The 57,671-nt window shown below is 66.5% G+C and carries 37 protein-coding genes and 2 pseudogenes (2 of these 39 cut by a window edge); 22 read left to right on the top strand and 17 right to left on the bottom strand.

Going from position 1 to position 57,671, the window contains the following annotated elements; all coding sequences use genetic code 11:
• Window positions 1-762: the 3' portion of a cytochrome P450 gene (locus JOE46_RS14450; RefSeq protein ID WP_077042902.1), read on the top strand. 489 nt of this gene lie to the left of the window's left edge; 762 of the gene's 1,251 nt are visible here — the last part of the coding sequence; its start codon lies off the left edge, out of view; its stop codon occupies window positions 760-762.
• An 81-nt stretch (window positions 763-843) separates the two neighbouring features.
• On the opposite strand, the gene JOE46_RS14445 is transcribed toward JOE46_RS14450, so the two are convergent.
• The 6 genes from JOE46_RS14445 to JOE46_RS14420 form a co-directional block, all read right to left on the bottom strand.
• Entirely contained in the window at window positions 844-1,446 is a 603-nt protein-coding gene (locus JOE46_RS14445) for a GDSL-type esterase/lipase family protein (RefSeq protein WP_097211825.1), read from the bottom strand.
• A 105-nt stretch (window positions 1,447-1,551) separates the two neighbouring features.
• Entirely contained in the window at window positions 1,552-1,971 is a 420-nt protein-coding gene (locus JOE46_RS14440; RefSeq protein WP_209927651.1) for a nuclear transport factor 2 family protein, read from the bottom strand.
• Window positions 1,968-2,843 (bottom strand): TIGR03619 family F420-dependent LLM class oxidoreductase, encoded by an 876-nt coding sequence (locus tag JOE46_RS14435; protein WP_097211827.1) that lies wholly within the window; start codon window positions 2,841-2,843, stop codon window positions 1,968-1,970. Before JOE46_RS14435 ends, JOE46_RS14440 begins: the two co-directional genes overlap by 4 nt.
• A gap of 36 nt (window positions 2,844-2,879) precedes the next feature.
• Window positions 2,880-4,055: a thiolase domain-containing protein gene (locus JOE46_RS14430; protein WP_097211828.1), complete on the bottom strand. Its 1,176-nt coding sequence runs from the start codon at window positions 4,053-4,055 to the stop codon at window positions 2,880-2,882.
• A 2-nt stretch (window positions 4,056-4,057) separates the two neighbouring features.
• Window positions 4,058-5,122 carry a thiolase domain-containing protein gene (locus tag JOE46_RS14425; RefSeq protein ID WP_097211829.1) on the bottom strand — a complete coding sequence of 355 codons (1,065 nt, stop codon included), beginning with the start codon at window positions 5,120-5,122 and terminating at the stop codon, window positions 4,058-4,060.
• 13 nt (window positions 5,123-5,135) lie between these two features.
• Window positions 5,136-6,134, bottom strand: a complete 999-nt coding sequence (locus JOE46_RS14420; protein ID WP_097211986.1) for a Zn-ribbon domain-containing OB-fold protein — start codon at window positions 6,132-6,134, stop codon at window positions 5,136-5,138.
• A 79-nt stretch (window positions 6,135-6,213) separates the two neighbouring features.
• On the opposite strand from JOE46_RS14420, the gene JOE46_RS14415 reads away from it, so the two are divergent.
• A complete protein-coding gene (locus tag JOE46_RS14415; protein ID WP_097211830.1) occupies window positions 6,214-7,254 on the top strand; it encodes an LLM class F420-dependent oxidoreductase in 1,041 nt (346 codons plus the stop codon).
• Between the two features lie 76 nt (window positions 7,255-7,330).
• On the opposite strand, the gene JOE46_RS14410 is transcribed toward JOE46_RS14415, so the two are convergent.
• A complete protein-coding gene (locus JOE46_RS14410) occupies window positions 7,331-7,897 on the bottom strand; it encodes an NTP transferase domain-containing protein (protein ID WP_209927649.1) in 567 nt (188 codons plus the stop codon).
• Between the two features lie 22 nt (window positions 7,898-7,919).
• Window positions 7,920-8,744, bottom strand: a complete 825-nt coding sequence (locus JOE46_RS14405) for a crotonase/enoyl-CoA hydratase family protein (protein ID WP_097211832.1) — start codon at window positions 8,742-8,744, stop codon at window positions 7,920-7,922.
• Window positions 8,745-8,822: 78 nt separating this feature from the next.
• On the opposite strand from JOE46_RS14405, the gene JOE46_RS14400 reads away from it, so the two are divergent.
• Both JOE46_RS14400 and JOE46_RS14395 read left to right on the top strand, forming a co-directional pair.
• The gene (locus tag JOE46_RS14400; protein WP_097211987.1) at window positions 8,823-10,469 is read left to right on the top strand and encodes an acyl-CoA synthetase; all 1,647 of its coding nucleotides are present in this window, start codon (window positions 8,823-8,825) and stop codon (window positions 10,467-10,469) included.
• A complete protein-coding gene (locus JOE46_RS14395) occupies window positions 10,469-11,581 on the top strand; it encodes a nitronate monooxygenase family protein (RefSeq protein WP_209927646.1) in 1,113 nt (370 codons plus the stop codon). The genes JOE46_RS14400 and JOE46_RS14395 overlap by 1 nt, the downstream gene beginning before the upstream one ends.
• 111 nt (window positions 11,582-11,692) lie before the next feature.
• On the opposite strand, the gene JOE46_RS14390 is transcribed toward JOE46_RS14395, so the two are convergent.
• The 3 genes from JOE46_RS14390 to JOE46_RS14380 all read right to left on the bottom strand — a co-directional run bounded on the left by JOE46_RS14390 (window position 11,693) and on the right by JOE46_RS14380 (window position 15,694).
• Window positions 11,693-13,315, bottom strand: a complete 1,623-nt coding sequence (locus JOE46_RS14390; protein ID WP_209927644.1) for a long-chain-fatty-acid--CoA ligase — start codon at window positions 13,313-13,315, stop codon at window positions 11,693-11,695.
• A gap of 15 nt (window positions 13,316-13,330) precedes the next feature.
• A complete protein-coding gene (locus JOE46_RS14385) occupies window positions 13,331-14,449 on the bottom strand; it encodes an acyl-CoA dehydrogenase family protein (RefSeq protein ID WP_097211835.1) in 1,119 nt (372 codons plus the stop codon).
• A 69-nt stretch (window positions 14,450-14,518) separates the two neighbouring features.
• On the bottom strand, window positions 14,519-15,694 hold the full coding sequence (locus JOE46_RS14380) for an acyl-CoA dehydrogenase family protein (protein WP_077043915.1): 1,176 nt from the start codon (window positions 15,692-15,694) through the stop codon (window positions 14,519-14,521).
• Between the two features lie 226 nt (window positions 15,695-15,920).
• On the opposite strand from JOE46_RS14380, the gene JOE46_RS14375 reads away from it, so the two are divergent.
• From JOE46_RS14375 to JOE46_RS27110, 13 genes and pseudogenes are all read left to right on the top strand, one after another.
• Window positions 15,921-16,112 (top strand): ferredoxin, encoded by a 192-nt coding sequence (locus JOE46_RS14375; RefSeq protein WP_077042895.1) that lies wholly within the window; start codon window positions 15,921-15,923, stop codon window positions 16,110-16,112.
• Window positions 16,113-16,210: 98 nt separating this feature from the next.
• Complete coding sequence (locus JOE46_RS14370; protein WP_077042894.1) at window positions 16,211-17,125, top strand: 3-oxoacyl-ACP reductase; 915 nt, start codon at window positions 16,211-16,213, stop codon at window positions 17,123-17,125.
• A 563-nt stretch (window positions 17,126-17,688) separates the two neighbouring features.
• Window positions 17,689-18,453: an ABC transporter permease gene (locus JOE46_RS14365; RefSeq protein WP_097211836.1), complete on the top strand. Its 765-nt coding sequence runs from the start codon at window positions 17,689-17,691 to the stop codon at window positions 18,451-18,453.
• A 4-nt stretch (window positions 18,454-18,457) separates the two neighbouring features.
• On the top strand, window positions 18,458-19,309 hold the full coding sequence (locus JOE46_RS14360) for an ABC transporter permease (protein WP_097211837.1): 852 nt from the start codon (window positions 18,458-18,460) through the stop codon (window positions 19,307-19,309).
• A 5-nt stretch (window positions 19,310-19,314) separates the two neighbouring features.
• Window positions 19,315-20,499: an MCE family protein gene (locus JOE46_RS14355; RefSeq protein WP_097211838.1), complete on the top strand. Its 1,185-nt coding sequence runs from the start codon at window positions 19,315-19,317 to the stop codon at window positions 20,497-20,499.
• Window positions 20,499-21,524, top strand: a complete 1,026-nt coding sequence (locus JOE46_RS14350) for an MCE family protein (protein ID WP_097211839.1) — start codon at window positions 20,499-20,501, stop codon at window positions 21,522-21,524. The genes JOE46_RS14355 and JOE46_RS14350 overlap by 1 nt, the downstream gene beginning before the upstream one ends.
• Window positions 21,521-22,576: an MCE family protein gene (locus JOE46_RS14345; protein WP_097211840.1), complete on the top strand. Its 1,056-nt coding sequence runs from the start codon at window positions 21,521-21,523 to the stop codon at window positions 22,574-22,576. The genes JOE46_RS14350 and JOE46_RS14345 overlap by 4 nt, the downstream gene beginning before the upstream one ends.
• Window positions 22,577-22,584: 8 nt before the next feature.
• Window positions 22,585-23,868: an MCE family protein gene (locus JOE46_RS14340; protein WP_097211841.1), complete on the top strand. Its 1,284-nt coding sequence runs from the start codon at window positions 22,585-22,587 to the stop codon at window positions 23,866-23,868.
• Window positions 23,865-25,097: an MCE family protein gene (locus JOE46_RS14335; RefSeq protein ID WP_097211842.1), complete on the top strand. Its 1,233-nt coding sequence runs from the start codon at window positions 23,865-23,867 to the stop codon at window positions 25,095-25,097. The genes JOE46_RS14340 and JOE46_RS14335 overlap by 4 nt, the downstream gene beginning before the upstream one ends.
• On the top strand, window positions 25,094-26,506 hold the full coding sequence (locus JOE46_RS14330) for an MCE family protein (RefSeq protein WP_097211843.1): 1,413 nt from the start codon (window positions 25,094-25,096) through the stop codon (window positions 26,504-26,506). Before JOE46_RS14335 ends, JOE46_RS14330 begins: the two co-directional genes overlap by 4 nt.
• Entirely contained in the window at window positions 26,473-27,246 is a 774-nt protein-coding gene (locus JOE46_RS14325; RefSeq protein ID WP_179800549.1) for a hypothetical protein, read from the top strand. Before JOE46_RS14330 ends, JOE46_RS14325 begins: the two co-directional genes overlap by 34 nt.
• 128 nt (window positions 27,247-27,374) lie before the next feature.
• A complete protein-coding gene (locus tag JOE46_RS14320) occupies window positions 27,375-27,854 on the top strand; it encodes a h domain protein (protein ID WP_097211989.1) in 480 nt (159 codons plus the stop codon).
• Between the two features lie 134 nt (window positions 27,855-27,988).
• Window positions 27,989-28,298 (top strand): annotated as a pseudogene (locus tag JOE46_RS27110) (hypothetical protein); the annotation flags it as partial.
• Window positions 28,299-28,457: 159 nt separating this feature from the next.
• On the opposite strand, the gene JOE46_RS14315 reads toward JOE46_RS27110, so the two are convergent.
• On the bottom strand, window positions 28,458-29,450 hold the full coding sequence (locus tag JOE46_RS14315) for a methyltransferase domain-containing protein (protein WP_307861289.1): 993 nt from the start codon (window positions 29,448-29,450) through the stop codon (window positions 28,458-28,460).
• Between the two features lie 672 nt (window positions 29,451-30,122).
• Between JOE46_RS14315 and JOE46_RS14310 the strand changes: the two are divergent.
• Window positions 30,123-39,659 (top strand): annotated as a pseudogene (locus JOE46_RS14310) (type I polyketide synthase); the annotation flags it as partial.
• Between the two features lie 33 nt (window positions 39,660-39,692).
• A complete protein-coding gene (locus JOE46_RS14305; protein ID WP_307861288.1) occupies window positions 39,693-41,099 on the top strand; it encodes a cytochrome P450 in 1,407 nt (468 codons plus the stop codon).
• Window positions 41,100-41,198: 99 nt separating this feature from the next.
• Here the strand turns inward: JOE46_RS14305 and JOE46_RS14300 are convergent, their stop codons facing one another.
• On the bottom strand, window positions 41,199-42,761 hold the full coding sequence (locus JOE46_RS14300; RefSeq protein WP_245221048.1) for an NAD(P)/FAD-dependent oxidoreductase: 1,563 nt from the start codon (window positions 42,759-42,761) through the stop codon (window positions 41,199-41,201).
• Between the two features lie 10 nt (window positions 42,762-42,771).
• Entirely contained in the window at window positions 42,772-48,996 is a 6,225-nt protein-coding gene (locus JOE46_RS14295) for a type I polyketide synthase (protein WP_209927639.1), read from the bottom strand.
• A 713-nt stretch (window positions 48,997-49,709) separates the two neighbouring features.
• On the opposite strand from JOE46_RS14295, the gene JOE46_RS14290 reads away from it, so the two are divergent.
• Window positions 49,710-51,197, top strand: coding sequence for a thioesterase domain-containing protein (locus tag JOE46_RS14290; protein WP_209927637.1), 1,488 nt, complete (start codon window positions 49,710-49,712; stop codon window positions 51,195-51,197).
• A 132-nt stretch (window positions 51,198-51,329) separates the two neighbouring features.
• Here the strand turns inward: JOE46_RS14290 and JOE46_RS14285 are convergent, their stop codons facing one another.
• Complete coding sequence (locus JOE46_RS14285; protein ID WP_257017479.1) at window positions 51,330-52,787, bottom strand: trehalose-6-phosphate synthase; 1,458 nt, start codon at window positions 52,785-52,787, stop codon at window positions 51,330-51,332.
• 49 nt (window positions 52,788-52,836) lie between these two features.
• The gene (locus JOE46_RS14280) at window positions 52,837-53,010 is read right to left on the bottom strand and encodes a hypothetical protein (protein WP_169310548.1); all 174 of its coding nucleotides are present in this window, start codon (window positions 53,008-53,010) and stop codon (window positions 52,837-52,839) included.
• Window positions 53,011-53,166: 156 nt separating this feature from the next.
• On the opposite strand from JOE46_RS14280, the gene JOE46_RS14275 reads away from it, so the two are divergent.
• Together JOE46_RS14275 and JOE46_RS14270 are read left to right on the top strand one after the other, a co-directional pair.
• Window positions 53,167-54,972 (top strand): ABC transporter ATP-binding protein, encoded by a 1,806-nt coding sequence (locus JOE46_RS14275; protein WP_209927635.1) that lies wholly within the window; start codon window positions 53,167-53,169, stop codon window positions 54,970-54,972.
• On the top strand, window positions 54,969-56,726 hold the full coding sequence (locus JOE46_RS14270; protein ID WP_209927633.1) for an ABC transporter ATP-binding protein: 1,758 nt from the start codon (window positions 54,969-54,971) through the stop codon (window positions 56,724-56,726). The genes JOE46_RS14275 and JOE46_RS14270 overlap by 4 nt, the downstream gene beginning before the upstream one ends.
• 410 nt (window positions 56,727-57,136) lie before the next feature.
• Here JOE46_RS14270 and JOE46_RS14265 read toward each other — a convergent pair whose 3' ends face one another.
• Window positions 57,137-57,671: the 3' portion of a hypothetical protein gene (locus tag JOE46_RS14265; RefSeq protein ID WP_209927631.1), read on the bottom strand. 575 nt of this gene lie beyond the right edge of the window; 535 of the gene's 1,110 nt are visible here — the last part of the coding sequence; the start codon falls outside the window, past its right edge; the stop codon is at window positions 57,137-57,139.

Raw genomic sequence — 57,671 nt, 5'->3', positions numbered from 1 at the left:
CTCATCGGCGTGCCGCAGGAGGACCGCGGCAAGGTCTTCGAGTGGTCCAACCAGATGACCTCGTACGACGATCCCGAGTTCGCCGACATCGATCCGGCTGCCGCGTCGATGGAGATCCTCGGGTACGCGTACCAGCTCGCCGAGGCGCGCAAGGCGAACCCGGGCGACGACCTCGTCACCACGCTCATCGAGGCGGACGTCGACGGCGACGAGCTCAGCCCGGAGGAGTTCGGCTTCTTCGTGATCGTGCTCGCGGTGGCAGGCAACGAGACCACCCGCAACGCCACCACGCACGGCATGAAGGCCTTCATGGACAACCCCGAGCAGTGGGAGCTGTACAAGAAGGAGCGTCCGAAGACCACGGCCGACGAGATCATCCGCTGGGCCACCCCGGTCGCCGCCTTCCAGCGCACCGCCCTCGAGGACACCGAGATCGGCGGCGTGGCGATCAAGAAGGGCCAGCGCGTCGTGATGAACTACGTGTCGGCGAACTTCGACGAGGAGGTGTTCGAGAACCCGGAGAAGTTCGACATCCTCCGCGACCCGAACCCGCACCTGTCCTTCGGCGGAACCGGCGCCCACTACTGCCTCGGCGCCAACCTGGCCCGCATGGAGATCGACCTGATCTTCAACGCGATCGCCGACTTCCTCCCGGACATCACCGAGGTCGGCGCGACCCGCCGCCTGCGGTCCGGCTGGCTCAACGGCATCAAGGAGTACCAGGTCGACTACAAGACCGGCGGTTGCCCGGTCGCCCACTAGGGCAGTCGATCCACCAGCACCATCCGGCAGCGCCGGCGCGGTCACCCCGCGCCGGCGCTGCCGTTTTCGTTCCCGGTGACCTCAGCGGCGCAGCCATTCGTCCCAGGCGGGCGCCACCAGTTCGAACAGGGCCGTGTAGCCGTCGGAACGCGGGTGGGCGCCGTCGCCGTCGCGGACCTGCCTGCGCCAGACGTCGTGCTTCTCCAGCGCAGTGAAGACGTCGACGAACGTGCAGCACCGCGCATCACAGATGTCGCGAAAATTATTGTTGAGCAAGAGGATCCGATGGTTGTGCTCCTCGTCGTGCACGGGCGGCGGGCCGACGAAGAGGACAGGTGCGCCCGCGGCGGCGTCGAGGCAGTCGATCAGGTTCTCCCGAGAGGTCGCGGCCGGGACCCGAGGCCCGTCGTCCGTGGCGGTCGCGTCGTTGACCCCGAAGGAGAACACCAGCCGCAGCTCCGTGTCCGCGGGCCTGCGGCGCTCGATCTCGTCGCGCAGCCGCGCCCGGATGTCGGTGGAGGTGTTGCGTCGGATCCCGAGGTTGTATCCGGTGGCTGGTCGCCCCGCCTGTGCGCTGCGGGCCAGCAGCCGGCCGGTCCAGCCGAGCGCGGTCTCGTCGCCGACGCCCGCGACAAAGGAGTCGCCGATGAAACAGATCCGGAGATCCTCCGAGTGACTCTGCACTGAATGTCATCCTTCCGATCGCCTGCGGTCGGACCCACCCTGCCGTGAAACGCAAAGGACCGCACCTCGATTTACGAGGCGCGGTCCTTCCGGCGTTCGTGCGTACTACAGCTTGACGAGCGTCTTCATCGCCCGGTCGACCTCCCAGAAGGCCCGAATCGACTGCAGCTTGCCCTCGTCGTTCACCCGGTAGATGAACACTCCCTCGGCATCGATCTGGTTGCCCGCCACGACGGATCGGATGCTGCCGATGTAGACCATCTCGTCACCGCACTGCAGGGTGTCCCTGATGTCGAAGACGAGAGACTCGGTGTTCGCGATGGTCATGTCGTAGAAGCGGGCGATCGCCTCCCGGCCGTGGTGACCCTTGCCCTCGGGATCGAAACCCGAAGGACCGACCGGGTCCTCGACCCAACCGTCCTCCGCGAACAGCGCCAGCCACTCGTCTTTGCGCTTGCCGCTCGCGGCGGACTGGGACGCGCGCGACGCGATCCGGACGGGGTGCTCCGTTGCGGTCTCGGTCATGACGCTCCTCCCGCGATGTGGTCGGCCGCGAACTTGCGCAGCGAGTCCTGCTTGGCCTCGAGCGGGCCGTCGAACGGAATGCCGTCGAAGATCCACGGCACCACGATGGAATCGGTGATGCCTGCGCCCGCGAGTTCGGCGTAGCCGTCCTTGCCGAAGCGGTCGATGCACACGGCCTGCAGCTCGAAAGGCTCATCCGCGCGGCCGTATTCGGCCCGCAGATCATCGAGCTTGCGCTTGGTCTCGACCAGGTCCTTGAACTTCATCATCGCCGAGGTCCAGCCGTCGCCCACCCGGGCCGCCCGGCGCAGCGCCACGTCGGTGTGACCGCCGACGTAGAACGGCACCGGCTTGCTCGGCGCGGGGCTGATCTGCAGCCGATCGAAGTCGTAGAACTCCCCGTGGAACTCGACCATGCCGCCCGCGAGGGTCAGCTTGATGATCTCGATCATCTCGTCGACGCGGGCGCCGCGCTTCTTGAACGGCACGCCGCACCACTCGAACTCCTCAGGAGCCCAACCGATCCCGACGCCGAAACCGAAACGGTTCCCGGTTAGGTTCGCCACGGACCCGACCTGCCGCGCGAGCAGCAGCGGGTTCCGGGACCCCAGCTTGAGCACGTTCGTGTAGAAGCCGATGGTGGAGGTGGCCGCGCCGAGAGCCGCGGCCGCGATCAGTGGATCCACCCACGGCGTCTCGGCGTTCCACATCCGGGAGCCGTCGGGGGTGTATGGGTAGTCCGCCGCCGCCGTCTCCATGTAGAAGAGCGAGTCCGGCAGGGCGATATTGGCGAACCCGCATTCCTCGGCGGTCTGCGCGAGCGGGATGAGTTGGTCGAGCGGACTCATCGCGATGCCTACGGTGAACTTCATGCTGATCTCCTACTCGAGCTCGTCGGATTCGTCGGGCTACTCGGGCTTGTCAGCACCGACGACCCACATCGAGAAGTACTGTGAGCCGCCGCCGTAGGCGTGGCCGAAGGCCTTGCGGGCGTCCTGGATCTGGTGGTCACCGGCGCGGTTCATCACCTGCATCGCCGACTCAGCGAAGCGGATCATGCCGGAGGCGCCGATCGGGTTGGACGAGAGCACGCCGCCGGAGGCGTTGACCGGGAGGTTCCCGTCGCGGGCGGTCTCGCCCGCCTCGGTGAGCTTCCAGCCGGTGCCCTCCGCCGCGAACCCGAGGTTCTCCAGCCACATCGGCTCGAACCAGGAGAACGGGACGTAGATCTCGGCGGCGTCGATCTCCTTGAACGGATCGGTGATCCCCGCGTCCTTCCACAGCGCGGCCGCGGCGTCGCGTCCGGCCTGCGGGTTGACCTGGTCACGCCCGGAGAATGTGGTGGGCTCGGTGCGCATCGCGGTGGCGTGCACCCAGGCCACCTGGCGGCCCCGGGAGATCATCGACTTCGCCGAGTCCTCGTCGCCGATCACGATGGCGCACGCGCCGTCCGAGGACGGGCAGGTCTCGTCGAAACGGATGGGGTCCCACAGCATCTGCGACGCCTGCACCGACTCCAGTGTGATGTCGGGCTGCTTGAGGTGTGCGTACGGGTTGATGCTGCCGTTGAGCCGGTCCTTGACCGCGACCATCGCGCCGATGTGGCTGGGCGCGCCCGAACGGCGGATGTACGAACGCACGTGCGGGGCGAAGTAGCCGCCCGCGCCCGCGCCGACCGGCATCGTGAAGGGCACCGGGATCGACAGCGCCCACATGGCGTTCGACTCGGACTGCTTCTCCCAGGACACCGCCAGCACGCGCTTGTGCACGCCGGACTTGACCAGGGAGGCCGCCACGACACCGGTGGAACCGCCGACGGAGCCCGCGGTGTGCACGCGCAGCAGCGGCTTGCCGACGGCGCCGAGCGCGTTCGCCATCGCCAGCTCCGGCATCATCGAGCCCTCGAACATGTCGGGGGCCTTGCCGACGACGACCGCGTCGATGTCGTCCCAGCTGACCTCGGCGTCGGTCATGGCGCGGTCGATGGCCTCGCGGACCAGGCCGGACATCGTGACGTCGGTCCGCTTGGCGACGTAGTGGGTCTGGCCGGTGCCGAGGACCGCGGCCTTGTGCTTACCACCCATGATCAGTTACGTCCTTCCATGACCGCGACCAGGTTCTGCTGCAGCGCGGGACCGCTGGTGGCGTGTGCCAGGGTGCGGCCGGCCTCGCCGGTGTGGATCTTGCGGGCGGCGTGACCGATCCGCTCGAGGCCCGCCGAGAAGAGCGGGTTGCCCGAGAGCGGGCCGCCGGACGGGTTGACGGTGACGGACTCCGAGAGCCCGATCGCCTCGGCCAGGATGAGCTCCTGGTGGCTGAACGGTCCGTGCAGCTCGGCGACCTCGATGCCGCCGAGGTCGCCGCCGGTGGCGGCGCGGGCCGCGGCCGCGGTGGACGGGGAGGTGGTGAGGTCACGTCCGCCGAGGGCGGGGGAGTCGATGATGTGCTCGAAACCGGTGATCCAGGCTGGGTTTTCGCACATCTCGCGGGCACGATCGCCTCGGGCCAGCACGATCGCCGAGGCGCCGTCCGTGATCGGCGCGCAGTCGTGCGCGCGGAGCGGGTCGGCGATGAACGGCTGCGCGAGCAGCGATTCGATGTCGTAGTCGCCGGAGAGCTGGCTGAGCGGGTTGTCCTTGGCCGCCCTGCGGCTGCGCACCACGACCTCCGCCATCTGCTCGGGCGTCCACTTGCCCGCATCGAGGCCTGCGCGGGCCTGCAGTCCCGCGACCGAGACCGAGTCCGGCCACAGCGGGGCGACCAGGTACGGGTCGAGCTGCATGGCGAGGACCTGGCGAAGGTTGCCTGCGGAGGACTTGCCGAAGCCATAGACCAGGGCCGTGTCGACCTCGCCGGTCATGATCTTGATCCACGCCTCGTACAGGGCCCAGGCCGCGTCCATCTCGACGTGCGACTCGTTGATCGGCGGCACGGCGCCGATCGAGTCGACCGCGGAGATGAACGAGAAGGCGCGTCCGGCGAGGTAGTCGGACGAACCCGAGCACCAGAAACCGATGTCGGACTTGGTGATTCCGAGGGTGGAGTAGAGCTCTTGGAAGATGGGGACCAGCATCTCGACACCGTTGGTGGTGCCTGTGGTCTCTCGAAGATGGGGGGCCTGCGCGAAGCCGACCACTGCAATCTCTGTCACGGGGGTGGCCTCTCTACAGGTGCTGCTTGTAGGTGTCGTACTCGGCGTCGGGCTCGCCGGTAGGACGGAAATGGGAGATCGACTCGAGCGTGTAGCCGCGCTCCTCGCGTGGACGCCAGACGGCCTCGACGCGCAGGCCCATGCGCACATCCGCGGCATCGATGTCGAGGATCAGGTGCTGGATCGCGATGTCGGCGCCGTCGAGCAGGATGTACGCCGCGACGTACGGCGGCTTGATGCGCTGACCGAGGAACGGCACGTTGACGATGCAGAACGTGGTGACCGTGCCGCGGTCGGAGAGTACGACCTGTTCCTTGGTCGGGATGCCGTCGGTGGGGTTGGCGCCGCGCGGGGGCACGTAGACCTTGCCGTTGGCGTCGGTCCGCCCGCCGAGGATCTTGCCCTCGACCAGTCCGCGGAGGTAGTAGCTCTCCTCGGCGGAGGCGGTGTGGGTGTACATCATGTCGACCGGGGTGGTCATGATGGTGACCGGTTCGGCGTCGGAAGGTGCTGCGGCGGTGGCGCTTCCGTCGCCCTCGCCCGGCGCGAAGGAGGCGATGTCCTTGATGTGTCCGACGGTCTCGTCGGCCCAGCGGATGTGCACGCGCATGCCGGTGCTCATCTCGTCGGGAGAGGAGACGTCGACGGCGTGCAGGAGGGAGGTGTCGGCGCCGTCCAGCTTGATCAGCGCCCACGCGAACGGGCGGTCGAGGGGCTGGCCCTCGATGGGCTCGGCCATCCACGTCCACGACTGGACGGTGCCGACAGGCGACACCTCGACGAAGTCGGTGAGCGGCTCGGCGGTCACCGGGTCGTACTCGGCGGGGGGCACGTGCACCCGGCCGTCCGACCCGCGAACGCCGACGACGCGATGCGCACGCAGCCCGTTCACGAAGGCGCCGATGGTCGGTCCGACCGAGCGCGTGTAGTCGAACGCCATACGCAGCGGCGCGTTCAGCGGCCGCTCCTGGCCCGCCGAATCTGGCTCTAGTTCCAGTGAACTCTTCCTCATGGTCACAAAGTCGAGTAGAACAGGTTCTTATTCCACTAGCAATAGTGAGTTCTGATCACCACGGATATGGAGGCAGTCGATGAAGCTCGGGTTGCAACTTGGGTACTGGGGCGCGCAGCCCCCCGCCAACGCCCAGGAGTTGGTTACCGAGGCCGACACGGCGGGATTCGACGCGGTCTTCTCAGCCGAGTCCTGGGGCAACGACGCGTTCACCCCGCTGGCGTGGTGGGGCTCGAGCACGGAGCGGATCCGGCTCGGCACCTCGGTGGCGCAGCTGTCCGCCCGCACGCCGACCGGCGCCGCGATGCACGCGCTGACCCTCGACCACCTCTCCGGCGGCCGCGCGATCCTCGGCCTCGGCGTCTCCGGCCCGCAGGTCGTCGAGGGCTGGTACGGCCAGCCCTTCCCGAAGCCGCTCGCACGCACCCGGGAGTACGTCTCGATCGTGCGGCAGGTGCTCGCGCGGGAGGCGCCGGTGACCAACGACGGCCCGCACTACCCGATGCCGTTCAAGGGCGAGGGGGGCATGGGGCTCGGCAAGCCGCTCAAGCCGATCACCCACCCGCTGCGCGCTGACCTGCCGATCTGGCTCGGTGCGGAGGGTCCGAAGAACGTCGCGCTCACCGCCGAGATCGCCGACGGCTGGCTGGCGATCTACTACACCCCGCGCCTGGCACCGATGTACAACGAATGGCTCGACGAGGGCTTCGCGCGTCAGGGCGCCCGGCGCAGCCGCGAGGACTTCGAGATCGCGGCCACCTGCCAGGTCGTCATCACCGACGACCGCGCGGGGGAGATCGCGAAGCTCAAGCCGATCACCGCGCTGTACGTCGGCGGGATGGGTGCGGCCGAGGTGAACTTCCACGCGCAGGTCTACACCCGGATGGGCTACGGCGAGGAGGTCAAGGAGATCCAGAAGCTCTTCCTGTCGGGCCGCAAGGCGGAGGCGGCCGCGATCGTCCCCGACCAGATGGTCACCGACACGATGATCATCGGGAATGTCGACGAGGTGCGCACCCAGGTCAAGCAGTGGGAGGAAGCAGGCGTCACCATGCTGCTGGTGACCTGTCGGAGCGTCGAGCACATGCGCCAGCTCGCGGAGGCGGTCAACCCCGCCTGATGTGAGCGGAACACGTTCCAGAATCGGGCCCCGGATCGCCGAATCGGCAGTCCGGGGCCCGATCCGTCGGATGGGGTCAGCGGGTGTCTCGATCCGCCCCGGTCGCCAGGTCGTCGCAGTCGACTCGTCGCACGAGGCCTGCGTGCTCACGTAGGTACGGGAGGGCGCCCAGGTCGCCCGTAGCCGACCTCGACACCGCAGCCCAATGCACCCGGGCCATCACGACCGGGTGGCCGGGGTCGGCCCCGTAGAAGGCCCGGGCGAGCCCGCTCTCGGTGGCAGCCGCGGCGGCGATGACCCGGGCGACGGCATCGGCGCGCACGTCCGGCAGGTCGACCAGGTGAACGGCGGCGTAGTCGGCATCCGGATCGTCGGCGGCGGCCGCGAGGCCTGCCCGCAGCGAGGCGCCGACCCCCTCGCGCCAGCCGGCTGCGTAGACGGCCTCCGCGCCGTCCGGCACGGCCGTGTCCGCCGCGCCGAGCACCACGATGACCCGGGAGCAGCCCCCGTCCCGTAGCGCCGCGACCGCGGATCGCAGCCAGGCGCCCTGATTCGCCAGGACCTTCGGCATCCCGTACCGGCTGCCCTGGCCCGCGGCAAGCAAAACCCCGACGACTCGGTGCTGTGTCGTCGGGGTCTGCATGTCGTTGCCGGGGAGGTGGCCGCTACTTGCCCTGGAACTTCGGGGCGCGCTTCTCGGCGAACGAGCGCGGACCCTCCTTGGCGTCGTCGCTCCGGAACACCTCGGCGCCGATCTCGGCCTCGAGCTCGAAGGCGTCCTCCTCGTGCATGCCCTCGGTGACGCGGATGGTCTTGAGGATCGCCTGGACCGCGATCGGGCCGTTGGCCGCGATCGCGTCCGCGATCTCGAGCGCCTTGGTCAGCGCCTGTCCGTCCGGGACGACGTGGCCGATCAGGCCGAGTTCCTTGGCCTCGGGCGCCGGGACGTTGCGGCCGGTGAGCAGGATCTCGGCTGCGACGGTGTACGGGATCTGGCGGACGAGGCGGACCGCGGAGCCGCCGAGCGGGAACAGTCCCAGCCGGGCCTCGGAGACGCCGAACTTGGCGCTCTCGCCCGCGACCCGGATGTCGGTGCCCTGCAGGATCTCGGTGCCGCCTGCGATGGCGGCGCCCTCGACCGCGGCGATCAGCGGCTTGGTGAGCCGGCGGCCCTTGAGCAGCGCAGGCAGCTTGGTCAGGTCCATGCCGCCCTTGACGAACTTGTCGCCGGGGGCGTTCTTGTTCATGGCCTTGAGGTCCATGCCTGCGCAGAACGTGCCCCCGGCGCCGGTGAGGATCGCGACCCGGATGTCGGGATCGGCGTCGACCTGGTCCCAGGCCCGGGTCATGATCGCCATCATCTCGCCCGACAGGGCGTTACGGGCCTCGGGGCGGTTCATGGTCACGATGAGGACGTGACCGCGCTTCTCGACGAGGCAGTGAGCGGACTGTTCCGAAATGTCGGAAATCTCGGCTGTGGTGGAGGACACTCTCGGCTCCCGATATCGTGTGAGTTGAGTCTCACATTGGCTCTTGCCAGAAACGGTAACACGTTCTACTTTATGGGCGTGGCCCTAAATATCGCAGACTTCGTCGAGCACTCCATTGACCTGAATCCAGAGCGGGTGGCGCTGCTGGACAGCGACCGCGAGATCACCTATGCGCAGCTGGAGGAGCGGACCAACCGCCTCGCGCATTACCTGCAGGATCGCGGTGTCAAGCCGGGTGACAAGGTGGGCATCTACAGCCGCAACACGATCGAGGCCATCGAGGCCATGGTCGCGGTGTTCAAGGCCCGCGCGGTGATGGTCAACGTGAACTACCGCTACGTCGAGAACGAGTTGCAGTACATCTTCGAGAACTCGGACATGGCCGCGCTGATCGTCGAGCGCCGGTACGTGGACAAGGTGGCCAACGTGCTGCCGAACACCCCACTGGTCGAGTCCGTGATCGTCGTCGAAGACGGCACCGATCTCGACTACTCCTCGTTCGACGGCGTCGAGTACGAGCAGGCCCTGTCCCTCGGATCGCCCGACCGGGACTTCGGCGAGCGCAGCCCCGACGACATCTTCATGCTCTACACCGGCGGCACCACCGGCATGCCGAAGGGCGTCATGTGGCGGCACGAGGACTGGTGGCGGGTACTCGGCGGCGGCACCAACTTCATCACCGGCGAGCGCGTCGAGGACGAGTGGGAGATCGCGAAGGTCGGCGCCGCGAACCCCGCGATGGTGCGGTTCCCGATCCCCCCGATGATCCACGGCGGCTCGCAGTCCGCGGTCTTCCACAGCCTCTTCGGCGGCGGCACCCTCGTGATGCACCCCGAGTTCAACGGCCACGAGGTGTGGCAGGTCATCGACAAGCACAAGGTCAACCTCATCTTCATCACGGGCGACGCGATGGCGCGCCCCATGGTCGATGCCCTCATCGCCGGCAACCCGGAAACCGGTGAGCCGTACGACCTCTCGTCGCTGTACGTGATCGCGAGCAGCGCGGCGCTGTTCTCTCCGTCGCTCAAGGAGCAGTTCCTCGACCTGCTGCCCAACCGTCTGCTCACCGATTCGATCGGTTCGTCGGAGACCGGCTTCGGCGGGCTCGCGACCATCTCGAAGGGCTTCGAGCACACCGGCGGTCCGCGGGTGAAGATCGACGCCTCCACCGTGGTCATCGACGATGAAGGTAACCAGGTCGAGCCCGGTTCCGGTCAGGTCGGCCTGCTGGCCCGGCACGGTCACATCCCCCTCGGCTACTACAAGGACGAGGTCAAGACCGCGGCGACCTTCAAGACGTTCAACGGGGTTCGTTACTCGATCCCCGGCGACTACGCCACGGTCGAGGCGGACGGCACGGTCACGATGCTCGGCCGCGGATCGGTCTCCATCAACAGCGGCGGCGAGAAGATCTACCCGGAGGAGGTCGAGGGTGCCGTCAAGTCGCATCCCGACGTCTTCGACGTCCTGGTCGTCGGTGTCCCGGACGAGCGCTTCGGCCAGCGGGTCGCCGCCGTCGTCGCGCCCCGCGAAGGCACCCGCCCGAGCCTGGCCGACATCGTCGCCGCCTCCCGCAAGGAGATCGCCGGCTACAAGGTGCCCCGCAGCCTCTGGTTCGTCGACGCGATCAAGCGGTCGCCCGCCGGCAAGCCGGACTACCGCTGGGCCAAGGAGCAGACCGAGCAGCGCGAGGCCGACGACCACTACAGCAACGGAAACGCGTGATGCGTAACGCCCTCGCCGACAAGTTCGGCATCCAGTACCCGATCTTCGCGTTCACCCCGTCCGAGCACGTGGCGGCGGCGGTGTCGCGCGCAGGCGGACTCGGCGTGCTGGGCTGTGTGCGGTTCAACGACCCGGAGGAGCTCGAGGCCGTCCTCACCTGGATGGACGAGAACACCGACGGCAAGCCGTACGGCGTCGACATCGTCATGCCTGCCAAGATCCCGACCGAGGGCAAGGCCGTCGATCTGGACAAGCTGATCCCGGCCGAGCACCGCGCGTTCGTCAACCGCACGCTCGAGGAGCTCGGCGTGCCGCCGCTGTCCGACGATGTCGAGCGTGCGACGGGCACCCTTGGCTGGCTGCACTCGGTGGCCCGCGCGCAGGTCGACGTCGCGCTCCGGCACCGTCCCGCGCTGATCGCCAACGCGCTCGGGTCGCCGCCGAAGGACGTCATCGACGAGGCGCATGAGCACGGCGTGCCGGTCGCGGCGCTGGCGGGCGCGGTCGGTCACGCACTGAGCCACGTGGCCAACGGCGTCGACATCGTCATCGCCCAGGGCTACGAGGCGGGTGGCCACACCGGCGAGATCGCCTCGATGGTCCTGGTTCCCGAGATCGTCGACGCGGTGGGCGATTCCGCCACCGTGCTGGCCGCGGGCGGTATCGGCAGCGGTCGCCAGATCGCGGCGGCGATGAGCCTCGGCGCCTCCGGCGTGTGGATGGGTTCGTACTGGCTGACCGCCGCGGAGTACAAGCTGGGTAGTGCGGCAGACGGCACGTCCGCTACGCAGCGCGCGCTGCTCGCGGCGACCTCGAGCGACACGGTCCGCTCTCGGATCTACTCGGGCAAGCCGGCCCGCCTGCTCAAGACCAAGTGGACCGAGGCCTGGTCCAAGCCCGGCGCACCGGACGCGCTGCCGATGCCACTGCAGAACCTGCTGGTCGCCGAGGCGCACCAGCGGATCGTCGCCTCGGCGGACCCCGAGGTGGTCGCGATGCCTGCAGGCCAGATCGTCGGCCGGATGAACGAGATCCGGCCGGTCGCGGAGTCGATCGCCGAACTGGTCGCCGAGTTCGACACAACCGTCGCGCGACTGAGCAAGCTCACGTAGGTGCGACGCCCGCGGGCGTCGGACAGCTAGGCCACACACGAAGGCCGGGTACGAATTTCGTACCCGGCCTTCGCGTTTGTTTCGGGACCGCCACCCGACAGCGGGCTGTGTCTAGGTGTTCAGCTCGGCGTCGAGCTTCGCCCGCAGCTCCGGGGTCACGGGTTCGAAGTCGATACCACCGGGCGCGCGATACCAGACCGGGTCGGCGCAGTGCCAGCGCTCGGCACTGAGGGTGCGACCTAGGACCTTGTAGGTGGCCGTGCGGGGCAGGTCCGTGCAGACCCGGACGAAGCTCGGCACCTGCTTCGGTCCGAGATCCGACTGGGCGCCGAGGAAGCGGGAGAAGTCGGCGATGTCGAAGTCGCTCGTCGCCACCAGCGCGACGGCCACCCGGTCGCCGACCTCGGGGTCAGGAACCCCGTACGCGGCGACCTCGCCGACGTGGGGATGCCTGCCGAGGATCTGCTCGATGGGCGCGGTGCCGAGGTTCTCGCCGTCCACCCGCATCCAGCCGGAGCTGCGGCCTGCGAAGTACACGAAGCCCTCCGCGTCCCGGTAGCCCAGGTCGCCGCTCCAGTACTGGCCGTTCCGGACTCGCTCGGCCTCGGCCTCGGGATTCTTGTAGTACCCCGCGAAGCTCCCTGTGCCCGCGGTGTTCACCAGCTCGCCCGTCGCGACGTCCGCGTTGACGATCCGCCCGGCGGCGTCGAACTCCGCGGCGGGGCACGGGACCCCGGTGTCCGGGTCGAGCACCTCGATGCCCGCGGGGAGCAGGCCGAGGGCGCCGACAGGGGTGCCGGGGCTCCGCGGGATCAGGACGCCGCCTTCGGTGGAACCGAACCCGTCGACCACCCGGACATCGAACCGGCGCCCGAATTCGGCGATCGAGGACGGGGACCCCTCGTTGCCGTAGAGCACCTTCAGCGGGTTGTCGGCGTCGTCCGCCGCCTCGGGGGTGGCCAGCACGTAGGCGAGCGGCTTGCCGACGTAGTGCGCGTAGGTGGCGCCGAACCGCCGGACGTCCGGGATGAACTGGGACGCGGAGAACTTGCGGCGCAACGCGAGGTCGGCGCCGACGGCGACCGCGACCGCCCAACAGGCCATCACCGCGCCCGAGTGGAACATCGGCATCGAGATGTAGGCGGTGTCCGCGGCCGACAGCCCGAACCGTTCGGCGAGCATGATGCCGGGCCCGGCCACCATGCGGTGGGTCACCCGGACCGCCTTCGGATTCCCACTGGTGCCGGAGGTGAAGATCAGCATGAACAGGTCGTCGCCTGCGGGAGCGGGCGCGGGCGCGGCGCTGTCGGGGTGGGTGGCGAGCAGTTCCGGCCACTCGGGACCGTCGATGGTGAGGACGCGGACGCCCCCCAGATCGAGGCCGTCGAGCAGGGCGAGACGCTCGGTGTCGGTGACCACCACCTGGCAGTCGGCACGCGCGATGTCGCCCGCGAGCGCCTCGCCGCGCCGGGTGGTGTTCAGACCCACCACGACCGATCCGCCCAGCGCCGCGGCGCCGAGCAGGAGGGAGAACTCGGGAACGTTGTCCAGCAGCACCCCGACGTGTCGGGGTGCTGCCGGATCGAACAGGGCCGCCAGGCCCGCCGCCAGACCGGCGCTGAGTGCGACGTGTTCGGACCACGGAATTCTCTTGTCCTCGAACAGAATTCCGTGGTCGTCGTCGTCTCGAAGCCGGAGCAACAGATCGGTGACGGTGGGCGTCGCGGTCGTCATGTGTGCAGCCTAGATTCAGGCAGGCACGTCGGCGAGGATCTGTCCCAGCCTGCGCAACTGCTCGGTGGCCGAGCCCAGCGCGAACTCGTTGTGCTTGGCAGCCAGGAAGTACCGGTGCACCGGGTGGTCGCGGTCGAGGCCGACGCCGCCGTGGATGTGGATCACGGTGTGCGCGACGCGGTGGCCCGCATCGGCCGCCCAGAACTTCGCGGTTCGGACCTCTTCCTCGGCAGGCAGGTTCTCGCTGAGGCGCCAGGCGGCCTGCCACAGCGTGGACCGGACGCCCTTGACGTCGATGAAGGCGTCGGCGAGGCGCTGGGCCACGGCCTGGAAGCTGCCGATCGGGCGGTCGAACTGGACCCGCTCACGCGCGTACTCCGCGACCAGTTCCAGGGCCCGCTCCAGGGTGCCGAGCTGGGTCGCGCTCAGCGCGACCGCGGCGCGGGCCAGGATCCAGTCCACGATCTCGGATCCGTTCTCGGTGCTGCCGAGAACCCGGTCCGCTCCGAGCTTGGTGCCTGCCAGCTCGACGATCGACTCCGCGCTGAAGTCGGTGACGCGCTGGCGGTCGATGGTGACCCCGGCATCGGACGGCTGCACCAGGAACACCGCGACACCCTCGGGGGTGGTGGCGGGAACCAGGATCAGGTCCGCGAAAGCGGCCGCGGGCACGGTGATCTTGGTGCCGGTCAGCAGCCACTCGTCGCCGCTGCGGACCGCCGTGGTCACCGGCTTGGCCGGGTTGTCGTTGAGCTCCTCGGCGAGGGCGACGGTCAGGACGACCTCGCCCGCTCCGGCGCGCTGCGCCCACTGGCGCTTGGCGTCGTCACCGAACTCGGCGAGTGCCGACGCGGCGAGGACGATCGAGGACAGGTACGGCACTGCCGCGAGCGGCCGGCCCAGTTCGCGCAGCACGCTGCACTGTTCGAGGATGCCGAAGCCGCCGCCACCGACCGACTCGGGCAGCGCCGCCGCGAGCACGCCCGCATCGGCGAGGGCCTGCCAGAGCTTGTCGTCGAAGCGGTCCTCGGCGGCGTCCAGTTCGCGCAGGCGGTCGTTGGTGGTGAGCTTCTCGGCGATGCTCCGGGTGAGTTGTTCGAGGTCCTGCTGGGCCTCTGTGTGGCTGAAATCCATGATGTTCCTTTGACTCGCGCGGTCAGCGCAGGATGGGGGCCGGGGTCAGCGCCTGGTGGGCGGTGGTAGTCACCGCTTGGCGGGCGGCTGGCCCAGCGCCGTCATGGCGAGGATGTCGCGCTGCACCTCGTTGGTGCCGCCGCCGAAGGTCAGGATCAGGGCGGAACGGTGCCAACGCTCGAGGCGGCCGCGCACGGCGACGCCCTTCGAGTCCTGCCGCAGGTATGCCAGGGGGCCGAGGACCTCCATGAGCAGTCGGTACGCCTCGGTCGCGAACTCGGTGCCGAAGACCTTGCACGCCGACGCGTCGCCCTTGCTCGGGGCCTCCGCGGAGGACACCTCCCAGTTCAGCAGCTTGAGGTACTCGACCTTGGCGTGCACCCGGGCGAGGTTGATCTGCACCCACTCCTGGTCGATGACGCGACGGCCGTCGGCCAGCTTGGTGTTCTGCGCCCACTCGATGGTGTCGCGCAGCGCGCCCTGGATCTGCGCGGCGGAGACCAGCGCGACCCGTTCGTGGTTGAGCTGATTGGTCATCAGCCCCCAGCCACCGTTCTCCTCGCCGACCAGTGCGGACGACGGGACGCGCACGTCCTGGTAGTACGTGGCGCTGGTGTCCGGACCGGCCATGGTGTGCACCGGGGTGTAGGAGAAGCCCTCGGCGGTCGTCGGGACGATCAGCATGCTGATGCCCTTGTGCTTCTTCACATTCGGGTCGGTGCGGACGGCGAGCCACACGTAGTCCGCGTACGCGATGAGGCTCGTCCACATCTTCTGGCCGTTGATGACGTAGTCGTCGCCGTCCTTGACCGCGGTGGTCCGCAGGCTGGCCAGGTCGGTGCCTGCGCCGGGCTCGGAGTACCCGATGGAGAAGTGCACCTCGCCCGAGGAGATCTTGGGCAGGAAGAACTTCTTCTGCTCCTCCGAGCCGTAATGCATGATGGTCGGGGCGACGGAGTTGATCGTGAGGAACGGCACCGGGGCGCCGGCGATCGCGGCCTCGTCGGTGAAGATCAGCTGGTCGATCGGCGACCGCTCCTGTCCGCCGTACTCCTTGGGCCAGCCGAGCGTGAGCCAGCCGTCCTTGCCCATCTCGCGCACGACGTCGCGGTAGACGGTGCCCGAGCCGTACTCGCCGGTCTGGGCGTTGAGCGCTTCGCGACGCTCGGGAGTGATGAGCTTCGCGAAATAGGCGCGCAGCTCCTCCCGCAGCTTCTGCTGCTCGGCGCTGTAGGTGATTTGCATCGGTACCTCTCCGGTCTCTGACACAGGTTCTAGTCTGTTTTGGTGCCGTTATCTGGTTGCGATCGGCCGAGCTGGCGAGACGCACTTTCGGCCCGTCACTATGGGTTTTTCGCATCATTGCACAGGAGTGGAACGGGTTCTAGTCTTATGCTGGATCTGCCCGCGGGTCCAGCCCATAGACACGCGTGCCGCAGACGTCGATTCGAACGAGAAGTGAGGTTCATTCATGGAGGTCAAGGTCGATAGGGATCGCTGTGAGGCGAACGGTGTCTGCGTCGGCATCGCGCCGGACATCTTCGATCTGACGGACGATGACGAACTGGTGATCACCCAGCCCGGTGACGACGCCGATTCCGTGGCCAAGTTGGAGGAGTCGGTCGCCCAGTGCCCGCGCGCTGCGCTGACCCTCGAGCGCTAACTGTTCTTGCCGGGAATAAGAACACGTTCTAGAGTGAGCGCCGTCACGGATGTGACGGCGGAACCCGCTCCGGGGGCCGCATCGAAATCACGAAGGCAGTGGTGAGTTTGACTAGTCGCGAGGTAAGTCTGGACGGCAAGGTCGCAATCGTGACCGGTGGAGCGTCGGGTCTCGGCAAGGCCGAGGCGATCGGCCTCGCCAAGGCGGGCGCGAACGTCGTCATCAACGATCTGGTGGCCAACGAGAACGCCGATGCGGTCCTCGACGAGATCCAGACTCTCGGCGGCAAGGCGGTGTTCATTCCCGGCGACATCGGCGAGCGCGCCACCGCGGATGCGCTGATGGAGGCCGCCCAGCAGGCGGGCGGTGTCGACATCGTCGTCAACAATGCGGGCATCGTGCGGGACAAGATGCTGTTCAGCATGTCCGACGAGGACTGGGATCTCGTCCTCAAGGTCCACCTTCGCGGCCACTTCCTGCTGTGCCGCAACGCGGCGGTGCACTGGCGCGCCGAGTCGAAGGCGGCGGGCGCGCCGGTCTACGGCCGCCTGATCAACACGTCTTCCGAGGCCGGCCTGCTCGGCCCGGCCGGACAGCCGAACTACGGTGCGGCCAAGGCGGGCATCACCGCCCTCACCCTGTCCGCGGCACGCGGCCTCGAGCGCTACGGCGTTCGCGCCAACGCGATCTGCCCGCGCGCACGCACGGCGATGACCGAGAACGTCTTCGGTGACGCCCCCGAGGACGGCACCGATCCGCTCTCGCCCGAGCACGTCGTGAACCTGGTGTCGTACCTGGCCTCGCCCGCCGCCGACGCCATCAACGGCCAGGTCTTCATCGTCTACGGACCGATGGTGGCGCTCATGGCCGCGCCGGTCGTCGAGCAGCGATTCGATTCGCCCGATGCGGTGTGGACCCCCGAGGGCCTCGCGGACTCGCTCGGCGGCTACTTCGACGGGCGCGATCCGGCTCGGATGTTCGCGGCGACCGAAGCGGTCAAGTCGCTCGGCTGACCTGCGCATTCGGCCGTACCTGAGAAACGTGCGAATTTCGGCACACAGGTAGGCCGGCTGGGTGAAGATGATGGCCGGGGTGGGTTCGACCTGCCCCGACAACAATGAGTACGTGTTCTAGATTTCCGCACGTCCGGGTGGGGTGGGGACGAATCCCGGAGTGGTCGCGGCACGAGCCCGAGTGGCCGAACGAGCGTGGGGGAGAACCTTCGCACTTGTGTGGATACTCGATGTCGTGGTCGGTGGCCATCGGGACTCACCAGGCACGTGATCGATGAAAGACAAAGGGAGTCAACGTGGCCGGAGGTCGCATGCTCGGAGACCCGCTCCGGGCCTGCGCCACCGACCACCGAACCCGCCGGCTGGGCCCCGCTGAACACGGGTGCCCGACCGCCGGGTCCGCCCTCCCGGTGGTACGAGTTGACCAGCACTGATGCGTCCGGAGGGGAACACCTTTGACAGGTGAACACGTTCTAGTTAGTATGACCTGGATCACAGGCATCCGGGGGGATCTCGCATCTCCTCCGCGGTGCCCTGCGCGAGAACACTGACGAGGAGGCACGATGGATGACCTCCTTCTGGTGCCGCTGCGCGCCGTGGGCGGCTTCTTCGCGATGGCGGGGGAGACCTTCAAGGCGATGGGCAGGCGGCCTTTCCAGCGCCGTGAATTCGTAGACCAGGCCTGGTTCGTGGCCCGGGTGTCGATGGTGCCGACGGTGCTCGTCGCCATCCCGTTCACCGTGCTCGTGGTCTTCACGATCAACGTCCTGCTGCGCGAGATCGGCGCCGCCGACCTCAGCGGCGCGGGCACCGCGCTCGGCGCGGTCACCCAGGTGGGGCCGATGGTCACCGTGCTGATCGTCGCCGGTGCGGGCGCCACCGCGATCTGCGCCGACCTCGCCGCGCGAACCATCCGCGAAGAGATCGACGCGATGAAGGTGCTCGGCATCAACCCGATCCACCGGCTGGTCGTGCCCCGGGTGCTCGCCTCGACGGTGGTCGCCCTGCTCCTCAACGGGCTGGTGTCCACCATCGGCATCGTCGGCGGCTTCATGTTCTCGGTCTTCCTGCAGGACGTGAACCCCGGCGCCTTCATCAACGGGATCACGCTGCTGACCGGCTTCGGTGAGCTGATGCTCTCGCAGCTCAAGGCCGGTTTGTTCGGCATGATCGCGGGCCTGGTCGCCTGCTTCCTCGGGCTCAACGTAAAGGGTGGCGCAAAGAGTGTGGGTGACGCGGTGAACCAGACGGTCGTCTTTGCGTTCATGGCGCTGTTCGTGGTGAACGTTCTCGTCACCGCCGTCGGTGTCAAGCTGACGGCGGGGTGACGGGATGGCATTCGCACTGACAGGGCGTTTCCGGGGGACCAGGAAGCGGATCGGCAAGTTCTCCGGTTCGATCGACGGCATCGGTGATCAGGCGCTGTTCTATTGGCGGGCAGTCGCCTCGGCCCCGCGCGCGTTCATCCACTACCGGAAAGAGACGATCCGGCTGATCGCCGAGATCAGCATGGGCACTGGCGCGCTCGCCGTGATCGGTGGCACCGTCGTGATCGTCGGCTTCCTGACCCTCTTCGCAGGCGGCACCATTGCCGTGCAGGGCTTCAGTTCCCTCGGCAACATCGGCGTCGAGGCCTTGACCGGCTTCTTCGCCGCCTTCATCAACGTGCGCATCGTCGCGCCGGTCATCGCGGGCATCGGCCTGGCCGCCACCATCGGCGCCGGCTCCACAGCACAGCTGGGCGCTATGCGGGTCACCGAGGAGATCGACGCGCTCGAGGTGATGGCGATCCCGTCGATTCCGTACCTGGTGAGCACCCGCGTGATGGCGGGGATGATCGCGATCGTGCCGCTCTACGCGCTGGCCGTGACCGCCTCGTTCATCGCCAGCCGATTCGCGACGGTCGTGATCTACGGGCAGTCGCCGGGCGTCTACGACCATTACTTTTCGACGTTCCTGATACCGACGGACATCCTCTGGTCCTTCGCCCAGGCGATCGTGATGGCGCTGGCCGTCATGCTCATCCACACCTACTACGGGTACAACGCCAGCGGAGGCCCGGTCGGCGTGGGCGTCGCGGTCGGTAATGCGGTGCGTACCTCGCTGATCGCGGTGGTCACGGTCACGCTGCTCATCTCGCTCGCCATCTACGGTGGGTCCGGCAACTTCAACCTCTCGGGATAGCGCGCATGTCTGAACCTGAACCCAAATGGAAGAAGAAGGTCGCCGCGCTGGTGCTCGTGGGCAGCCTGGTCGGCGTCGCGACCGTCTCGCTGACCATGTTCTCCGGTGGCTTCACCGACAGTGAGCCGGTGACGGTGACCGCCGACCGCGCGGGTCTGGTGATGGACCCCGACGCCAAGGTGAAGATGCGCGGCGTCCAGGTCGGTCGCGTCGCCTCAATCGGTCAGGAGGGCGACCAGGCCAAGCTCGAGTTGGCGATGGATCCGGCCTCCATGCACCTGATCCCGTCGAACGCACAGGTGGAGATCAAGTCCACCACCGTGTTCGGCGCCAAGTACGTGAACTTCGTTGTGCCGGAGAACCCGTCGTCGAGCTCGCTGTCGCCCGGCACCACCATCGAGGCCGACTCGGTGACCGTCGAGTTCAACACGCTGTTCGAGAACCTGTCGACGCTGCTGCAGCAGATCGAGCCGGAGAAGCTCAACGCCACCCTCGGCGCGATCTCCGAGGCGCTCAACGGCCGCGGCGACCAGCTCGGCCAGCTGCTGGAGGAGACCGACCAGTACCTGAAGAAGGTGAATCCCGCACTGCCGCAGTTGCAGCGCGACCTCCAGGCCGCTTCGACGGTCACCAACGTCTACGCCGATGTCACGCCGAACTTGATGCGGTTGCTCGACAACGCGACCGCGACCAGCGGCACCATCGTCGACGAGCAGGCGAACCTCGACCTGCTGCTGATGAACGTGACCGGGCTGGCGAACAACGCGAACGGCGTGCTCACCGAGAACGAGGCCAACCTGACGAAGGCACTGGCGGACCTGCGGCCCACGACCGAGCTCCTCGGTGAGTACTCTCCGTCGATCGCCTGTCTGCTCACCGGGCTGGCCAAGACGCTTCCTGCCGCCAACGAGATCTTCGGTGGTCTGCAGCCGGGCGTGGCGCTGAGCACCAGCTTCGTGTACGGCACCGAGCCGTACACCTACCCGAAGGACCTGCCGAAGGTGAACGCGTCCGGTGGACCACACTGCATGGGCCTGCCGGACTTCGATCCCAAGCGTGACGGCAACTCGAACTTCCTCGTCGCCGACACCGGGACGGTGCCGTACGTGCCGTCAACGAAGGTCAGCACGAACATGCCCAAGGTCTTCCAGCTGCTGTACGCGGGCGTCTACCCGGAGGGGGGGAACTGATGCGGCCGACCACTGTCAAACTGCTGATCTTCACCACGGTGATGGCGCTGATCTTCGCCGGGCTCGCGGTCGTGTTCAGCCAGTACCGATTCAGCACCTCGAATTCCTTCACCGCGCAGTTCTCCGATTCCTCGGGCGTGAAGGCGGGTGACAAGGTGCGCATTGCAGGCGTGCCGGTCGGCTCGGTGAAGGGGGTGAGCATCGACAGCGACAACCTCGCGGAGGTCGACTTCAACGTCGACAGCCAGTACGAGCTCTTCAAGAGCACCAGGGCCACGGTGCGCTACGAGAACCTGGTCGGAGACCGGTACCTCGAGCTTCTCGAGGGCGCCGGCTCGATGGAGCAGCTCGACGACGGCGGGACCATCCCGGAGGATCAGACCTCGCCTGCGCTCGACCTCGATCTGCTGCTCGGCGGGTTCAAGCCGCTGCTCAAGGGCTTGGATGCGGAGCAGGTCAACGATCTCTCCGGCGCATTGCTGCAGGTCTTCCAGGGCCAGGGCGGCACGCTGGTCTCGCTGCTCGGCAGCACCAGCTCGTTCACCAAGACGCTTGCCGACCGGGACGAACTGATCGGTGAGGTGATCACCAACCTGAACACCACGCTCGGCACGATCAACGGCAAGGGCGAACAGTTCTCCACCACGATCGATCAGCTCCAGCAGCTGGTGAGCGGGCTCGCGAAGGACAGCGATCCGATCGGTAACGCGATTCCGCAGATCGCCACCGCCACCGGCGATCTCGCCGAGCTGTTGCAGGGTGCACGCCCGGACCTGCAGTCCACCATTGCCGAGGGCGGTCGCGTCGTCACCCAGCTCGATCTGGGCAAAGACGACCTCGACTGGGTGCTCGGGGAGCTGCCCGAGGCGTACAAGAAGCTGATCCGGGTGGGCGCGTACGGCGGGTTCTTCCAGTTCTACACCTGCAGCGTGCAGTTCAAGTTCTCTGGCCCGGATGGCAAGGATCTTCGGGTTGGCCTCCCCACGACCCCGACGCAGACGACAGGGAGGTGTGCGGTCAAGTGACAAAGCCACGCGAAAGGGACCCCGTTCAGATCGGGATCATCGGCCTGGTCGTCGCCGGCTCCCTGGTGATTGCAGGCATGCAGTACGACCAGCTGCCCTTCATCTCCGGTGGCGGCCAGTACACCGCGCATTTCGCCGACGCGGGCGGACTGATGACGGGAGACAAGGTCACCGTCTCGGGCGTCAATGTAGGCACCGTCGACAAGGTCGACCTGGACGGCCCGCAGGTGCTGGTCACCTTCACTGTTCAGGACGGGATCGCGCTCGGCGACGAGACGAGCGCCGCGGTCAAGACCAACACCATCCTCGGCCGCAAGTCGCTGAAGGTGACCCCCGCGGGAGGCGGGACGCTGCGCAAGTCCGAGACGATTCCGTTGGAGCGCACCAACTCCCCGTACTCGCTCAACGACGCGCTCGGCGACCTGTCGAACACCGTCTCCGATCTCGATACCGATCAGCTCAACAACTCGCTGAACGCGATGTCCGACACGCTCCAGGACACCCCACCCGAGCTGCGGACCGCGCTGGACGGGGTCACCCGGCTCTCGGCGAGCATCAATTCGCGCGATGAGAGCCTGCGCGAGCTGCTCCATCGGGCGGAAGGCGTGACGGGGATCCTGGCGACCAGGAGCGATCAGATCAACGCCCTGCTGGTGGACGGCAACCAACTGCTCGCCGAGCTCGACCGCCGGCGCAATGCGATCAGCGAGCTGATCGTGAACACCTCGGCGGTCTCCAAGCAGCTGACCGGGCTGGTGCAGGACAACCAGGAACAGATGAAACCGACTCTGGAGAAACTGAATTCGGTGGTTGCGGTGCTGCAAAAGAACAAGGACAACATCGGGAAGGCGCTGGACGGACTTGCTCCGTACGCGACCGCGCTCGGCGAATCCGTCGGCAGCGGGCCGTTCTTCATGGCGTACGTGGCGAACTTCCAAATCGGCGCGATGACCCAGACCCTTTCCGACTCGCTGGTCTGGCCCGAGCACGTGCCCAAGGATCTGCAGCAGTTCCCGCCGCTGACCGTCACGCCCGTGGACCCGAACCGGTGAGCGCCCCGATGACGAACCGCAAGAAGTGGATCCTGCGCGGTGTTTCCGCCGCTGTGGTGATCGCCGCGCTGGTGGCAGGCACCCTGTTCCTGTTCCCGGGGCTCGGGAAGAACCGGATCACCGCATACTTCCCGACGACCACCGGCATCTACCCAGGCGACGACGTGCGGGTCCTCGGCGTGACGGTGGGCAAGATCGCCAGCATCGACCCCGAGGGCGAGAACGCCAGGGTGGAGATGGACGTCGATTCGGGCGTGGACATCCCCGAGGACGCCAAGGCGATCATCGTGGCGCCCAGCCTGGTGGCGGCGCGCTTCATCCAGCTGACGCCTGTGTACACCGGTGGCGCGACGATGGGCGACGATGCCGAGATCCCGGTGGAACGCACGGCCGTTCCGGTGGAGTGGGACGAGATCAAGGCGGAGCTCGCCAAGCTCTCCACCGCGCTCGGCCCGGAAGGCGGCGCCGACCAGGGTTCGCTCGGCCGGTTCATCGACACCGCGGCCGACAACCTCGAGGGCAACGGCGACAGCATCAACAAGACCCTGCGCGAGCTCTCGGACACCATGCACACCCTCTCGCAGGGCCGCACCGACTTGTTCTCCACCATCCGGAACCTGCAGGCCTTCGTGTCCGCACTGTCCGCGAGCAACCAGCAGATCGTGCAGTTCAGCGGCCATCTCGCATCGGTGTCCTCGGTGCTGGCCGACAACACCGACGAGCTCGGGGTGGCGCTGAGCGATCTCAATGTGGCGATGGGCGACGTGCAGCGGTTCGTCAGCGACAACCGCGCAGTCCTCACGGAATCTGTGGAACGGCTCGCCGATGCCACCCAGGTGCTGGCGCAGAAGCGGCCGGAGATCGAGCGGGTGCTGCACATCGCGCCGAACGCGCTGGCGAACTTCAACAACATCTACCAGCCCGCGTTGGGTTCGGTGACCGGCGTGATCGCGGCGAGCAACGCGAACAACCCCATCAACATGATCTGCGGGATGATCGAGGGCCTCGACACGAACGACTCCGACAAGAGCGCAGATCTGTGCGCGCAGTACCTGGGGCCGGTGCTGAACTCGGTCAAGATGAACTACCCGGGGATCCTGACCAACCCGGCGACCGGCGTAGCGGCGCACCCGGACCAGCTGACCTTCAGCCCCCCGAGCCTGGAGAACCAGATCCCGGCGCGGGCCGCCAAGTCGACGCTCAAGCCCGTCGCGGGGCCGCTCGACGGCCTGCCGACGATCAAGGTGCCCAAGGATCTCGAGTCCTTGATCAAGCCGGGAGGTGGACGATGACGCGCAACAGCACCCACCGCCGGGTCGCGATCGGATCGATCGCGTTCGGGTTGACGCTCGCCCTCACCGGATGCGAATGGACGGGCCTCAACTCGGTGCCCATGCCCGGCACCGAGGGAACCGGGGACGGCGCCTACTCGGTGAAGATCGAGATGCCGAACGTGACCACCCTGTCGGAGAACTCGCCGGTCCGGGTGAACGACGTCACCGTCGGCACGGTCGACGGCATCGAGGTGCAGAACTGGCATGCGGTGGTCACCGTCTCGCTGAACGAGGACGTCGTGCTGCCTGCGAACGCGACCGCCAAGATCGGTCAGACCAGCCTGCTCGGCTCGCAGCACCTGGAGCTGGCGCCGCCGGTCGGGGTCGCCCCTGAGGGCACCCTCTCCGACGGCGACGTCATCCCGATGGCACGCGCGGGCGCCTACCCGACCACCGAGCAGACGCTGTCCTCGCTCTCCGTCGTGCTCAACGGCGGCGGCCTGGCCCAGATCAACGACATCACAAGGGAACTCAATGCGGGCCTCGTCGGCCGTGAGGACTCGATCCGCGATCTGCTGCCGCAGCTCGACCAGCTGGTAGGCAGCCTGGACCGTCAGCGCGGCGAGATCGTCACGGCGATGGAGGGCCTGGACCGGCTGTCCACCACCGTCAACCAACAGACGGCGACGTTGACCGCCGCCCTGGACGGCATCCCACCCGCGCTCGAGGTCCTCGTCGGCCAGCGGCAGAACCTGACCGACGCGTTGATCGCGCTCGGCAACCTCAGCAGCACGGCCACGCGGGTGATCAACGAGAGCGGCGACGACCTGAAGGCGAACCTGCACGCGCTGGTGCCGCTGCTCACGCAGCTCGCCAGTACGGGCAGCGCGCTCACCGAGTCGCTGTCGATCATGCTCACCTACCCGTTCCCTCTCAAGAACCTGGACCAGGTGATCCGAGGCGACTACGCGAACCTGATGATGACGGTCGATCTGACAAACAACAGGCTGGACAAGAACTTCCTGACCGGTACCGGTCTGGGTGGAACGCTGGGCGGCGTCGAGGGCGCGCTCGGCAAGACCGCGGGAGTGGCAGGGCAGTCGACGAACCCCCTGCAGAGCCCTTCCCCGAAGCCCCCGGCCAAGCCGGCGGCGGCGCCCGCACCCGCCCCGTCGATCCCCGGCCTACCGCAGATCCAGCTCCCCCAGATCCCCGGCCTTCCGCAACTAGGAGCGCCCAAGCCATGATGCTGTCGAAGTTCGTCCGTGTTCAGCTGGCCATCTTCTCGATCCTCACGGTGATCGGGTTGACGGTGATGGCGACGCAGTACGTCCAACTCCCGGCGCTGTTCGGGATCGGTCGGTACGACGTCACTGTCGAGCTGAAGTCGACCGGAGGCCTGTACCCGCACGCCAACGTGGCCTATCGCGGGACCAATGTGGGCACCGTCGACGAGGTGGTGCTCACCGAGTCCGGCGTGGACGCGAAGCTGTCCATCAGCAGCAAGTACGACATTCCAGCCGACGTGGACGCCGAGGTCAAGAGCGTCTCCGCGGTCGGCGAGCAATACGTGGACCTGATCCCGCGCGAGGATTCCGAGCCGTACCTGTCGGACGGAGACGTCATCCCCGAGGACCGGTCCTCGGTGCCGCAGGAGGTCGGTGCGCTGCTCGATCAGGCCAACACCCTGGTCAAGAGCGTCTCGAACACCCAGCTGAAGCTGGTGGTCGACGAGGCCTTCAAGGCGTTCAACGGCACCGGCCCCGAGCTGCAGCAGCTCATCGACTCGGCGCGACTGTTCGTCCAGGAGGCCAACGCGAACTCCGACGCGACCGTGCAGCTGATCGATCAGATCGGCCCGCTGTTGGACACCCAGGTGGTCAGCAGCGACGCGATCCGGTCCTGGACCAAGAACCTGGTGACGTTCTCCGATCAGCTTCGCGCGAGTGACCCGGACCTGCGGGCCGTGATGGAGAAGGGCCCGGGCGCCGCCGCGGAGGCCAACGCGTTGTTCCAGGATCTGAAGCCGACACTGCCGCTGCTGCTGGCCAACCTGGTCAGCGTCGGCGAGGTCGGGGTGATCTACAACAAGAGCATCGAGCAGGTCCTGGTGCTGTACCCGCCTATCACGGCAGCGCTGACGACGATGGCGCTCTCGGGTCCCCGGGACGAGGGTGCGCTGGTGAACTTCGCCATCGAGGTCAACGACCCGCCGCCGTGCACCACCGGCTTCCTCCCGCCCGACCAGTGGCGTCCGGGTAACGAGGTGTCCACGCCGGACACCCCGCCCGGCCTGTTCTGCCGGGTGGCGCAGGACGATCCCAGCACTGTGCGCGGTGCCAGGAACAGCCCCTGCATGGAGTTCCCCGGCAGGCGGGCGCCGACCCCGGAGGAATGCCGCACCGGCTACGTCCCGCTGGGCAACAACCCGCCCAACGGGCCGATCATGCCGGCGAATGTACCCTCGTACACGACAGTTCCCAGCTCCTATCACGAGTCGGTGGAGGCGCCGGTGACGGCGCGGCCGTATGACCCGAAGACGGGCAAGTACACCGGTCCCGATGGCCGGCTGTACACCCAACCGGCATTGGCGTCGGGGGGCTCGTCCGGAAAGGAGTCGACGTGGCAGACGATGATGACCGGTCAGCAGAGCTGACCAACGCGAACAAGCCGGCTCCCCGCAGGCGCGCGAGCCGTAGCGCGGGGCCCCCGGTGGAAGACCGGGCCGAAGCGACGGTCGTGACGACAGTCGCGGCGACGACGGAGACGGCTGAGGTCGCCTCCGAGCAGAGCGCGCCGCAGACCGATGCGGAGAAGGGCACGCCCAAGGCGGCCGAGCCCGAGCCGGCTGCGGATGCCGAGTCGGCAGCGGATGCCGAGCCGGAGGACGCCGAGCCGGCCGCGAAGGCCCCCCGTCGCCGTCCGACGGTCCCCATGGTCGTGGCGGGCGTGCTGGTGCTTGCGCTGATCGCGGCCGGGGTCGTGCTGCTGTTCGACAGGAACGCTGCCAACGATCGCGACGCCAAGCGGAACGCCTACGTGCAGACCGCCCGGCAGACCGTGCTGAACCTGACCACGATCAAGCCGGAAACCGCCAAGGAGGACGTCGACCGCATCCTCGCGGGCGCGAGCGGCGACTTCAAGGCCGAGTTCGACGGCCGCCAGGACCCCTTCGTCAGCGTCGTGAAGGAGGCCTCGGTCACCACCGAAGGCCAGATCATCGAGGCCGGACTCGAGCGCGAGGACGGTAACAAAGCGCAGGTGCTGGTCGCCGCGCGGGCCAACGTGACGACGCCGGATCAGTCCCAGTCGGGACCGCGCGACTTCCGGATGCGCGTGACGGTGACGGACGACGGCGGGACCATGACGGCGTCGAAGGTGGAGTTTGTGCCATGAGCGAGGACAAGTCGACCGAGCAGGTCACCGAGGACAAGTCGACCGAACAGGCCGCCGAGGACAAGTCGACGGAGACGGTCACCGACGCACCGGCCGAGCCGGGTACCGCGGAGGTCACGCGACGCAGTATGCGGCGCACCGTGCTGGCGGCTGTCGCCGCGGCGCTGGTGATCGCCCTGGCCGTGGGTGTCGGGGTGCTGTTCTACCAGCACCTCCAGGACAACAAGACCGAGCAGGCGCGGACCGACGCGGTGGCGGCGGCGGGCGAGCAGGCCGTCGCGATGCTGTCCTACAACTACAACACCGTGGACGCCCAGCTCGCCGAGGCCGCGGACGGCCTCACCGGGTCGTTCAAGGAGGACTACAACACGCTGGTGGGGGAGGTGATCGCGCCCGGTGCGAAGGAGAAGAAGCTCACCGTGCAGGTCACGGTGCAGGGTGGCTCCGTCGTCTCGGCCGACCCCGACGATGCCGTCGTGCTGCTGTTCCTGAACCAGATCACCACCAGCGCCGACGCCCCCGACGCGGCCACCACCGGCAGCCGGGTGCGGATGGAGATGCACAAGGACGGCGACCGCTGGCTCACCGGTCGGCTAACCCCGGTATAAAGGATCTTCCGACTTGGTGGGGGGGTCTGGTGTGACCGATCAGGATCGTGTCGGTCATTGATCGAGGGCTCGCGCCCTTGTGAACTGGGTGTTCCTACACATCCAGCGACAACAAAGGCGCGAGCACGGCAGTGTCCACGCGGTCGAAGGGCTGGGTGACCACGGCTCCACGCGACACCAAGACCGGACCGGACCGCCCGAATCGGTGCCCGAGATCCCGCCGCGTGCTCGGGTGACGATGCGAGCGAAGGCGAGGGAGACCTACGCCGAGACGGGGAAGCGGACTGGGTTGACCGCTGGGACATCGGACTGGTCGACATCACGGGGAATCAGGGCCTGGGGGCGCAGTTCAACGGTCGCACCTCGGGGCCGGTCACCGACTGATTCGGTCAGCGCGACGAGCGATGGAAGGCCGCCATCACGCACGTCGCAATCGACATGTCCGGTGGCCGAGCTTGATTCGACCGCGGCCGTGTCGCTGGCCGATGTGCAGCGGGCGATCGCGTCATTGGCACGTCCGGCCTGTGCCCAAGGACCAGAACCAGAAAACCACTGATCCCGCGCCGCCTATGCCGGCGCGGGATCAGTGGGGAAGCATTGAGGCTAAAGGCCATCTCCCACAGACGGCTTGTCCGCAACAGCGACGATATAGTCAAGCCAAGGGGCCCAAAGCGCGGCTCCTCTTTGGCCGTAAAAGCTCCGAATCAACGGATTAATTCGCCTCATCTCTGGCTGCCTGAGCTTGCGGCTGACATATTCCGCATATTGCGGGTAGACGTGATCACGGATGGAGTAGACGCTCACATCTTTGAAGCCGGCTGCTACGAGCGCTTGGCGGTATTCCTCCGCATTGGTGTGATTCTGGCGGCCAGTCGTGAATATGCCGTGCACTATTTTTTCCAGGGGACGGAACCGGCTGGACCTGCTCGAAACATGCTCATTTGCGAGCGGCACGACGTCGGCGGTCACCAGCCGGCCGCCAGGTCCCAAAACTCGGAATGCTTCATCGAAGAATCGTGAACGCGACGGAAAGTGAAGCGCTGATTCGAGCGCGGTCACTTTCGTTGCGGAAGCGTCGGACTGAGGCAGATCACTTGCGGACCCGTGCATATACTCGACGATATCGCTGAGCCCTAGTTCGGCGGCCCGTGTGGTCGCGATCTCGACCTGTTTCACTGAAATATTCACGCCTGTAATTCGTTTCGGGCCGAATTCATCCGCCCAGAGAAAATCTTGATCGCCGAATCCGCAGCCGACGTCAACCACCACATCATCGGACCCAAGGCCCGCTTCGGTCGCTACCAACCGAGCCAACGCCGCGCCCGCTTGATCGAAAGTTTGGGGATTATCTTTCCAGTAGCCCAGGTTGAAGAATAGCGATTCCTCGCCAAGCCAGTTTGATGCAGTGAAAATATCGTCGTATACCCGGCTGAATCGATCAGGAATCGCGGGCACGAAGGCCAAGGATGCAAACCACCCCCATTCGCGAACCCATCGCAAATTGCGTCGGGTCGAGCTTTCGGAGTCACGAAATTCCATAACTGTCATGGTTTTGCCCCCCTCAGGCGATGGACCCCAGCCGATATGCGGGGCCACTCGCCGGATGCTAGCAGTCTGTGCACACCGTCGTCGGGTTATCTGCAGTCGCTTTTTGAGCGACAGTTCGGGGAGGGGGCCTCCGGGCTGGGGATGGCGCCACCCGACCTTTTTCAGGAGGCGAGTGATCGCCGAGTTCACGAAGTCTGGTGTCCGCCAGGCACTTCGGGACGAATGCTTGCATCGGACAGGAACGTGTTCTATTTTGATGAAGTGGTCTCTTACCGGCCCAACGATCCTGCCGGGCACGGGTGAGACGACTTCGGGGGATCGACCGTCCCTGCGCGAGTACACCCGTTCTGACTTTCGGGTTTCAGCTCGCCAGTTCGGCCAGATCTGAGGGGTGGGAAATCAGGTATGGGGAGTCATATGTCGGCGATCGCGGCGTTTCGGAGACATGATGCCTACGCCCGTCGTTGTGAATGCAGTGTCGACCTTTTGGTGGCGACCGCTCAGCACGAAATGTGGCCGGCTCGTCAGCCGAATCTGAGTTCATCGGCCTACTCCTCGGCAAACACCTAGGAATTAGGGCCTGGATCCGTACGACCACACATCGCAAACCAACTTCACTCGACTCAATAGGGGATTGGTATGACTCGGCTGTATCCAGGGCGCGCTGAGCTTCTCAACGATGAGCCTGAGCGGACGCAACCGATCGATGGACAGGTCATGAGCCAGCCGATTGCGATAGTGGGTACCGGCTGCCGGTTTCCAGGCGGTGTGGAGTCGTCCGAAGACCTGTGGCAGTTGGTAATTGACGGTCGTGATGGTTTGACAGATTTTCCGACAGACCGCGGCTGGGACCTGGAACACCTGTACGACCCAGAGCCGGGTGTGCCAGGCAAGTCCTATGTGCGCGTGGGCGGATTCCTCCATCAATCATCCGAGTTCGACGCCGAGTTCTTCGGGATCAGTCCGCGCGAGGCGTTGGCGATGGACCCTCAGCAGCGAGTACTGCTGGAAACCGCATGGGAGGCGCTGGAATCAGCGGGCATCGACCCATCGGCACTACGCGGAAGCGACACCGGAGTGTTCTGCGGGGTGATGCACAACGACTACGGCGCCGGCGCCGGCGCCGGCGGGCAGGTTCCCGTCGACGTCGAGGGCTATCGATTGACCGGCGGTTCATCCAGTGTGGTGTCGGGTCGGGTGTCGTATGTGCTGGGGTTGGAAGGGCCCGCGGTATCGGTGGACACTTCGGCCTCGTCATCGCTGGTGGCGCTGCATCTGGCAGTCCAGGCGTTGCGGTCGGGGGAGTGTGCGCTGGCGCTGGCCGGTGGTGTGACGGTGATGTCCACACCCGCGACGTTCGTCGAGTTTTCCCGGCAGCGGGGGCTCGCTGTCGATGGTCGGTGTAAGCCGTTCGCCGAAGCCGCCGACGGAACGGCGTGGGGTGAGGGCTCGGGTGTGCTTGTGCTGGAACGGTTGTCGGATGCCCAACGCTACGGGCATCAGGTGTTGGCGGTGGTGCGGGGTAGCGCGGTCAATCAGGATGGTGCGTCCAATGGGTTGACCGCGCCGAACGGGCGCTCCCAGCAGCGGGTGATTCGGCGGGCGTTGGCCAATGCCGGGGTGTCCGCGGCCGAGGTCGATGTAGTCGAGGCGCACGGCACCGGCACCACGCTGGGTGATCCGATCGAGGCGCAGGCGTTGCTGGCCACCTACGGGCAGGACCGGCCGCAGGATCGGCCCTTGTGGCTGGGCTCGGTCAAATCCAATATCGGGCACACCCAGGCGGCTGCCGGTATGGCCGGGGTGATCAAGATGGTGCACGCGCTCCGTCGAGGAATTCTGCCCAAGACGCTGCACGTGGATACGCCGTCCACAAATGTGGATTGGAATGCCGGGCGGGTGGAACTGCTCACCGAGCAACGCGACTGGCCGATGGTCGATCGGCCGCGTCGTGCTGCGGTGTCGGGGTTCGGTGTCAGTGGTACCAATGCCCACGTCATTCTCGAGCAGGCACCGGAGTCGGTGGCCGAACCGGTGACCGACCCGGTGACCGGTGGGGACGGGTCGGTGCTGTGGGTGGTGTCGGGTCGGACGCAGGAAGCGTTGGCGGGGCAGGCGGATCGGTTGTCGCGTTATCTGCTCGAGCGTCCTGATGTGGACCCGGTGGATGTGGCGGCGACCTTGGCGGGTCGGTCGCGGTTCGAGCAGCGTGCGGTGGTCGTGGGCGGCGACCGAGCGGCGTTGTTGGGGGGCTTGGCGGCGGTGGCCCAAGGGTTGGCTGGTGATGGTGTGGTGTCGGGGACCGCACGGGCACATGGCAAGACGGTGTTGGTGTTTCCGGGTCAGGGTGCGCAGTGGTTGGGGATGGGGCGGGGATTGTCGGCTCAGTTTCCGGTGTTCGCGCAGAAGATGGCCGAGTGCGATCGGGCGTTCGCTCCTTTGGTGGAGTGGTCGTTGCTGGATGTGCTTGCCACCGACGATGCGGGGTGGCTCGAACACGTGGAGATCGTGCAGCCGGTGCTGTTCGCGGTGATGGTGTCGCTGGCGGAGTTGTGGCGTTCGGTCGGCGTCATACCCGATGCGGTGGTGGGTCATTCGCAGGGAGAGATCGCCGCGGCTCATGTCGCGGGCGGCTTGTTGCTCGAGGATGCCGCCCGGATCGTGATCCGGCGGTCGGCGGCGTTGGCGGTGTTGGCGGGTCAGGGCGCGATGGCGTCGGTGTTCGCGTCGCGGGAGCGGGTCGAGGAGCTGCTCGAGGGGTTCGATGGGTTGACGGTGGCGGTGGTCAATGGCCCTGGGTCGACGGTGGTTTCCGGTGCGAGCGGGCCGTTGGAGTCGCTGTTGGGTGAGTGTGAGCGTCGTGGTATTCGTGCCCGGCGGGTGGCGGTGGACTACGCCTCGCATTCGCCCCAGATCGACCAGCTCCGTGATCACCTGATGCAGACACTGACCACAGACCGGACACCACCACTCGAGACCGGATCGTCGCGGGCGGCGTTCTACTCGACTGTCACCGGCACGGTTCTTGATCCGGCCGGGTTGGATGCGGACTATTGGTACCGGAATCTGCGGGACACGGTGTGTTTCGAGCAGGCGGTGCAGGCGTTGCGCGGGGACGGGTACACCGTGTTCGTCGAGGCGAGCCCGCACCCGTTGCTGGGTGTCGACATCGAACAGATCTGTGAGGCTTCGTCTTCCGACGATGGCCGGGACCCGGTGATCGTGGGTTCGTTGCAACGCGACCAGGACACTGTTCTCGCGTTCACCCGCTCGATGGCTCACTTGGATGTGGCGGGTGTGGGCGTGGTGTGGGACGCGGTGTCGGGGGGTCGTGGGCGGCGTGTGGAGTTGCCGGGTTACGCGTTCCAGCGTCGCCGGTATTGGTTGAGTTCGTCGGGGGTCGGCGATGCGGAGTCGTCGGGGTTGTCAGAGGTCGCCCATCCGCAGGTCCGTGGCGTCGGGGGAGTTGTGGGAGGTCTGCGGCAGCGGTTGGCGGGACTGACCGACGCCGAACGAAAAACGTTGGTGCTAGACACTGTTCGCGGTCAAGTCGCCGCCGTGCTGGGCCACGACAGCGGCGCGGCCATCGACGCCGGCCGCAATTTTCGGGATCTGGGCTTCGACTCGCTCACCGCGGTCGAGGCACGCAACCGGCTGAACACCGTCACCGGCTTGGGGTTGCCCGCGTCCCTGGTCTTCGACTATCCGACACCGGACGCGGTGACCGCGCACATCCTCACCCAGCTCACCGACACCGATGTCGCTACGGCATGGGAATCGGTGTCGGTGGTGTCGTCGTCGGAGCCGGTGGCGATCGTGGGCGTGGGGTGTCGGTTTCCGGGTGGGGTGACTTCCGCGGAAGAGTTGTGGCAGTTAGTGGTTGACGGGCGTGATGTGATCTCGGAATTCCCGACGGACCGCGGATGGGGCGGGGTGTTCGATCCGGTGCCGGGTGTGGCGGGCAAGTCGTACGCGAATGCGGGCGGATTCCTTTATGACGCGGCCGAGTTCGACGCCGGGTTCTTCGGGATCAGTCCGCGTGAGGCGATCGGGATGGACCCCCAGCAGCGGATCCTGCTGGAAACTGTATGGGAGGCAATCGAACACGCCGGTATCCGGCCTGCGACGCTGCGGGGCAGCGATACCGGCGTGTACGTCGGTGTGATCGACCAGTCCTACGGTGCCGGTGCCGGCGCCGGTGATGGTGACGGGGTCGGGGATGGCGGGTTCACCGGTGTGACAGCGAGTGTGGTGTCGGGTCGGGTGTCGTATGTGTTGGGGTTGGAAGGCCCGGCAGTATCGGTGGATACGGCGTGTTCGGCGGGTTTGGTGGCCTTGCATCAGGCGGCGGCGGCGTTGCGGTCGGGAGAGTGCTCGCTGGCGCTGGCGGGTGGTGTGACGGTGATGGCGACGGCGGGAATGTTCGTCGAGTTTTCGCGGCAGCGGGGGTTGGCGCCGGATGGGCGGTGTAAGCCGTTCGCGGAGGCGGCTGACGGGACGGCGTGGGGTGAGGGCTCGGGTGTGCTGGTGCTGGAGCGGTTGTCCGATGCGCAACGCAACGGGCATCAGGTGTTGGCGGTGGTGCGGGGTAGCGCGGTCAATCAGGATGGTGCGTCCAACGGTTTGACCGCGCCGAACGGGCCTTCGCAGCAGCGGGTGATTCGGCGTGCGTTGGCCAATGCCGGAGTGTCTGCGGCCGAGATCGATGTGGTGGAGGCGCACGGCACCGGCACCACGTTGGGTGATCCGATCGAGGCGCAGGCGTTGCTGGCGACTTATGGTCAGCGTGATCGTGATTCGGAACCGGTGTGGTTGGGTTCGGTGAAGTCCAATATCGGGCACACCCAGGCGGCTGCCGGTGTGGCCGGGGTGATCAAGATGGTGCAGGCCCTGCGCCACGGGGTGCTGCCCAAGACTCTGCACGTGGACGCACCGTCCTCGCATGTGGATTGGACTGCGGGACACGCTGAGCTGCTGAGTCGGGCACGGGACTGGCCGGAGGCCGATCGTCCGCGACGGGCCGCGGTATCGGCGTTCGGTATCAGCGGCACCAATGCCCACGTGATCCTCGAACAGGCACCGGTGAGCGAGCCGGCACCGCAACGACGGACACCGATCGATGGGTCGGCGCCGGTGGCGTGGGTGGTGTCGGCGCGGACCCGGGATGGGTTGGCGGAGCAGGCGGCTCGGTTGTCGACCTATCTGGGGCAGCGTCCGGATGTGGATGCGACGGATGTGGCCGCGACGTTGTCCGGACGGTCGCGATTCGATCATCGTGCGGTGATCGTCGCCGGGGATCGGGCGCAGTTGCTGGGCGGGCTCGACGCGGTGGCACGGGGGCTACCCGCCGGCGCCGCCGATGCTGGTGCGGTGGTGTCGGGGGTTGTCGGTAGACACGGTAAGACGGTGTTGGTGTTCCCGGGTCAGGGTGCACAGTGGCTAGGGATGGGGCGGGAGTTGCTGGTTTCCTCGCCGGTGTTCGTGCAGGCCATGACCGAGTGTGATCGGGTGTTCTCCACGTTGGTGGACTGGTCGCTGCTCGAGGTGCTCGACGGCGGCGAAGGTGCGCCCTCGATGGAGCGTGTCGAGGTTGTGCAGCCGGTGTTGTTCGCGGTGATGGTGTCGCTTGCGCAGCTGTGGCGTTCGGTCGGTGTGGAACCCGATGCCGTGGTGGGTCATTCCCAAGGAGAGATCGCCGCAGCCCATGTGGCCGGTGTGTTGTCGCTCGAGGATGCCGCCCGGATCGTGATCCTGCGCTCGGCGGCGTTGACGGCGTTGGCCGGTCAGGGCGCGATGGTGTCGGTCGGGCTCTCGGTCGAGCAGGCGGAGCGACTGCTCGAGAGGTTCGACGGGTTGGCGGTGGCTGTGGTCAACGGCCCGGGATCGACAGTGGTGTCCGGTGACATCGGGCAGATGGAGTTGTTCCTGACCGAGTGTGAGCGACTCGATGTTCGCGCCCGTCGGATCGCGGTGGATTACGCCTCGCATTCTCCCCAGGTCGAACAACTTCGCGATCACCTGCTCGACGCACTCACCGAAATCCAGCCGCGTTCAAAAGATTCCACCGGTCCGAGGGGTTCGTCGGGGGTAGTGTTCTATTCCACCGTCACCGGCACGATCCTGGACCCGACCGAATTGGATGCCGGGTACTGGTTTCGCAATCTGCGGGAAACGGTGCGTTTCGAGCAGACCGTGCGGGCATTGCACCGCGACGGATACGGCGTGTTCGTCGAGGCGAGCCCACACCCGCTGCTGACCGTCGATATCGAACAGATCTGTGAGGCAGCAGATCCCGGCAGCAGCATTCCCCCGAACAGTGATGACCCGGTGATCGTGGGTTCGCTGGTGCGCGGCGAGGACTGCGCGATCGCGTTCACGCGTTCGATGGCCCGGTTGGATGTGTCGGGTGTGGATGTGGTGTGGGATGCGGTGCGTCAGGGCCGTGGTCGTCGAATCGAGTTGCCAACGTACGCGTTTCAGCGTCGCCGCTATTGGTTGACCTCGACCGGGGCCGGTGACGCGGTGTCGCTGGGGTTGACCGGGGCCGGGCATCCGCTATTGGGTGCGGTGATGGCGTCCGCGGACACGGGTGCAGTGGTGTTGACTGGTCGGTTGTCGTTGGCGTCGCAGCCGTGGCTGGTCGACCACGCGGTCGGTGGGGTGGTGTTGTTCCCCGGTACCGGGTTCGTGGAGTTGGCGATGCGGGCCGGGGAGGAAGTCGGCTGCCCGGTGTTGCGGGACCTGACAGTGACGACCCCGTTGGTGTTGACCGCCGAGACCGGGGTGCAGCTGCAGGTCGTGGTTGATGGGCACGATGGGCAGGAGCAGGGTGTTTGGCGGGTGACGGTGTATTCCTGTGCTGCCGGGGAACCGCAGGCGGGGTGGGTCACTCATGCCGAGGGAATGCTCGCGGGACAGGGTATCGATTTCGCGAATTCGGTTGCCGCCGGCACGGTGTCGGAGGGCTTGGCGGTGTGGCCGCCCCGCGGCGCGGCGGCAGTGGCGGTGGACGATCTGTATTCGGTGTTGGCCGATCTCGGATATGACTACGGTCCGACTTTCCAGGGGTTGCGATCGCTGTGGCGTCGTGGTGAGGAGATGTTCGTCGAGGCTTCATTGCCGGATTCGGTGAGTGATGCGTCGGGGTTCGGGCTGCATCCGGCGCTGTTGGATTCGGTGCTGCATGCCACGGTGATGGCTACCGATGCCGGTGGCGAGGTGATGTTGCCGTTCGCGTGGTCGGAGGTGTCGCTGCACGCGGTCGGCGCGTCGGTGGTGCGGGCCCGGATCCGGCCGACCGATTCCGGTACCGGCGCGGTGGCGATCGAGGTTGCCGACATCACCGGGCAGTCGGTGTTGACGATTGGGTCGTTGACCTTGCGGCCGATGTCGCCGGGACAATTGGGCGCCGCGAGCACGCGTGAGCGGTTGTGCGCGGTGCAGTGGACACCGGCGCCGACTCCGCTCCTGAGTTCGGGCTCGGTGCCGGAGTCTCGGGTGTTCACCACGGTCGAGGAATTCTTGGCGTGGACGCGCGACGATACTGCGGCGGTGCCGCCGGTGGTGGTGCTGGACCGGCGCGAGATCGGCGGCACCGCTGAGGATGTGCCGCGGCGGGTGCATCGGGCGACCGGTGAGGTTCTGGTCGGGTTGCAGGCCTGGCTGGGTGAATCGCGGTTCGCCGGGAGCATGCTGGTGGTGTCGACCTGCGGGGCTGTCGCACGCGAGGGTGAGCAGATCGTTGATCTAGCCGGTGCCGCGGTCTGGGGTTTGGTGCGTTCGGCGCAGTCGGAGGACCCGGGCAGGGTCGTGCTGGTCGACACCGATCACCCCGTCGACATACCGGGGGCGACTCTGGCCGAGGTGATGGCCTGTGGTGAACCCCAGGTGATGGTCCGCGGCGAGGTGCTGCACTTGGCCCGACTGACCCGGCTGACCGATTCGCTGGGTCTGGTTGTGCCCGAGTCGGTGTCGTGGCGACTGGAGGCCTGTGACGACACTGTCGACGGGCTCCGGCTAAACCCGTGCGGTGCTGCGGATCAACCATTGGGGCAGGGTCAGGTCCGTGTCGCGGTGCGGGCCGGTGGTCTGAACTTCAGAGACGTTCTCATCTGCCTGGGTACGGTGGCCGCGCAGAACACCCTGATGGGCATGGAAGTTGCCGGGGTGGTCGTCGAGGTCGGCTCGGAGGTGGAGGGCTTTGCCCTCGGAGACCGGGTGATGGGGCTGATCGAAGATGGTCTGGGTCCTTTGGTCGTGACGGATCAGCGATTGATCGTCCACATGCCCGAGGGGTGGTCGTTCGTCGACGCGGCCACGGTTCCGATTGTCTTCCTCACCGCCTATTACGGGCTCCGCGATTTGGCTCGGGCCCAGCCGGGAGAGACCTTGCTGGTGCACGCGGCTGCCGGCGGGGTGGGTATGGCGGCTACCCAGCTGGCCCGATACTGGGGAATCGAGGTATACGGGACCGCGAGCCAGGGTAAGTGGGACACCTTGGCTTCCATGGGGTTCGATGAGCAGCACATCGGTGATTCCCGGTCTCTGCAGTTCGGGGAACAGTTCATGACGGCCACGGGTGGTCGTGGTGTGGACATCGTCTTGGACTCGCTAGCCGGGGAATTCGTCGATACGTCTTTGCGGCTGTTGCCGCGTGGTGGTCGTTTCTTGGAGATGGGCAAAACCGACATACGCGTTAGCGGAGATATCGCCGCCCGCTATCCGGGAGTGGACTACCGTGCGTTCGATGTGTGGCATGCCGGGGCGGATCGGATCGCGGAGATGCTGGCCGATCTCAAGGCGATGTTCGACAAGCAACTGATCGTTCCACTGCCCGTCAAGACATATGACATTCGGCGTGCGCGTGATGCGTTCCGATACTTCAGTCAGGCACGTCATATCGGAAAGATCGCCTTGTCCATCCCAGCGGGTTCCGGTGGTGTGGATTCGGGTGTGGTGTCCGCGGTGTCGGCGGGCACGGTGTTGATCACCGGTGGCACCGGTGGGCTGGGGTCGATGCTGGCGCGGCATCTGGTGACCGATTACGGGGTGCGGTCGTTGGTGCTGGCCAGTCGCCGTGGCCCTGCGGCGTCGGGGGCAGCGGACTTGGTCACGGAGTTGACCGGGTTGGGTGCCCGGGTGCGGATCGTGGCGTGCGATGTCTCCGATCGCGGTGAGGTCGTGGAGTTGCTGGCCGCGGTACCCCAGGACGCGCCGTTGACCGGCGTCGTCCATACCGCGGGTGTGCTCGACGACGGAGTGGTGGTGTCGTTGAGCCCGGATCGGGTGGATGCGGTGTTGGCGGCCAAGGCGGATGCGGCGTGGCATCTGCATGAGTTGACCCGTGAGTTGGATCTGGCGTTGTTCGTGTTGTATTCCTCGGTCGCGGGTGTGTTCGGCACCCCGGGGCAGGGCAACTATGCGGCCGCGAACGCGTTCCTCGACGGGTTGGCCGAGTCTCGCCGTGGCGAGGGTCGGACGGCGGTGTCGATCGCGTGGGGTTTGTGGGCCGCGGGCACCGAGATGACCGGGCACCTCGGCGAGGCCGACACCACACGCCTGGGGCGGGGTGGAGTGGTGGCGATGTCGGACGAGCAGGGTTTGGCGTTGTTCGACGCCGCTGTGGCGCAACATCGCGCGGGTGTGGTCGCTGCCCGCGTGGACACAGCCTCGCTGGCTTCCGGTGCGCGCGCGGGCACTCTGGCTCCATTGCTCGAGGGCTTGCTGCCGGGAGTCCGTCGCGTCACCGGAGTTATGACGGGTCTGCGGCAGCAGTTGGCGGGACTGACCGAGGCCGAGCGAAAGGCGTTGGTGCTGGAAACTGTTCGCGGTCAGGTCGCCGCCGTGCTGGGCCACGACAGCGGCGCGGCCATCGATGCCGGCCGTAGCTTCCGGGATCTGGGCTTCGACTCGCTGACCGCGGTCGAGGCACGCAACCGGCTGAACACCGTCACCGGCTTGCGGTTGCCCGCGTCCCTGGTCTTCGACTATCCGACACCGGACGCGGTGACCGCGCACATCTTCACCCAGCTCACCGACACCGATGTCTCCGACTCTTTTTCGCGCCTGGAGAAAGAGGTAATGGATATGATCGCCGACAATAGATTGACCAATGAGTTCTACTCGAAGTTGTTGAACTTGACGCGAATCGCCAGTCGGGCGAATGAATCTCGGGATGCATCCCAGTCAGAAGACATCATGGCCATGAGTGATCAAACGTTACTTGATCTGCTAGAGGACGAATTCGGTATCTCGTAACTTCGCGAACACCGTTGATGTTCAGTCGATTTCATGCATTCAGTCCCGAAGGATGAGCACATGACACCTCCCCTGATTCGTCGAGACCTTCCACACCCCCCTGGGCGCGTGCCCCTCTTGGGTGATATCACCCATATCGATCGTTATCGTCCCATTCAGAATGAAGTGGCCCTGTCCGCATCGCTCGGCCCCCTTTTCGAACGGAGAGTCCTCGGCCTGCATTTTGTCTACGTGACAGGTGCTCGGCTCGCGGCACAGTGTTCGGATGAACAGCATTGGGAGCGTGCACTGTACGGGCCTGTGCTCGAGTTCCAACGGTTCATGCCGGACGCTCTGTTCGTAGTAGATTCCGACAATCCGTTGTGGGGCCAGGCGCGCCGCATTCTCACTCCGGCATTCGCGCAGAAGGCAATGCTCAGCTATCACCAGGCCATGCAGTCGGTTGCCGATGATCTCGTCGCGGAATGGTCCGCCGGTGACGGCGTGATCGACACGCACTCGGCCATGACGCGGGCCGCGGGGGAAGTCATCGGCCGGGCCGGATTCACCAGGGATCTCGGGCTTTTCCATGATGCGCCCGACAGCGCCGATTCTGTGGCGTTCATCGATTCTCTCGCGGACCTGCTGCGAATGGCGTCAGACGCCGGCCTTGCCCTGCCTGTCATCGGCCCACTCCGACGGCGGCTACTCGAACCCGGTGTGCGCCGCAATGTCGAGGTGATACATAACTTTTCCGACAGAATCATCGCCGAGCGACAAGCTCACCCGACCGATGATGAGGATCTACTCAACCTCATGCTCACGGCCATCGACCCGGAAACCGACCAACGGTTGCCGTCGGACAACGTGCGCGAGCAAGTGCTGACCTTCATGGCGGGAGGCTACGAAACCACAGCCGCACTGCTCGAGTCGACACTGCACTACATCGCCGCTGACCAAGAGCTACAAGAACAACTCCGCGCCGAGGTTTCGGCACGCGGCGGGTTCGACTACAAAGCAATAACCGGGATGCGCCTGATCCGACAGGCTCTCAACGAGTGCCTGCGATTATGGCCGCCGGCACCGGGATACTTCCGGAGAGCCCGGACCGACCAGAACCTCGGTGGGTACTTGATCCCTGCCGGGCAAATGGTTTTCGTCCTCGCCCTGGCCGCACATCGCGACAGGGGCGTCTGGGGTCCCGACGCCGACAGCTTCGATCCGTCTCGCTTCGAACCCGACCGTTTGCGCAGCCATCCTGACCGGTTCTTCGAGCCGTGGGGCACCGGGCCGCGGAGCTGCATCGGCCGTCAGTTCGCACTCCATGAAGCCACGTTGCTGATCGCCCGCATTCTGTCCGCATTCGAATTGAGCACAGACGGCACACCTCTGGTCATGAGGGAACGTGGGACGCTGCGCCCCGAGCCATATCAGCTGAGGGTCGTACCCCGAGCCAACTGATGAGGCCAACTGGCCCGCACCGGAATCCGTGCCGCAGACTTCCGACACGATCCCGGTGCGGGACCCAACGACGACTAGTCGGCACGCCTCAGATACTGATCATGGTAGACCGGGTGCGTCCACACGCCGATCCGGAAGCTGATACTCCGTGTCGAAGTGATAGTCGGTGAACGGGTAGTGCCTGCCACGCCAACGCGTTTCGAGGGCTCCGGCGGGCCGGAAATACGGCGTGTCACCGTGCGAGTTGCGGTAGTAGGTCGGAACACCCTGCGTCTCGATGTAGTGCCGAAGGACCTGACCGCGCCTGCAGGTCTCGGCATGGTAAGCGGCGTGGGCCTGTTCGCTCACCTCGACAGTCGACGCCTGCCGGCGTCGCGCCTCCGCTATCGCTCGAATAGCGTGTGATGCAGTCGTTTCCACCATCCCGTGCCATCCGATATCGGACAACGAGTACGGTCCGACCAGCATCCAGCGGTTCGGCAGGCCGGCTATGGCCACACCCTCGTAGGCCTGTACTCCATTGGCGTGGAAGAACTGACCGAGATCGAATCCGTCCCGCCCGACAACGGTGCCTTCGGTGTAGCTTTCCGGCTCGGTGTGCATCTCGTAGCCGGTTGCCAGCAGGATGACGTCATATTGATGCTCGGTGCCATCGCTGGTCCGGATGCCCTGCTCGGTGAACCGCTCGATGTCGTCGGTGACCAGGCGAACATTGTCGCGATTGAACACCGCCGGATACCCGGTTGACAGGGTGAGTCGCTTCGCCATGGGTCCGTACCCGGGTGTCAGTGCGGCGGCCGTTGCGGGGTCATCGATGACCCGTCGGAGATACGCTCGGTAAACCCGCTTGGTGAAGGCATCGAATGCGGCCATCAACGGTTTCGCCACTGTCAAGGGCAGATACGTAGCCAGTCTGGCGATGGGTTCCAACCCCAGCAATATTATCCCGGACTGGGCCGCTGCCACGCCTGGCACCCGCAAGGCGGCTTGGAACCAGCGCGGGACCCGGTAGTTGGGTTTGGGTAAGCACCACGCAGGCGTCCGCTGGTAGACATCAAGGTGACCTACCTCAGGCGCGATCGCGGGCGTGATTTGCACGGAACTCGCGCCGGTACCGACCACAGCCACGCGCTTACCCGTCATGTCGAGTGCATGGTCCCAGGTGGCCGGGCTTTGCACCCTACCGGCGAAGTCATCGAGACCCTTTATGCCACTTTCGACTTTGGGTCGCAGAAAGGCGCCGACCGCGCTGATCACGAACCTGGCCGTAATGATCTCGTTGTCAGCGGTGTGCAACGCCCATCGGCGGTGTGTCTCGTCCCAGACTTCGCGGACGATCTCGGTGTGGAACCGTAGATGCCGATAGAGACCGTAGCGGCGGGCGACGTCCTGGTGATACGCCTTGACCTCGGCACCTGTCGGGAATGCCGTTGGCCAATCGGCCTTGCGAGCGAACGAGTACTGGTAGATGAACCCGGGTACGTCCACACTGATCCCCGGGTAGGTATTTTCACGCCAACTGCCGCCGACCTCGCCCGCGCGCTCCAGGATGGTGAACTCTTCGATCCCCGCGCGTTTGAGCAGCGCACCTGCCGCGATACCGCCGGGACCCGCCCCGATCACCACGATCTCGTGATCGGGTTGCGATGTCATAGTGCTCATTTCGTCTCCCTCACTGAATAGGTCGGCTGCCGGCGGTCAGCTGCGTGAGCCATTGGTCTATGAGCTGTGCCGTTACTTGGACCTCGGCGCCGCACAGGGCAACGTGATCCGCGTCCACGGTGTGAACCGTCTGCGCGGTTGACCACTCTTCTATCGGCCACTCGTTGAGGCTCTGATCCAAAGGCGACAATCGCGTGAACTTGACGAAAAGCGTCGTACATTCAAGAGGCTTGTGCTCGATCTGCATCACCAGGTCGAACCACCAACCGAATGCGGTCAATCGTGCGTTGGTCAGGCCGGCGAGGTCGGGGCTCGTCGCGTCCATCTCGAGCATGTGGTTCCCGCGGCCGTTCAGTTGGCACTCATTCGCCTCGCGGCCGATAAAGCCGTCAAGGATGACCAGGCCCTGCAGCCGGGTATCTCCCTGCTCCAATAGACGAGCCGTCGCCGCGTGGGCGATGTTTCCCCCTGCTGAGTAGCCGCCCAGCACGAATTCGTCCTGGCCCACCGTATCGAGGACCGTCGTGACAATGCTGTCGATAGCGGCATCGAGCGAGGCGGGGAGCGGCTCGTCCGGGTCGTATCCCGACAGCGGGATAGCCGAGACACGGCGGTGACCGCCCAAATGGGCGGCAAGCTGCGTGTACTGATTGGATCCGCCGAGGAATTCCGGGGGATTGATGAATACCAAGTGTGGCAGGGCATCCCCGCCACTGATTCCGATACCGCTCGGCATTCCCCCGGAGAAGTGGTCGAACCGCGGACGGAGTTTCGCTGCTGCTCGCAAGAGTGCCACACCGTGTGTGAACCTATTGTCCGCGATCGCCTGCCGGATGACACCGACCAAAGTCTCTTCGGGAGCGGCGGCTTCTGCCGCCGGAAGATCGGTAGATTCGCGAGCTGCATCCGACGGCCGCATCGGCGCTGCCACGGTCTCCCCATGGGATCCGAGCAGTTCGTGAAGAATGTGTCGGGCGAGGGTGACCGGTGTGGGGTGGTCGAAGATCAGGGTCGCGGGCAGTCGCAGTCCCGTGATCGTATTGAGTCGGTTACGGGCCTCGACCGCGGCCAGCGAATCAAAACCCAACTCTCGGAAGTTGCGAGCCGGATCGATCGCGTCGCGACCATCATGGCCGAGCACAACCGCCATCTGGTCTCGCACCACGCCCAGCAGCATCGGCAGTCGCTCGGCATCCGCCAGCACTGAAATCCGCTCTCGCAGAACCGCCTCACGGTCCCGCGACAGCTCCAGCGCCGAACGACGTCGTGCACTCGATACCAGTCCCCGCAGCAGCGGGATCAATGTCCCAGCCCTGACCTGCGCATCCAGCACCACATGATCCAGCGGTGCGGCAACCACCGCGGCACGGTCCTGGGCGATCGCCGTGTCGAACATTGCCAGACCTTGCTCAGTCGAGATAGGTGACAGCCCAACACGACCCAACCGAGCGGTGTCGGTATCAGCGAGATGCCCGGTCATCCCGGTATTGGAAGCCCAAAACCCCCACGCGATCGAAGTCGCGGCCAGCCCACTCGCACGCCGATGCTCGGCCAACCCATCCAGGAACACATTCGCGGCTGCGTAATTGCCCTGCCCTGCATTGCCCAGCACACCCGCCGCCGACGAGTAGAGCACGAACATCCCCAAATCCAGACGGCTCGTGGCCTCGTGCAGATACCAGGCGGCATCAGCCTTCGCCGCCAGCACCGCGTCCATCCGGTCCGGTGTCAGTGACGCGATCACACCGTCATCGAGCACAGCGGCCGCATGCACCACACCCGTCAACGGGAACTGCTCAGGCACCGCCGCCAACAACTCGGCCACCCCATCGCGAGTCGCGACATCACAAGCCACAATCCGCACCCGAGCACCCAGCTCGCCCAACTCCGACACCAACAGCGACGCTCCCGGCGCAGCCGCACCACGACGACTCGCCAACACCAGCGACCGCACCCCATGGTGTGTCACCAGATGCCGCGCCAACACCGCACCCAAACCACCCGTACCGCCTGTGACGAGCACCGTCCCAGCCGACGCCACGCCACCCGCGCCCGAACCCGGCGCGGCCGGAACAGGTAGCCGGGTCAATCGGGCTACATGCACGACACCGGCACGGATCACAACCTGGGGCTCGCCCGAAACGATCACCGCCGCCAGCCCTTCGGCGGCCAGCTCGTCAGTGTCGGTGTCGACCAGGACGATTCGGCCCGGAGCCTCCGACTGAGCCGAACGCACCAGACCCCAGACCGCCGATCCTGCCAAATCGGTGACATCGTGCCCAGCCTGGCCGACCGCACCACGAGTGACCACAACCAGGGTGCTCGCCGCACACCGCAACCCACCCAGCCAGGCCTGCAGCACGCTCAACATCTCATGCGTCGCATCGCGGACACGGCTCGGAACATCCGCGTCTGCGCCGGCACCGACCGCGCCACGGTCGAATACGACCACCGCAGGTACGGTCACATCCTGGTTCTGCACCCAGCTACCGAAAACCTCGCCACCGGTAAAGGTTTCGGCATCGACAGGCGAGATGACCTGCGCCGCTGAGGGCGCCCACTGCACTCCGTGCAACACGTTCCGCACCGAGACGGCGTCCAGCTCTGCGGAAGATACCTCCTGCACAGTCAAGGACCGCGTCGTGAGCACCATCCGGCCGACCGCATCGGCGACCTGGATCGATACTGCATCGATATCGCCGGGTACCGGAGTGATACGCGCCCGCAGCAGCGATGCTCCGGTCGCGTGCAAAGTCACCCCCTGCCAGCAGAATGGCAACTTCACTCGCCCGGGATCGGGATCGGGATCGGGATCGGGATCGACATCGACGAGCCGTCCGTGCAGCATCGACTCCAGCAAGGCCGGATGCACCCCGAACCGCGACACATCGGTCATCGACTCGGGCAGCTCGACCTCCACGAAAAGTTCAGCGCCACACCGCCATGCCGATCGCAACCCCTGGAACGCCGGTCCACACTCGTCACCGGCAACAGCCAACCGGTCATACAGACCACCCACAGGCACGGCGACCGCACCATCGGGCGGCCACACTGCCAACCCCGCATCCAGTTCCGGCACACCTTCGATACCCAACACACCCTGTGCGTGCAGAACCCACATGCCGTCGGCGGCCTCGGCACGGGAATACACCGACACCGACCGGCAGCCGAGCTCGTCGGCACCGTCCACCACTACCTGCAACTGCATCCCGACCTCGTCGGGCAGCACAAGAGGCTTCATCAAGGTCAGCTCCTGCAGCAGTGCACACCCCACTTCCGCTGCCGCACGCAACACCAACTCCATGAAAGCGGTCCCCGGTAACAGCACAAACCCACCTACGGCACGATCGGCCAGCCACGGATGAGTCGCCAGGCCGACTCGGCCGGTCAGTACGACACCGTCCCCGTCCGGGGAAACCACCACCGCCCCCAACAACGGATGACCAGCCGCCGATAACCCCAACGACGACGCATCCCCACCACTCGAGACTCCATCCAACCAATACCTGCGCCGCTGAAACGCGTACGTCGGCAAAGACACCCCGCCCACATGAGCAGGTCCCAACAGTGCCGCCCAATCCACCCCAACACCCGACACCTCCAACTGCGCCGCCGACAGTAGGAAAGCGTCCATGCCCCCTTCGTCACGTCGCAGTGAACCCAGCACGGTCACCGGATCGGCACCCACCTGAAGATCACAAATTTGCTCGATACCGACCGTGAGCAGAGGATGCGGACTGACCTCGACGAAGACGTTGTACCCGTCCTCCATCAGGGCCTGAGCCGCTTGTTGGAAACACACTGGTTCCCGCAGATTCCGGAACCAGTAGTCCGCATCCAACTCGGTGCCGTCCAGTACACCACCGGTCACGCTGGACCAGAACGCCACCTGTGACGATCTGGGCGCAAGTTCGGCCAGCACCTTCAGCAGCGGTTCGCGGAGCACATCGACCTGCGGCGAATGTGAGCCGTAGTCCACCGAGATCCGGCGTGCGTGAACGTTGTCGCGTGCGCAGGCTTCCAGGAAATCCTCGAGCTGCACTGCCACACCGGACACCACCGTTGCCTGCGGGCCGTTCACCGCAGCCACTGACAATTCGTCGTATCCGGCCAGCAGCGTGGTGACCTGGTCGACAGGCAAGGACACCGTCACCATCCCGCCCCGCTCAGTCAAAGCGATCAAGGCGGCCGACCGCAGGACCACTACCCGAGCGGCATCCTCGAGGGACAAGGCCCCGGCCACACACGCCGCAGCAATCTCGCCTTGGGAATGACCCACTACCGCGTCCGGAACGACACCGACCGAGCGCCACAGCTCGGCCAACGAGACCATCATCGCGAACAGCACCGGCTGAACCACGTCGACGCGCTCCAGCGACGGCGCTCCTTCCGCGCCCGCGAGCACGTCGAACAACGACCAATCCACCAGCGGCGAAAACGCAGCATCACACTCGGCCATCTTCCGAGCGAACACCGGCGAACAGTCCAGTAGCTCTACTCCCATGCCCAGCCATTGAGCACCCTGACCAGGGAATACCAGCACAGTTCTGCGTGGCGCTCCAGCCACGCCGGTCACCACGCCAGGCCTCGGAGTCTGTTCCGACAGCGCAGTCAGCCCCGCAAGCAACTCGTCACGATCCGCACCTACCACCACCGCACGGTGGTCGAACCGCGACCGCTGAGACACCAACGACCGCGCCACGTCCTGCACGTTCATCAACGGGTCACCGGCCACGAAATCCCGCAGATTCCGCACCTGCCCCGCCAACGCCTCCGGCGTCCGACCCGACACCACCCACGCCACCGGTCCGTCCCCACCGACACCGGTCACGGGATCGGTCACCGATTCCGGTGCCTGTTCGAGGATGACATGGGCATTGGTACCGCTGATCCCGAACGCCGACACCGCAGCACGACGCGGCCGATCGACAACCGGCCAATCCCGCGCCGCGGTCAACAACCCCGCATGCCCCGACGTCCAATCCACATGCGTGGACGGCTCATCCACATGCAACGTCTTGGGCAACACTCCATGACGCAGCGCCTGCACCATCTTGATCACCCCGGCCACACCGGCAGCCGCCTGGGTGTGCCCGATATTGGATTTGACCGAACCCAGCCACAACGGCCGATCCTCCGGCCGGTCCTGCCCGTAGGTGGCCAGCAACGCCTGCGCCTCGATCGGATCACCCAACGTGGTGCCGGTGCCGTGAGCCTCCACCACATCAACCTCAGCCGCGGACACTCCCGCATTGGCCAACGCCCGCCGAATCACCCGCTGCTGCGAAGGACCGTTCGGCGCAGTCAACCCATTCGACGCACCATCCTGATTCACCGCCGAACCACGCACCACCGCCAACACCTGATGCCCGTTGCGTTGGGCATCCGACAACCGCTCCAACACCAACACACCCGAGCCCTCACCGAACGCGGTCCCGTCGGCAGCATCGGCGAACGGTTTACACCGACCATCCGGCGCCAACCCCCCCTGCCGGGAAAACTCCACAAACGTTCCCGGGGTTGTCATCACCGTCACCCCACCCGCCAACGCCAGCGAACACTCACCCGAACGCAACGCCGCCACCGCCTGATGCAACGCCACCAGACCAGACGAACACGCCGTATCCACCGACACCGCAGGGCCTTCCAACCCCAGCACATACGACACCCGACCCGACACCACGCTGGGCGAAGAGCCGGTCAATCGATACCCCTCCACGCCATGATCAGCCCCGACTCCGGGTATCCCGCCATAGGTCTGTCCGAGGACACCAACGAACACGCCAGTATCACTGCCACGCAACGAATCCGGCTTGATGCCCGCCCGCTCCAACGCCTCCCATGCCGTCTCCAGCAGCAACCGCTGCTGAGGATCCATCGCAATCGCCTCGCGCGGACTGATCCCGAAGAACCCGGCGTCGAACTCGGCCGCGTCGTACAGGAATCCGCCCTTGTTCGTGTAGGACTTACCCGCAACACCGGGCTCCGGAGATAACAAACCCGACTGATCCCACCCACGATCAGACGGCCACGCCGACACCGCATCACGACCCTCGACAACCAGGCGCCACAGATCATCCGGCGACCCCACGCCTCCCGGAAAACGACACCCCATACCAACGATCGCTACCGGCTCCGAGGCCGACTGCGTCAGCTCCCGCAGCTTGGCCCTGCTTTCCTGAAGCTCGGCTGTGACCCGTCGTAGGAGATGTTGCAGCTTCTGCTGATCGACCATTTTCGGAACCTCTATTCCAAAGAACAAGAACCCAATCCAGGCAAAGACTCAGGCATACCGAACTCGTCGTTCAACAAAGCGGCGAACGCATCCTCTGCCGTCGACTGGAGATATGCCGATCGCGCCGAATTCGACTAGGCAATGAATCTGCTCGAGATCGGCGATCATAGTCGCCGAAGTGTCATCTGGTGTAGCTGAAGATCCGCGAGATCGGTTCGAGTTCAACAGTATCTGTCGTGAGGGTCACGTCAGCTGACTTCAGCCTGCGCTCGGCTGCGTGAGCCATTGGTCTGCCGGCCGTGCCGTCACTTGCGCACACCGCCAGGCGCCACCGACGTCTGCGGAAAGTCGATTGCCATCGCTCGGCATTGCCGTCGCCCGGTCCATCCGCCCCACCCCCATGAGCTAACTCGCAAAGTGCGTGTCAGCATCACGCAAGAACACGTTCTAGTCAAGCGATGGACGACGCCAGTTCCTCATGGCATGCTGGCGACATGGCAGGCCGGCGACGCCGTGGTGCAGCGCAGAGCGCTCCCCGAGTCAGTTCATTGCAGACCGCCAGCGGGGCACCGGCAAGGCCATTCACGTCAGCCGCAAGAACAGGTTCTACGCCTCGGGGTGCCGCAGCCGCCATCCAGAAAGAAGTAGCCATTGTCGATTGTGAACATACGTCGATTCCGCCGAAATCAGAGACTGCACAGGAGCTTTGAGCAATGACCACAGAGCAAGGCCAGCTCGTCGAGGCATCGGACGAATCCATGAACAAGAATCGCACCATCGAGTGGTCGACAATTCCCACCCCCACATCATTGCCCGAGGTCGCACCCTGCGACTGGGAAGAAGCACTGAACGGGCCTGACACTGACACAGCCCAGGTCATAGTTCTGGACTGCCGCAGAGACGAATCCGGTACGCTCCCAACGGATGCGCACACCATGACACAGAAGGTGTCAGCCGCTTTGCAGTCCTGGTCCGGACAACGACGCTTCGATTCCAGCCCTTTCCTGGTACTCACGCGCGGCGCGGTTTCGGTATCGACTGACGAAGTCGTGCACCCGGCAGGATCGGCGATATGGGAGCTTGTGAAGACGGCTCAGGCCGAGAACCCGGGGCGGATCATTCTCGTCGACACCGACTCCTCCGACAAAGGCCTCGGGGACCTATTCGGACTCATGGCCGTACGGAACATGACCGTCACCGCAGTCGCCAGCGCCGAACCTCAACTCGCCATACGCGGAGACATCCTGTTTGTGCCCCGGCGCAACGGGATCGGACTTGCCCCCGACCGAGCTACCGTGGTCGCCGAGTCTGTCGAACAGTCTCCCGCAGCGAGCTCCAAATCCGCTGAACCATCTATTGTTCGCATGTTCAGACAGGCGGTCGCAGACGATAAGTTCGGCGACGGCCTGGAATTCCTTCTTGCGGCTGCGAAACTCCGCCCGGCGTTCGACCACTATACGGCAGGAATACCGAGGGGCATCGGGCTCAGCGGTGGCACGCCCCACAATAGTGGCGGAGATACCATGCCTCACGTTGTATTGATCTGCACCCCGGCATTTCTCGGCGGATATATTCAGTACATTCTGCTCGCCGCTCATTTGGGCGGTCATCGCCGTCTCTCGGTCATCCCGCTCTCGGGATATGAGCCGGATGAGCCCTTGCCGGCGTCGCTCGACGCCGCCATCGAAAGTATCACCAAGGCCGTCCTCGACACCGTTGGGAACGACGAATTTGTCCTGGCCGGCATGTCGGGAGGAGGAAACCTCGCCCACGCCGCTGCAGCTCGATTGCTGGAACAAAGCAATTCCCGGTTGCAGGGATTGATCATCTTCGATTCCTTTATCGCTCGAGAGGCAAACGAGCGCCAAATGGGAACCGCGAGGGACGCCGTGGTCGATACGGAAGCATTGATCCCCGACCTTGCCGGCTTCACCACCGAACGGTTGACCGCTCTAGCATGCTGGCTCGAGCTGTTGTTGCAAATCGAGTATCAGCCTGTCGAATGCAAGGCGCTCGTCATCAAATGCACGAAACCGTCACCAACGCACAACCTCAACGAGTGGCCCATCGAAAGCTGGTCAACCGAACAGACTGTCCAGACCGTGGACGCGGAACATGTCGCACTGTGCAGCACTGAGGCGCATACGACCGCACAGGTGGTTGACCAATGGTTGAGGCAGTTGAGCGCAAACGACGGTTAACCTCGTCCGATGGTCTGTCGAGTAACTCTCCACTATGTTCTGTTGGCTTGAACCCACTCCAGCCGACCTTTACCAGGTATAACGGACCACGCAGAAGGGCGCCTACCCCGGGGGAGGCGCCCTTCTGCGGTATCAGGCCTTGAGTTCGTCGCCGAGCAGCGCGCCGCCCGCGACCGAATCCCGCGCCAGCGCGTTGAGGAACGACTTGGCCCAGCGGTCCACGTCGTGCGCGAGCACCTGACGACGCATCGCGCGCATCCGGCGGCGGCCCGCCTCGCGGTCCTGGGTGAGCGCCGCGACCATCTCGTCCTTGACGCCGTCCAGGTCGTGCGGGTTGGCCTGGTACGCCTGACGCAATTCGGCTGCGGCGCCGGTGAACTCGCTCAGCAGCAGGGCGCCGCCGAGGTCGCTGCGGCAGGCCACGTACTCCTTGGCGACGAGGTTCATGCCGTCCCGGAGTGGGGTCACCAGCATGACGTCGGCGGCTACGAAGAAGGCGATCAGCTCCTCGCGGGGGATCGGCCGGTGCAGGTAGTGGACGACCGGCCTGCCGACCTGACCGAACTCGCCGTTGATCCGGCCGACCTGCTGTTCGATGTCGCCGCGCATCTGGATGTAGCTCTCGACCCGTTCCCGGCTGGGCGTCGCCAGCTGGACCATGATGTTCTGGGCCGGGTCCATCCGGCCCTCCTCGAGCAGCTCACGAATGGCGTTGAGGCGGACGTCGATTCCCTTGGTGTAGTCCAGCCGGTCAACGCCGAGCATGACCTTGTCCGGGTTGCCGAGTTCCTTGCGGATCTGCTTGGCGCGGTCCCTTATCGACTTCTTGCGGGAGAGCTCGTCGAGCTGACCCGAGTCGATGGAGATCGGGAACGCGCCGACCCGCACGTTGCGGAAGCCCACCTGGACGACGCCGAGCTTGGAGCGGACCCCGACATTGCCCCGCGACGTCGGCTGGCCCGCCAGTCGCCTCGCCAGGTACAGGAAGTTCTGTGCGCCGCCGGGCAGGTGGAAGCCGATCAGGTCGGCGCCCAGCAGGCCCTCGACGATCTCCCGACGCCACGGCATCTGCATGAACAGCTCGACCGGCGGGAACGGGATGTGCAGGAAGAACCCGATGGTCAGGTCCGGGCGCAGCATCCGCAGCATCTTCGGCACCAGCTGGAGCTGGTAGTCCTGGATCCACACCGTCGCGCCGTGCGCGGCGGCCGCCGAGGTGGCCTCGGCGAACCGGCGGTTGACCTCGACGTACGCGTTCCACCAGGAACGGTCGTAGACCGGCTTGACGATCACGTCGTGGTACAGCGGCCACAGAGTGGCGTTGGAGAAGCCCTCGTAGTAGTCGGCGACCTCCTGTGCGCTCAGGCGCACGGGGTACAGCTCGATGCCGTCCTCGACGATGGGGCCCAGATCGGTGTCCGGCACGCCCGGCCAGCCGACCCAGGCGCCCTTCTTGCCGCGCAGGATCGGTTCGAGCGCGGTGACGAGGCCACCCGGACTGCGCTTCCACCTGGTGCTGCCGTCGGGCAGGGTCTCGAGATCGACGGGCAACCGGTTGGCAACGACAACAAATTCCGAGGCGGAGCCCACAATCTTCCTTTGTTCGGATGCCGCCGCGACCGCGGCCGGCGCCGGCTGACTAGTCGATCTTGGCCGAGGGGCCGATGCCGAGCATAGACAGCAACATCCGGCATTCGTCGGCATCTGTCGCATATGCCGCGACAACTCGCTGTGCCTGGCGGGCGGTCTCGTCCGCTACCGGCTCGAGCTCCTCGTCGGCGATGTCGTTCTCGGTGGTCGTCTTCGCGGCCATGTCGATTGTTCCTCTCGGGCGGAGTACGCCTGCTGCGGCAGGTTCGTACGTGTCCGCGACTCTATGAGAACCGGGCGGTCCGGCGCTACTTCCAACGTCAGTTAGGGTGTACTAACTTCAACGGCATCTGGTCGCCGCACACTATCGGGAGGCTTGATGGGGCGCACATCTGCGCGCGGCGGCGGTGCTGCCAATGGGCGCGGCGGCGGTGCCGCCAATGGGCGCGGCGGCGGTGCCGCCAGTGGGCGCGGCGGCGGTGCCGGGATTCTCCGGCGGACCGTCGCCAGGAACCGGGGACGTCTGACGATCGGTACGGCGCTGCTCGCGGTGCACCAGATCGCCGAGACGATGGTGCCGGTCGCCATCGGCATCATCGTCGGCCGCGCGATCTCCACCGGTGACACCGACGCGCTCGTCATCTCCGTGCTCGGGCTGGCGGCGCTGTTCCTGGTGCTCACGGCGGCCTGGCGGATGGGCGCCCGATTCATCGTGTTCGCGATGCAGAACGAGGCGCACCTGCTCCGGGTGGAGGTGGCGGGCCGGATCCTGCACCCCAGGGGTGTGCGGACGGACCTGCGCTCGGGTGAACTGCTCACCGTCTCGACCTCCGACGCGGATCGGGAGGCCTGGATCCTCGACGTGATCCCGCGCATCGTCGCGGCGCTCGTCGCCGCGGTGGCCTCCGCGGTGACCCTGCTCGTGATCGACGTCCCGCTGGGCCTCGCCGTCCTGATCGGCACGCCGGTGATCCTGGGCCTGATGCAGCTCGCGGCGCCGCTGATCACCCGCCGCGCCACCGCCGCGCAGGCGGCGACCGCCCGGGCGTCGGGGTCGGCCACCGACCTGGTGAGCGGGCTGCGTCCGCTGCGCGGGCTCGGCGCGGAGCGGGCCGCGGCGGCGCGCTACCGCGGTGCCAGCGGCGAGGCGCTGCGTTCGACGCTGCACGCGGCCAAGGCCACCGGGATCTTCGTGGGCACCTCGGTGACGGTCAGCGCGCTGCTGGCCGTTGGCGTCGCGGGCGTGGCCGGCTGGTTCGCGCTGCAGGGCCGGATCACGATCGGCGAGCTGATCACCGTGGTCGGGCTGTCCCAGTTCATCATCGAACCGCTCGGCACCCTCGCGCGGATGCCGGGCTTCCTCGCCACCGCAAGGGCCTCCGCCGACCGGCTCGCGCTGGTGCTCGATGCGGACCCGATGGTCCCGGCCGGGTCGCAATCGTTGCCGCCGCGGGTGACGCTGGAGCTGGCCGATGTCAGCTACCGGTCGCTGCGCGGACTCGACCTCCGCGCGCACCCCGGCGAGTTGGTGGGGGTGCTGGCGCATCGCCCGCAGGATGCGGAGGCGCTGGCACACCTGCTGTCCGGGCACGTCGCGCCCGACGATCACGGTGGCACCGTGACCGTCGGCGGGGTGCACTTGGCCGACATCGATCTGGCCCAGGCTCGCGGCGCCGTCCTCGTCGAGCCGCACAACACGGACCTGTTCGCGGGGACCGTCGGCTCCAACGTGGTGGCGGGCAGCCCGGACGCCGACCACACCGAGGTGCGCCGGGCGCTGACGGCCTCGGCGGCGGTGGACGTCGTCGACGCGCACCCCGACGGGCTGGACCTGCCGGTCACGGACCGGGGCGCGAGCCTGTCCGGCGGTCAGCGGCAGCGGGTGGCGCTGGCCAGGGCGCTGCTGTCGCAGGCACCGGTGCTGGTGCTGCACGATCCGACCACCGCCGTCGACGCGGTGACCGAACAGGCCATCGCGGAGGGCATTTCGCGGCTCAGACATGGCGTGAACGGGCACGAGGCTCCCGAGCGGGTGCACACCACCGTGCTGATCACCAGCAGCCCCGCGCTGCTGGCGGTGGCGGACCGGGTGCTGGTGCTCGACGAGGGCCGCGTGGTCCGCGAGGGCACCCACTCCGACCTCGCCACGGCCGACGAGAACTACCGAAAGGTGGTGCTGCGATGAGAGTCACCGCAGAGCACCGGCCCCTGCTCCCGATCGCGACGGCGGGGGAGAGCTGGGCCTGGCTGCGAGCCGAGTTTGCGCGCGTCCGCCGCCTGACCGGGCTCACGCTCGCCGTCGGGACGGTCGGTGCGGCCGTCTCCCTGGTACCGATCTACGTGTTCGGGATCCTGGTCGACCGGGTGCAGTCCAAGGCGCCGACCGAGATCATCGTCGGGGTGGTCGCGGTCATCGCCGTCGCCGCACTGCTCGGCGGGCTGTTCGCCGGCTGGGGCTCGGTGCTGATCAGCCGTCTCGGCGAGGGCATGCTCGCGCGGCTTCGGGAGCGGACGGTCGAGCGGGCGCTGACCCTGCCGATCGCGACGGTCGAGCGGGTGGGCAAGGGGGACTTGCTCTCCCGCGTCGGCGACGACATCTCGGTGATCGGCAAGGCCGTCTCCGACGTGGTACCGAACCTGGTCTCCGCGGTGTTGCTGGTGGTGCTGAGCATGATCGCGATGCTCGGCATCGACTGGCGGCTCGGGCTGGCAGGCGCGGTGGCGCTGCCTATGTACGCGCTCGCGCTGCGCTGGTACCTGCCGCGGTCGGGCCCGATGTTCGCCGCCGAACGGGTCGCGATGGGGGAGCGGTCCCAGGTGCTGATCAGCAGCATGCAGGGCGCGCGCACGGTCCGCGCGTACGGGCTCGAGGACGCGCACCTGGCGGAGATCGACCGGGCCTCCGGAAAGGCCAGGGACATCGCGACCGGGGTGTTCACCCTCTTCACCCGGTTCGCGGGCCGCGGCAACCGCGCCGAGTTCGTCGGGCTCTCGGTGATCCTGGTGGTCGGCTTCGCACTGGTGAAGGGCGACCTGGTGACCGTCGGCGAGACCACGGCCGCCGCCCTTCTGTTCCACCGGCTGTTCAACCCGATCGGCATGCTGATGTACACCTTCGGCGAGATCCAGTCGGCGGGCGCCAGCCTGGCGCGTCTGGTCGGCGTGGTGAACATTCCGGCGGAGAACGCGTCCCCGTCGGGGGCGGCGCCCGCGTCGGCAGAGCTGCGCCTGACCGGGGTCCGGCACAGCTACGACGGATCCCGGGAGGTGGTGCGCGGCATCGACCTACGCATCGAGCCGGGGACGCGGGTGGCGCTGGTCGGCTCGACCGGTGCCGGGAAGACGACCGTCGCGGCGATCGCGTCGGGCTCGGTCACGCCCACCGCGGGAGAGGTGTCCATCGGCGGGGTCCCGCTGGCGGAGCTCGGCGACAGTCTCCGCGAGCAGGTGGTGATCGTGAGCCAGGAGGTGCACGTCTTCGCCGGCCCGCTGATCGAGGACCTGCGCCTCGCCCGGCCGGACGCGACCGTGGAGCAGGCGCGCGCGGCGCTGGACACCGTCGGCGCGCTCGGTTGGGCGGATGTCCTCGAGGACGGGCTCGACACCGAGGTCGGCGAGGGCGGACACACCCTGACCGCGGCCCAGGCGCAGCAGCTGGCCCTGGCCCGCCTGGTGTTGGCCGATCCCGCCGTGGCGGTGCTCGACGAGGCCACCGCCGAGGCAGGCAGTGCGGGTGCGCGCGACCTCGAGGTGGCGGCGGAGGCGGCGACCAGGGGGCGCACCACGCTGGTGGTGGCCCACCGGCTCACGCAGGCGGCCACCGCGGATCGGGTGCTGGTACTCGAGCACGGCGAGGTCATCGAGGAGGGGACTCACGACGAGCTGGTCGCGGCGGGCGGACGGTACGCGCAGCTGTGGGCGGCCTGGTCCGCTAGGTAGGACCGGGCTGCCCGCCGCCGCCCGTCGCGGCGGCGGTGAACCGTTCGCGGATCGGCCTCGTCGGTGAGGGGGTCTCGCGGACCCGGAATGATCAAGAAATTCGCCGATCGCGACTATAGCCTGGAATTGAATTCGGCCGGACGCATTGTGGGAGCCGGACTCTCCCTCATCTGCGAACACCGCTCGGCCGTGCCACCAGCGAAATTAGGGGGCGTCCTTTCTGTAACTGGTGCTCTGCGAAATCGTCATGTTCCCGATGATTCTCGGAATGGATTTCCCAGAGTTCGACGGTGTATTCCGCGCCGGATATCGGGTGCGCGCAATAATTGCCGAATTGCGGACGGACACCATGAAATTGGCGGGTATGTTCTGATTTCGCCGCGCCGCTGTGTGCACAGCGGCCGGACCTCTTACATCGCGTAGCGCAGGATTGCCGCCGCCGCCGCGGAGTCCGGGATATCGGCGCTGCGCACGGCGAGCACCCGTCCGCCCGAGAGCAGGACTCGGCGCGCGACCTCGTCGAGGACCCCCGGTGCGTCGAGATCGGAATTCGTTGCCAGGGTGAGAGTTCCGTCGTCCTCGGCAATGACGCCATGGATGGTCGTGTCGATATCGACCAGCAGGGTGTCGATGATGCCGAAGGTCGCGGCCCTGACAATGTCGGCGAGGTCGGTGGTGCCCCGGCCTTCGGCGCGCCGATCCTCGAAAAGGAGACGCAGATCAGCCAATTCGTTCTCGTAGTACCGGTCGAGGATCTCGCGTGCCCGGGTGGCGAGCTGCTCGTCCGAAAGCTGCTCCGGATTGCCCTCGATGGTCTCCGCGAGCAGGCCGTCGTAGCTGTTGACCGAGCGGAACAGGGCCCCGATCGGTTCGGCGGCGGCAAGAATGAGCGGCAGGTCGCGCCCCGACAAAATGTCGCGCAGCTCTTGATCCACCGCGCGCGCA

The sequence above is a fragment of the Rhodococcus sp. PvR099 genome, from assembly GCF_017833315.1.
In the GTDB taxonomy this organism is placed as follows: Bacteria; Actinomycetota; Actinomycetes; order Mycobacteriales; family Mycobacteriaceae; genus Rhodococcus_G; species Rhodococcus_G oryzae.
The sequence above is the reverse complement of the archived record's forward strand: the minus strand, read 5'-3'. Positions and strand labels throughout refer to the sequence as shown.

What these genes read in the sequence shown, in the direction of transcription:
- JOE46_RS14440 (WP_209927651.1), bottom strand. Translation starts at nt 1,971, where the DNA reads ATGACCGAGACCGCAACGGAGCACCCCGTCCGGATCGCGTCGCGCGCG.
- JOE46_RS14320 (WP_097211989.1), top strand. Translation starts at nt 27,375, where the DNA reads ATGCGGCGCACCGTGCTGGCGGCTGTCGCCGCGGCGCTGGTGATCGCC.
- JOE46_RS14295 (WP_209927639.1), bottom strand. Translation starts at nt 48,996, where the DNA reads ATGGTCGATCAGCAGAAGCTGCAACATCTCCTACGACGGGTCACAGCC.
- JOE46_RS14335 (WP_097211842.1), top strand. Translation starts at nt 23,865, where the DNA reads ATGACGCGCAACAGCACCCACCGCCGGGTCGCGATCGGATCGATCGCG.
- JOE46_RS14270 (WP_209927633.1), top strand. Translation starts at nt 54,969, where the DNA reads ATGAGAGTCACCGCAGAGCACCGGCCCCTGCTCCCGATCGCGACGGCG.
- JOE46_RS14275 (WP_209927635.1), top strand. Translation starts at nt 53,167, where the DNA reads ATGGGGCGCACATCTGCGCGCGGCGGCGGTGCTGCCAATGGGCGCGGC.
- JOE46_RS14360 (WP_097211837.1), top strand. Translation starts at nt 18,458, where the DNA reads ATGGCATTCGCACTGACAGGGCGTTTCCGGGGGACCAGGAAGCGGATC.
- JOE46_RS14355 (WP_097211838.1), top strand. Translation starts at nt 19,315, where the DNA reads ATGTCTGAACCTGAACCCAAATGGAAGAAGAAGGTCGCCGCGCTGGTG.
- JOE46_RS14300 (WP_245221048.1), bottom strand. Translation starts at nt 42,761, where the DNA reads ATGAGCACTATGACATCGCAACCCGATCACGAGATCGTGGTGATCGGG.
- JOE46_RS14280 (WP_169310548.1), bottom strand. Translation starts at nt 53,010, where the DNA reads ATGGCCGCGAAGACGACCACCGAGAACGACATCGCCGACGAGGAGCTC.
- JOE46_RS14330 (WP_097211843.1), top strand. Translation starts at nt 25,094, where the DNA reads ATGATGCTGTCGAAGTTCGTCCGTGTTCAGCTGGCCATCTTCTCGATC.
- JOE46_RS14430 (WP_097211828.1), bottom strand. Translation starts at nt 4,055, where the DNA reads ATGGGTGGTAAGCACAAGGCCGCGGTCCTCGGCACCGGCCAGACCCAC.
- JOE46_RS14395 (WP_209927646.1), top strand. Translation starts at nt 10,469, where the DNA reads ATGCGTAACGCCCTCGCCGACAAGTTCGGCATCCAGTACCCGATCTTC.
- JOE46_RS14385 (WP_097211835.1), bottom strand. Translation starts at nt 14,449, where the DNA reads ATGGATTTCAGCCACACAGAGGCCCAGCAGGACCTCGAACAACTCACC.
- JOE46_RS14435 (WP_097211827.1), bottom strand. Translation starts at nt 2,843, where the DNA reads ATGAAGTTCACCGTAGGCATCGCGATGAGTCCGCTCGACCAACTCATC.
- JOE46_RS14380 (WP_077043915.1), bottom strand. Translation starts at nt 15,694, where the DNA reads ATGCAAATCACCTACAGCGCCGAGCAGCAGAAGCTGCGGGAGGAGCTG.
- JOE46_RS14375 (WP_077042895.1), top strand. Translation starts at nt 15,921, where the DNA reads ATGGAGGTCAAGGTCGATAGGGATCGCTGTGAGGCGAACGGTGTCTGC.
- JOE46_RS14410 (WP_209927649.1), bottom strand. Translation starts at nt 7,897, where the DNA reads ATGCAGACCCCGACGACACAGCACCGAGTCGTCGGGGTTTTGCTTGCC.
- JOE46_RS14290 (WP_209927637.1), top strand. Translation starts at nt 49,710, where the DNA reads ATGACCACAGAGCAAGGCCAGCTCGTCGAGGCATCGGACGAATCCATG.
- JOE46_RS14390 (WP_209927644.1), bottom strand. Translation starts at nt 13,315, where the DNA reads ATGACGACCGCGACGCCCACCGTCACCGATCTGTTGCTCCGGCTTCGA.
- JOE46_RS14365 (WP_097211836.1), top strand. Translation starts at nt 17,689, where the DNA reads ATGGATGACCTCCTTCTGGTGCCGCTGCGCGCCGTGGGCGGCTTCTTC.
- JOE46_RS14415 (WP_097211830.1), top strand. Translation starts at nt 6,214, where the DNA reads ATGAAGCTCGGGTTGCAACTTGGGTACTGGGGCGCGCAGCCCCCCGCC.
- JOE46_RS14305 (WP_307861288.1), top strand. Translation starts at nt 39,693, where the DNA reads ATGCATTCAGTCCCGAAGGATGAGCACATGACACCTCCCCTGATTCGT.
- JOE46_RS14420 (WP_097211986.1), bottom strand. Translation starts at nt 6,134, where the DNA reads ATGAGGAAGAGTTCACTGGAACTAGAGCCAGATTCGGCGGGCCAGGAG.
- JOE46_RS14350 (WP_097211839.1), top strand. Translation starts at nt 20,499, where the DNA reads ATGCGGCCGACCACTGTCAAACTGCTGATCTTCACCACGGTGATGGCG.
- JOE46_RS14340 (WP_097211841.1), top strand. Translation starts at nt 22,585, where the DNA reads ATGACGAACCGCAAGAAGTGGATCCTGCGCGGTGTTTCCGCCGCTGTG.